The sequence below is a fragment of the Ciceribacter lividus genome (assembly GCF_003337715.1).
GTDB classification, from domain to species: Bacteria; Pseudomonadota; Alphaproteobacteria; order Rhizobiales; family Rhizobiaceae; genus Allorhizobium; species Allorhizobium lividum.
The window spans coordinates 285,444-340,441 of sequence record NZ_QPIX01000004.1 but is presented as its reverse complement, the minus strand read 5'-3'; the positions used below and the strand labels follow the sequence as shown (position 1 = coordinate 340,441).

Annotated in this window: 61 protein-coding genes and 1 tRNA gene (2 of these 62 cut by a window edge); 29 read left to right on the top strand and 33 right to left on the bottom strand. The window is 62.0% G+C overall.

Annotated features, from left to right (window positions below; all coding sequences use genetic code 11):
- From prmC to DFR48_RS09915, 5 genes are all read right to left on the bottom strand, one after another.
- On the bottom strand, positions 1–392 hold the 5' portion of the coding sequence (gene prmC / locus DFR48_RS09940) for a peptide chain release factor N(5)-glutamine methyltransferase (protein WP_114362985.1). 493 nt of this gene lie to the left of the window's left edge; only the first 392 of its 885 coding nucleotides appear in the window; it begins with the start codon at positions 390–392; its stop codon lies beyond the left edge, outside the window.
- Positions 389–1,468 carry a peptide chain release factor 1 gene (gene prfA, locus DFR48_RS09935; RefSeq protein ID WP_114362984.1) on the bottom strand — a complete coding sequence of 360 codons (1,080 nt, stop codon included), beginning with the start codon at positions 1,466–1,468 and terminating at the stop codon, positions 389–391. Before prfA ends, prmC begins: the two co-directional genes overlap by 4 nt.
- A 21-nt stretch (positions 1,469–1,489) precedes the next feature.
- Entirely contained in the window at positions 1,490–3,757 is a 2,268-nt protein-coding gene (gene ptsP / locus DFR48_RS09930; protein WP_114362983.1) for a phosphoenolpyruvate--protein phosphotransferase, read from the bottom strand.
- A gap of 87 nt (positions 3,758–3,844) precedes the next feature.
- A complete protein-coding gene (locus tag DFR48_RS09925) occupies positions 3,845–5,119 on the bottom strand; it encodes an aspartate kinase (RefSeq protein WP_114362982.1) in 1,275 nt (424 codons plus the stop codon).
- A 394-nt stretch (positions 5,120–5,513) separates the two neighbouring features.
- Entirely contained in the window at positions 5,514–6,224 is a 711-nt protein-coding gene (locus DFR48_RS09915) for an SH3 domain-containing protein (RefSeq protein WP_114362980.1), read from the bottom strand.
- Positions 6,225–6,417: 193 nt separating this feature from the next.
- On the opposite strand from DFR48_RS09915, the gene ubiG reads away from it, so the two are divergent.
- Positions 6,418–7,173 (top strand): bifunctional 2-polyprenyl-6-hydroxyphenol methylase/3-demethylubiquinol 3-O-methyltransferase UbiG, encoded by a 756-nt coding sequence (gene ubiG, locus DFR48_RS09910; protein WP_114362979.1) that lies wholly within the window; start codon positions 6,418–6,420, stop codon positions 7,171–7,173.
- Positions 7,170–7,721, top strand: a complete 552-nt coding sequence (locus DFR48_RS09905; protein WP_114362978.1) for a DUF924 family protein — start codon at positions 7,170–7,172, stop codon at positions 7,719–7,721. The genes ubiG and DFR48_RS09905 overlap by 4 nt, the downstream gene beginning before the upstream one ends.
- Before the next feature lie 8 nt (positions 7,722–7,729).
- Here DFR48_RS09905 and DFR48_RS09900 read toward each other — a convergent pair whose 3' ends face one another.
- The 5 genes from DFR48_RS09900 to DFR48_RS09880 are packed head-to-tail and all read right to left on the bottom strand — an operon-like array spanning position 7,730 to position 10,687.
- The gene (locus DFR48_RS09900) at positions 7,730–8,314 is read right to left on the bottom strand and encodes a DUF3291 domain-containing protein (protein ID WP_114362977.1); all 585 of its coding nucleotides are present in this window, start codon (positions 8,312–8,314) and stop codon (positions 7,730–7,732) included.
- The gene (locus DFR48_RS09895) at positions 8,311–8,739 is read right to left on the bottom strand and encodes a DUF1178 family protein (protein WP_114362976.1); all 429 of its coding nucleotides are present in this window, start codon (positions 8,737–8,739) and stop codon (positions 8,311–8,313) included. The genes DFR48_RS09900 and DFR48_RS09895 overlap by 4 nt, the downstream gene beginning before the upstream one ends.
- Positions 8,736–9,593: a carbon-nitrogen hydrolase family protein gene (locus DFR48_RS09890; RefSeq protein WP_114362975.1), complete on the bottom strand. Its 858-nt coding sequence runs from the start codon at positions 9,591–9,593 to the stop codon at positions 8,736–8,738. The genes DFR48_RS09895 and DFR48_RS09890 overlap by 4 nt, the downstream gene beginning before the upstream one ends.
- A 12-nt stretch (positions 9,594–9,605) precedes the next feature.
- Positions 9,606–9,863 (bottom strand): glutaredoxin 3, encoded by a 258-nt coding sequence (grxC, locus tag DFR48_RS09885; protein WP_114362974.1) that lies wholly within the window; start codon positions 9,861–9,863, stop codon positions 9,606–9,608.
- A gap of 47 nt (positions 9,864–9,910) precedes the next feature.
- The gene (locus DFR48_RS09880; protein ID WP_114362973.1) at positions 9,911–10,687 is read right to left on the bottom strand and encodes a ComF family protein; all 777 of its coding nucleotides are present in this window, start codon (positions 10,685–10,687) and stop codon (positions 9,911–9,913) included.
- Between the two features lie 62 nt (positions 10,688–10,749).
- Here DFR48_RS09880 and DFR48_RS09875 point away from each other — a divergent pair, with 62 nt between their 5' ends.
- Positions 10,750–11,625, top strand: a complete 876-nt coding sequence (locus DFR48_RS09875; protein ID WP_114362972.1) for a methyltransferase domain-containing protein — start codon at positions 10,750–10,752, stop codon at positions 11,623–11,625.
- 6 nt (positions 11,626–11,631) lie between these two features.
- Here the strand turns inward: DFR48_RS09875 and DFR48_RS09870 are convergent, their stop codons facing one another.
- The 6 genes from DFR48_RS09870 to DFR48_RS09845 all read right to left on the bottom strand — a co-directional run bounded on the left by DFR48_RS09870 (position 11,632) and on the right by DFR48_RS09845 (position 15,625).
- Positions 11,632–11,805, bottom strand: a complete 174-nt coding sequence (locus tag DFR48_RS09870; protein ID WP_114362971.1) for a Flp family type IVb pilin — start codon at positions 11,803–11,805, stop codon at positions 11,632–11,634.
- Between the two features lie 40 nt (positions 11,806–11,845).
- Positions 11,846–12,166 (bottom strand): hypothetical protein, encoded by a 321-nt coding sequence (locus DFR48_RS09865; RefSeq protein ID WP_114362970.1) that lies wholly within the window; start codon positions 12,164–12,166, stop codon positions 11,846–11,848.
- Between the two features lie 96 nt (positions 12,167–12,262).
- Complete coding sequence (gene mutT / locus DFR48_RS09860; RefSeq protein ID WP_112686665.1) at positions 12,263–12,676, bottom strand: 8-oxo-dGTP diphosphatase MutT; 414 nt, start codon at positions 12,674–12,676, stop codon at positions 12,263–12,265.
- Positions 12,673–13,452: a GNAT family N-acetyltransferase gene (locus DFR48_RS09855; protein ID WP_114363016.1), complete on the bottom strand. Its 780-nt coding sequence runs from the start codon at positions 13,450–13,452 to the stop codon at positions 12,673–12,675. The genes mutT and DFR48_RS09855 overlap by 4 nt, the downstream gene beginning before the upstream one ends.
- A gap of 8 nt (positions 13,453–13,460) precedes the next feature.
- A complete protein-coding gene (gene argJ, locus DFR48_RS09850) occupies positions 13,461–14,702 on the bottom strand; it encodes a bifunctional glutamate N-acetyltransferase/amino-acid acetyltransferase ArgJ (protein ID WP_114362969.1) in 1,242 nt (413 codons plus the stop codon).
- A gap of 77 nt (positions 14,703–14,779) precedes the next feature.
- Positions 14,780–15,625 (bottom strand): peptidylprolyl isomerase, encoded by an 846-nt coding sequence (locus DFR48_RS09845; protein WP_114362968.1) that lies wholly within the window; start codon positions 15,623–15,625, stop codon positions 14,780–14,782.
- A gap of 243 nt (positions 15,626–15,868) precedes the next feature.
- Between DFR48_RS09845 and secA the strand changes: the two genes are divergently transcribed.
- The 3 genes from secA (at position 15,869) to DFR48_RS09830 (ending at position 21,437) form a co-directional block, all read left to right on the top strand.
- Positions 15,869–18,595: a preprotein translocase subunit SecA gene (secA, locus tag DFR48_RS09840; RefSeq protein WP_114363015.1), complete on the top strand. Its 2,727-nt coding sequence runs from the start codon at positions 15,869–15,871 to the stop codon at positions 18,593–18,595.
- A 146-nt stretch (positions 18,596–18,741) separates the two neighbouring features.
- Complete coding sequence (locus DFR48_RS09835; protein ID WP_114362967.1) at positions 18,742–20,160, top strand: lipopolysaccharide biosynthesis protein; 1,419 nt, start codon at positions 18,742–18,744, stop codon at positions 20,158–20,160.
- Positions 20,157–21,437: a GNAT family N-acetyltransferase gene (locus DFR48_RS09830; RefSeq protein WP_114362966.1), complete on the top strand. Its 1,281-nt coding sequence runs from the start codon at positions 20,157–20,159 to the stop codon at positions 21,435–21,437. The genes DFR48_RS09835 and DFR48_RS09830 overlap by 4 nt, the downstream gene beginning before the upstream one ends.
- A 5-nt stretch (positions 21,438–21,442) precedes the next feature.
- Here DFR48_RS09830 and DFR48_RS09825 read toward each other — a convergent pair whose 3' ends face one another.
- Positions 21,443–23,083, bottom strand: coding sequence for an AMP-binding protein (locus DFR48_RS09825; protein ID WP_114362965.1), 1,641 nt, complete (start codon positions 23,081–23,083; stop codon positions 21,443–21,445).
- Between the two features lie 184 nt (positions 23,084–23,267).
- A tRNA-Leu gene (locus DFR48_RS09820) sits at positions 23,268–23,352 on the bottom strand.
- Positions 23,353–23,529: 177 nt separating this feature from the next.
- Between DFR48_RS09820 and DFR48_RS22190 the strand changes: the two genes are divergently transcribed.
- Together DFR48_RS22190 and DFR48_RS22185 are read left to right on the top strand one after the other, a co-directional pair.
- Positions 23,530–24,120 carry a YqaA family protein gene (locus DFR48_RS22190; RefSeq protein ID WP_245415569.1) on the top strand — a complete coding sequence of 197 codons (591 nt, stop codon included), beginning with the start codon at positions 23,530–23,532 and terminating at the stop codon, positions 24,118–24,120.
- A gap of 14 nt (positions 24,121–24,134) precedes the next feature.
- Complete coding sequence (locus tag DFR48_RS22185; protein WP_245415568.1) at positions 24,135–24,653, top strand: disulfide bond formation protein B; 519 nt, start codon at positions 24,135–24,137, stop codon at positions 24,651–24,653.
- 4 nt (positions 24,654–24,657) lie between these two features.
- On the opposite strand, the gene DFR48_RS09810 is transcribed toward DFR48_RS22185, so the two are convergent.
- Both DFR48_RS09810 and DFR48_RS09805 read right to left on the bottom strand, forming a co-directional pair.
- Positions 24,658–25,215 carry an HNH endonuclease gene (locus DFR48_RS09810; RefSeq protein WP_114362964.1) on the bottom strand — a complete coding sequence of 186 codons (558 nt, stop codon included), beginning with the start codon at positions 25,213–25,215 and terminating at the stop codon, positions 24,658–24,660.
- A 139-nt stretch (positions 25,216–25,354) separates the two neighbouring features.
- The gene (locus DFR48_RS09805; RefSeq protein WP_114362963.1) at positions 25,355–26,005 is read right to left on the bottom strand and encodes a DNA-3-methyladenine glycosylase family protein; all 651 of its coding nucleotides are present in this window, start codon (positions 26,003–26,005) and stop codon (positions 25,355–25,357) included.
- A 53-nt stretch (positions 26,006–26,058) separates the two neighbouring features.
- On the opposite strand from DFR48_RS09805, the gene gluQRS reads away from it, so the two are divergent.
- Complete coding sequence (gene gluQRS, locus DFR48_RS09800) at positions 26,059–26,943, top strand: tRNA glutamyl-Q(34) synthetase GluQRS (protein WP_114362962.1); 885 nt, start codon at positions 26,059–26,061, stop codon at positions 26,941–26,943.
- Here gluQRS and DFR48_RS09795 read toward each other — a convergent pair.
- Complete coding sequence (locus DFR48_RS09795; RefSeq protein WP_114362961.1) at positions 26,908–27,807, bottom strand: YihY/virulence factor BrkB family protein; 900 nt, start codon at positions 27,805–27,807, stop codon at positions 26,908–26,910. The genes gluQRS and DFR48_RS09795 overlap by 36 nt on opposite strands.
- 81 nt (positions 27,808–27,888) lie before the next feature.
- On the opposite strand from DFR48_RS09795, the gene DFR48_RS09790 reads away from it, so the two are divergent.
- The 7 genes from DFR48_RS09790 to DFR48_RS09760 all read left to right on the top strand — a co-directional run bounded on the left by DFR48_RS09790 (position 27,889) and on the right by DFR48_RS09760 (position 33,230).
- Positions 27,889–28,722, top strand: coding sequence for an SDR family oxidoreductase (locus DFR48_RS09790; protein WP_114362960.1), 834 nt, complete (start codon positions 27,889–27,891; stop codon positions 28,720–28,722).
- 28 nt (positions 28,723–28,750) lie between these two features.
- Positions 28,751–28,948, top strand: a complete 198-nt coding sequence (locus DFR48_RS09785) for a twin transmembrane helix small protein (RefSeq protein WP_114362959.1) — start codon at positions 28,751–28,753, stop codon at positions 28,946–28,948.
- 14 nt (positions 28,949–28,962) lie between these two features.
- Positions 28,963–29,541, top strand: coding sequence for a cob(I)yrinic acid a,c-diamide adenosyltransferase (locus tag DFR48_RS09780; protein WP_114362958.1), 579 nt, complete (start codon positions 28,963–28,965; stop codon positions 29,539–29,541).
- A 17-nt stretch (positions 29,542–29,558) separates the two neighbouring features.
- Positions 29,559–30,332 carry a rhomboid family intramembrane serine protease gene (locus DFR48_RS09775; protein WP_114362957.1) on the top strand — a complete coding sequence of 258 codons (774 nt, stop codon included), beginning with the start codon at positions 29,559–29,561 and terminating at the stop codon, positions 30,330–30,332.
- 182 nt (positions 30,333–30,514) lie between these two features.
- Positions 30,515–31,264: an electron transfer flavoprotein subunit beta/FixA family protein gene (locus DFR48_RS09770; RefSeq protein WP_114362956.1), complete on the top strand. Its 750-nt coding sequence runs from the start codon at positions 30,515–30,517 to the stop codon at positions 31,262–31,264.
- 25 nt (positions 31,265–31,289) lie between these two features.
- Positions 31,290–32,219 carry an electron transfer flavoprotein subunit alpha/FixB family protein gene (locus tag DFR48_RS09765; protein ID WP_114362955.1) on the top strand — a complete coding sequence of 310 codons (930 nt, stop codon included), beginning with the start codon at positions 31,290–31,292 and terminating at the stop codon, positions 32,217–32,219.
- 129 nt (positions 32,220–32,348) lie between these two features.
- The gene (locus DFR48_RS09760) at positions 32,349–33,230 is read left to right on the top strand and encodes a 3-hydroxybutyryl-CoA dehydrogenase (protein ID WP_114362954.1); all 882 of its coding nucleotides are present in this window, start codon (positions 32,349–32,351) and stop codon (positions 33,228–33,230) included.
- 54 nt (positions 33,231–33,284) lie between these two features.
- Here DFR48_RS09760 and tlpA read toward each other — a convergent pair whose 3' ends face one another.
- Positions 33,285–33,947: a thiol:disulfide interchange protein TlpA gene (gene tlpA, locus DFR48_RS09755; protein WP_114362953.1), complete on the bottom strand. Its 663-nt coding sequence runs from the start codon at positions 33,945–33,947 to the stop codon at positions 33,285–33,287.
- A 24-nt stretch (positions 33,948–33,971) separates the two neighbouring features.
- Here tlpA and argH point away from each other — a divergent pair, with 24 nt between their 5' ends.
- The 4 genes from argH to DFR48_RS09735 all read left to right on the top strand — a co-directional run bounded on the left by argH (position 33,972) and on the right by DFR48_RS09735 (position 39,690).
- Entirely contained in the window at positions 33,972–35,375 is a 1,404-nt protein-coding gene (gene argH, locus DFR48_RS09750; protein WP_114362952.1) for an argininosuccinate lyase, read from the top strand.
- 124 nt (positions 35,376–35,499) lie between these two features.
- Complete coding sequence (lptM, locus tag DFR48_RS09745) at positions 35,500–35,664, top strand: LPS translocon maturation chaperone LptM (protein WP_425359245.1); 165 nt, start codon at positions 35,500–35,502, stop codon at positions 35,662–35,664.
- A gap of 11 nt (positions 35,665–35,675) precedes the next feature.
- Positions 35,676–36,944, top strand: a complete 1,269-nt coding sequence (gene lysA, locus DFR48_RS09740; RefSeq protein WP_114362950.1) for a diaminopimelate decarboxylase — start codon at positions 35,676–35,678, stop codon at positions 36,942–36,944.
- A gap of 148 nt (positions 36,945–37,092) precedes the next feature.
- Positions 37,093–39,690: a TIGR02302 family protein gene (locus tag DFR48_RS09735; RefSeq protein ID WP_114362949.1), complete on the top strand. Its 2,598-nt coding sequence runs from the start codon at positions 37,093–37,095 to the stop codon at positions 39,688–39,690.
- A gap of 21 nt (positions 39,691–39,711) precedes the next feature.
- Here the strand turns inward: DFR48_RS09735 and DFR48_RS09730 are convergent, their stop codons facing one another.
- The 3 genes from DFR48_RS09730 to DFR48_RS09720 all read right to left on the bottom strand — a co-directional run bounded on the left by DFR48_RS09730 (position 39,712) and on the right by DFR48_RS09720 (position 41,504).
- Positions 39,712–40,071 carry a response regulator gene (locus DFR48_RS09730; protein ID WP_114362948.1) on the bottom strand — a complete coding sequence of 120 codons (360 nt, stop codon included), beginning with the start codon at positions 40,069–40,071 and terminating at the stop codon, positions 39,712–39,714.
- Between the two features lie 117 nt (positions 40,072–40,188).
- Positions 40,189–40,743, bottom strand: coding sequence for a hypoxanthine phosphoribosyltransferase (gene hpt / locus DFR48_RS09725; RefSeq protein WP_114362947.1), 555 nt, complete (start codon positions 40,741–40,743; stop codon positions 40,189–40,191).
- A gap of 74 nt (positions 40,744–40,817) precedes the next feature.
- Positions 40,818–41,504: a hypothetical protein gene (locus DFR48_RS09720; RefSeq protein ID WP_147273520.1), complete on the bottom strand. Its 687-nt coding sequence runs from the start codon at positions 41,502–41,504 to the stop codon at positions 40,818–40,820.
- Between the two features lie 198 nt (positions 41,505–41,702).
- Here DFR48_RS09720 and ftsE point away from each other — a divergent pair, with 198 nt between their 5' ends.
- The 4 genes from ftsE (at position 41,703) to DFR48_RS09700 (ending at position 45,032) form a co-directional block, all read left to right on the top strand.
- A complete protein-coding gene (gene ftsE, locus DFR48_RS09715; protein WP_170141840.1) occupies positions 41,703–42,362 on the top strand; it encodes a cell division ATP-binding protein FtsE in 660 nt (219 codons plus the stop codon).
- Entirely contained in the window at positions 42,355–43,362 is a 1,008-nt protein-coding gene (locus DFR48_RS09710) for a cell division protein FtsX (RefSeq protein ID WP_114362944.1), read from the top strand. The genes ftsE and DFR48_RS09710 overlap by 8 nt, the downstream gene beginning before the upstream one ends.
- Before the next feature lie 66 nt (positions 43,363–43,428).
- Entirely contained in the window at positions 43,429–44,154 is a 726-nt protein-coding gene (locus DFR48_RS09705; RefSeq protein WP_114362943.1) for a YdcF family protein, read from the top strand.
- Between the two features lie 71 nt (positions 44,155–44,225).
- Positions 44,226–45,032 carry a lysophospholipid acyltransferase family protein gene (locus DFR48_RS09700; RefSeq protein ID WP_114362942.1) on the top strand — a complete coding sequence of 269 codons (807 nt, stop codon included), beginning with the start codon at positions 44,226–44,228 and terminating at the stop codon, positions 45,030–45,032.
- A gap of 19 nt (positions 45,033–45,051) precedes the next feature.
- Here the strand turns inward: DFR48_RS09700 and DFR48_RS09695 are convergent, their stop codons facing one another.
- Positions 45,052–45,579, bottom strand: a complete 528-nt coding sequence (locus tag DFR48_RS09695; protein WP_425359244.1) for a gamma-glutamylcyclotransferase — start codon at positions 45,577–45,579, stop codon at positions 45,052–45,054.
- A 50-nt stretch (positions 45,580–45,629) separates the two neighbouring features.
- Between DFR48_RS09695 and DFR48_RS09690 the strand changes: the two genes are divergently transcribed.
- Positions 45,630–46,649: a DUF2125 domain-containing protein gene (locus DFR48_RS09690; protein ID WP_170141839.1), complete on the top strand. Its 1,020-nt coding sequence runs from the start codon at positions 45,630–45,632 to the stop codon at positions 46,647–46,649.
- A gap of 3 nt (positions 46,650–46,652) precedes the next feature.
- Here DFR48_RS09690 and DFR48_RS09685 read toward each other — a convergent pair whose 3' ends face one another.
- The 3 genes from DFR48_RS09685 to DFR48_RS09675 form a co-directional block, all read right to left on the bottom strand.
- A complete protein-coding gene (locus tag DFR48_RS09685) occupies positions 46,653–47,585 on the bottom strand; it encodes a prephenate/arogenate dehydrogenase family protein (RefSeq protein WP_114362939.1) in 933 nt (310 codons plus the stop codon).
- Entirely contained in the window at positions 47,585–48,679 is a 1,095-nt protein-coding gene (gene hisC / locus DFR48_RS09680) for a histidinol-phosphate transaminase (RefSeq protein WP_245415566.1), read from the bottom strand. The genes DFR48_RS09685 and hisC overlap by 1 nt, the downstream gene beginning before the upstream one ends.
- A gap of 122 nt (positions 48,680–48,801) precedes the next feature.
- Positions 48,802–49,551: a class I SAM-dependent methyltransferase gene (locus tag DFR48_RS09675; RefSeq protein ID WP_114362937.1), complete on the bottom strand. Its 750-nt coding sequence runs from the start codon at positions 49,549–49,551 to the stop codon at positions 48,802–48,804.
- An 83-nt stretch (positions 49,552–49,634) separates the two neighbouring features.
- On the opposite strand from DFR48_RS09675, the gene gloB reads away from it, so the two are divergent.
- Positions 49,635–50,405 carry a hydroxyacylglutathione hydrolase gene (gloB, locus tag DFR48_RS09670; protein WP_114363013.1) on the top strand — a complete coding sequence of 257 codons (771 nt, stop codon included), beginning with the start codon at positions 49,635–49,637 and terminating at the stop codon, positions 50,403–50,405.
- Positions 50,405–50,830, top strand: coding sequence for a cupin domain-containing protein (locus DFR48_RS09665; protein WP_114362936.1), 426 nt, complete (start codon positions 50,405–50,407; stop codon positions 50,828–50,830). The genes gloB and DFR48_RS09665 overlap by 1 nt, the downstream gene beginning before the upstream one ends.
- Here DFR48_RS09665 and DFR48_RS09660 read toward each other — a convergent pair.
- From DFR48_RS09660 to DFR48_RS09650, 3 genes are read right to left on the bottom strand one after another with little or no spacing between them, the layout of a single operon-like run.
- Positions 50,827–51,483 carry a lysoplasmalogenase family protein gene (locus tag DFR48_RS09660; RefSeq protein ID WP_170141838.1) on the bottom strand — a complete coding sequence of 219 codons (657 nt, stop codon included), beginning with the start codon at positions 51,481–51,483 and terminating at the stop codon, positions 50,827–50,829. The genes DFR48_RS09665 and DFR48_RS09660 overlap by 4 nt on opposite strands.
- Positions 51,484–51,499: 16 nt before the next feature.
- Positions 51,500–52,381 carry an aromatic amino acid exporter YddG gene (yddG, locus tag DFR48_RS09655; RefSeq protein WP_114362934.1) on the bottom strand — a complete coding sequence of 294 codons (882 nt, stop codon included), beginning with the start codon at positions 52,379–52,381 and terminating at the stop codon, positions 51,500–51,502.
- 40 nt (positions 52,382–52,421) lie between these two features.
- Positions 52,422–53,198, bottom strand: coding sequence for a DUF3108 domain-containing protein (locus tag DFR48_RS09650; RefSeq protein WP_114362933.1), 777 nt, complete (start codon positions 53,196–53,198; stop codon positions 52,422–52,424).
- Between the two features lie 242 nt (positions 53,199–53,440).
- Between DFR48_RS09650 and rpmB the strand changes: the two genes are divergently transcribed.
- Entirely contained in the window at positions 53,441–53,731 is a 291-nt protein-coding gene (gene rpmB / locus DFR48_RS09645; RefSeq protein WP_112686577.1) for a 50S ribosomal protein L28, read from the top strand.
- Between the two features lie 110 nt (positions 53,732–53,841).
- A complete protein-coding gene (locus tag DFR48_RS09640; RefSeq protein ID WP_114362932.1) occupies positions 53,842–54,477 on the top strand; it encodes a queuosine precursor transporter in 636 nt (211 codons plus the stop codon).
- Between the two features lie 52 nt (positions 54,478–54,529).
- Here the strand turns inward: DFR48_RS09640 and DFR48_RS09635 are convergent, their stop codons facing one another.
- Positions 54,530–54,998 carry the end of an esterase-like activity of phytase family protein gene (locus DFR48_RS09635; RefSeq protein ID WP_114363012.1) on the bottom strand. 485 nt of this gene lie beyond the right edge of the window, so only the last 469 of its 954 coding nucleotides appear in the window; its start codon lies beyond the right edge, outside the window — the gene reads right to left on this strand; the stop codon is at positions 54,530–54,532.

Here is a 54,998-nt window from a genome sequence, read left to right as displayed (position 1 = left end):
CCGACACCGAGATCGAGCAGCCGCGCACTGCCCTTTTCAGCAATCATCCGCTTCAAATGCGGCAACACGCAATCGACCAGAATTTCGGTATCCGGCCGTGGCTCGAGAGTCTCCGGAGAAAGCCGAAGGTCCAGCCCGTAGAAGGCCCGATGCCCCAGAATCCGGTGAACGGGCTCGTGCTTGCAGCGGCGCGTGATGGCCACCCGCACCTGCTCGGCCTCTTCATGGGAAACGGCGGCGTCCCCTCGCATCACGACGTCGGAGAGCGACAGGCCAAGAACGCCGGCGACGAGAACACGCGCATCAGTCGATGGATCGGCCAGCTCAGCCTCGGCAAAACGCCGCCTCGCTTCGGCAATCAACAGGCAGACTGTATCGGGTTGCCCGCTCACGACTGCTCGCCGAGCTGGGCAAGCTGACCGGCCTGGTAGTCGGAGATCAGGGCATCCACGAGTTCGTCGATATCGCCCTCCATCATACGGTCCAACTTGTAGAGGGTAAGATTGATGCGGTGATCGGTGACCCGGCCCTGTGGAAAATTGTAGGTGCGAATACGCTCGGATCGGTCTCCGGACCCTACCTGGCTCCGGCGATCCGCCGAGCGCTCGCTTTCGGTCCGTTGACGCTCCATGTCGTAGAGCCTGGAACGCAGGACCTGCATCGCCTTGGCCCGGTTCTGATGCTGCGACTTCTCCGAACTCGTAACCACGAGCCCCGTCGGCAGGTGCGTGATACGTACCGCCGAGTCAGTGGTGTTGACGTGCTGCCCGCCGGCGCCGGACGAGCGCATCGTGTCGATCCGGATGTCCTCCGGGCGGATCTCGACATCGATCTCCTCGGCCTCCGGCAGCACCGCCACGGTTGCCGCCGATGTATGAATGCGACCGCTCGCCTCCGTTTCCGGGACGCGCTGCACGCGGTGCACGCCGGACTCGAATTTCAGTTTCGAGAACGCGCCGCGGCCGGTAATGGACGCGATGATTTCCTTGTAGCCGCCCGCCTCGCCTTCGCTGGCCGACAGGACCTCGACCTTCCACCCCTTGGAACTGGCGAAGCGCTCGTACATCCGGAAGAGGTCACCGGCAAACAGCGCCGCTTCCGAACCGCCGGTGCCGGCGCGAATTTCGAGAATGGCGCTCTTTTCGTCCGCTGCGTCCTTCGGCAGAAGGAGGATCTGGATATCTGTCTCGAGCGCCGCAATGCGCTCCTCAACCTCGGGAATCTCGGTCTCGGCAAGAGCGCGCATCTCACGATCGGTCGATTTGTCGGCCAGCATCGATCGCAGGCCTGCAAACTCGGTGATCGCCGCCTCGTATTCGCGAACCTTGCCGACGACCGGCTGCAACTCGGCATATTCCGACGCGAGCTTGACGTAGACGTCCGCGGCCGGCCCGGCCGACATGCGAGCCTCGATCTCACCGAATCGGCGTTCGAGCTCACGCATCTTATCGACAGGTAGCTTTGCCACTCTCTACTCCAGGCAGATCATTCAAAGGGGAATGTTGTTGTCTTCCGCGAATCCGGTGAGGATGTCGCGTACAGGCAGATGCGTGCGGTGATCGTCCAGCGCGCCGTCCAGCAGCTTGCTCAGGCGGTCGACATCCAGCGCAAGAAGCATCGCCTTGATCGGGCCGATCGACGTCGCCGACATCGAGATCGACCGGAAGCCGAGCCCGAGCAGGGCCATCGCGCTCAGAGGCTTGCCCGCCATCTCGCCGCACAGCGTCAACGGCGTCCCGGCCTTGTCGGCGGCGCGGACGATGTCGCGAAGAATGCGCAGGAACGATCGGCCGAGCACGTCGAAGCGGTCCGCCACCCGGGCGTTGCCGCGGTCGACAGCCATCGAAAACTGGAAGAGGTCGTTGGAGCCGACAGACACGAAGTCCACCTCCTCCATCAGTTCCTCCAGTTGCCACAGCAGGGCAGGAACCTCGAGCATCACGCCGAACTGCAGGCGCTTCGGCAGCTGGTGTCCGAACTTGGAGAGGTGCTGGACCTCCTTCTGCATCAGTTCACGCACTGCGCGAATTTCGGAGACCTCGGTCACCATCGGCAGCATCATCTTGAGCTCGGCGCCGGCCGACGCTTTCAGGAGCGCCCTGAGCTGAGTGCGCAACAGTCCGGGCCGGTCGAGCGACAGGCGTATCGCGCGCCAGCCCAGCGCCGGGTTTTCCTCTTCCTGCGACCGAAAATAGGAAACGACCTTGTCGCCGCCGATATCCAGCGTGCGAAACGTCACCGGTCGACCGTCGGCCTGGCGCAGGACGCTGCGGTAGAAATTCTCCTGTTCTTCCGCTTTCGGCATCGTGGAGGAAATCATGAACTGCAGTTCGGTACGGAACAATCCGATGCCTTCTGCACCCGAAGCGGCCAGTTGCGGCAGATCGACGAGCAGGCCGGCATTCATCTGGAGGAGGATACGCTTGCCGTCCTTCGTCAGCGGCTCCACGTCGCGAAGCGCCCGGAACTGCTCCTGCCGACGCGCGCGCAACTTCACTTTCTCTTCGTACGCCTTCTGAAGGTCCGCCATCGGCCGGACGTGGACCTTTCCGTCGTCACCGTCGATGATGACAGGATCGCCATTCTCGGCAAGTGCTACCGCGCCCGCCGCCTGGCCGACAACCGGGATACCCATCGCGCGGGCGACGATCACGACGTGACTCGTCACCGCCCCCTCCTCCAGCACCAGCCCGCGAATATGGCTGCGCGGATAGTCGAGCAGTTCCGCGGCACCCATGGCGCGTGCGAGAATGATGGCATCGGACGGAAAGCCTTCCGATGCACTCCGCGACGAAAAGCCGGTCAGCTGTCTGAGCAGGCGGTTGGCGAGGTCGTCGAAGTCGTGCATCCGCTCCCGAAGATAAGGATCCGTCAGACGGATCATGCGGGCCTTGGTGTCGCTCTGCACCTTCTCGACCGCCGCCTCCGCGGTCAGTCCATTATGGATCGCCTCTTCCATGCGGCGGACCCAGCCCTGATCGTGGGCGAACATACGGTAGGTCTCAAGCACTTCGCGGTGCTCGCCTTCCATTGCGACTTCACGCCGTGACAACATGTCATCGATAGAGATGCGCAACGAACCGAGCGCATCGGCGAGCCGGCGGATTTCCTTCTCGCTGTCTTCGTTGAGAAGATTGGTCACCACGATGCGCGGTTCGTGCAGCACGACATAGCCAAGTCCGATCCCCTCGCCATAGCTGTCGCCTTCGATGGTGACTGCCCGCGTAAGGTCGAGTTCGAGACCCGGCCTGGTGATCTTCTTCAGTTCGCCCGTCGCGATCATCTCGGCCAGCACCATGGCTGTCGTCTCGAGCGCTTCAAGTTCATCCTCCCGGTAATTCCGCTGTGCCTTATTCTGGACCACGAGAACGCCAAGACTGCGGCCGGCTCTCAGAATCGGCACACCGAGGAAGGAATGATAGATTTCTTCCCCAGTCTCAGGGAGATAGCGGAACGCCGGATGGGCTTGAGCATCCGAGAGATTGAGCGATTGCGCGCTTGCCGCGATCGTACCGACAAGTCCCTGCCCCATTTTCAGCTGGGCAAGGTGCACCGCGTCCTTGTTGAGACCTTCGGTCGCGTAGAGTTCGAGGACGCCGTCGGAGCGCAGCACGTAGACGGAGCACACTTCCGCGACCATGTTGCTCGCGATCTGACGAACAATCCGGTCAAGGCGCTCCTGTGGCTCAAGCGGCTCCGCCATCAGTTCGCGGAGCCGTTTGAGGAGGACGCGTGGACCGGCAGACAGGTCTCTCATCGCGCGCATGCTCCCGAAAACGGTCTATGGACGGGGCGGACCGCCACCCGCATCAATCGTCGAGAGTGGCAGACCGCCTCAGCGGAATCAATTCTTATCGAGGCCGTAGCAGGAATGCAAAGTCCGGACCGCGAGTTCGGCATAGGGGCCGTCGATCAGGATAGAGATCTTGATCTCCGACGTGGTGATCGCCTTGATGTTGATACCCTTTTCAGCGAGCGCCTGGAAGGCGGTGGCCGCCACGCCGGCATGGCTGCGCATGCCAATACCGATGACCGAAACCTTGACCAGCCCCGATTCGCTCTGGAGGACGTCGTAGCCGATCTTCTCCTTGTTGTCGCCGAGAACGGCGAGCGCCTTTTCGACGTCGCCCGAGGGCACCGTAAAGGTCATGTCCGTCCGGGTGCCATCCTCCGAGATGTTCTGAACGATCATGTCGACATTGATATGCGCCTCGGCGAGCGGACCGAAGATCGCGGCGGAAACGCCCGGACGGTCTGCGACGCGGCGCAGCGAGATTTGCGCTTCATCCTTGGCATACGCAATGCCGGTGACAACTTCCTGTTCCACGATCTCTTCCTCATCGCAAATCAACGTACCGGGCGGATTGAGAAGGTCGCCCATCCCCGGAGCATCCGGGTCCTCGAAACTCGAGCGCACGAAGGTCCGCACTTTGTGCACCATGGCCAGTTCGACCGAGCGTACCTGAAGCACCTTCGCGCCCAACGACGCCATTTCCAGCATTTCCTCGAAGGCGATCTTCTTCAGTCTTCGCGCCTTCGGTTCGACACGAGGGTCCGTCGTATAGACTCCGTCGACGTCCGTGTAGATATCACAACGATCGGCCTTGACCGCGGCGGCGATCGCCACCGCAGACGTGTCCGAACCGCCACGACCAAGCGTCGAGATGCGATTATCGGGGCCGATACCCTGGAAGCCGGCGACAACCGCCACCTGCCCCTCACCCATCCGCCGGATGATGTCCGAACCATCGATCTCCTGAATGCGGGCGGCTCCGTGGGCATTGTCCGTCTTGATCGGAATCTGCCAGCCCTGCCAGGAGCGCGCGTTGATACCCATAGACTGCAGGGCGATCGCCAGCAGGCCGGAGGTTACCTGCTCCCCCGAGGCGACGACCGCGTCGTATTCGCGTGCGTCATAGAAAGGCGAGTCGGCGCCGGCGACCTTCGGTATGTTGCGCACCCAGTCGACCAGTTCGTTCGTCTTGCCCGACATGGCCGAAACGACAACCGCCACTTCGTGACCGGCATCGACCTCACGTTTCACATGCCGTGCGACATTGTGAATACGTTCGAGATTGGCGACGGAGGTTCCGCCGAATTTCATCACGATGCGAGCCATTGCCTTAACTACCGTCACGAATGTTGGGTACCGACCGGCACCGCTGAAGAAACCACCTGAGCCGCGAGGCGCAGACAAGTTGCGGTCTCATAGCCAAATCCCCCGGGAAGTTCAATGGCCCCGGGCCTGAAACGCCTTCAGCTCAGGGCTTCGGCGGCGAACGATGTGACCAGACGACGGAGCGCCGTGTCTTCGCGGTGGGAGGATACGGAAATGCCCGACGTCGCAACAGCGCGGGCGGCTCAAGGATCGTCTCGGATCTTCTCGTCCCCCGGAGCGGCTGGAACGATGGCGGCACTCATGCCGATGAGGAGGCAGGACACACGGTTCTGATATCTGCACGAGATTGATCTGCGCGACCGCCACGGCGATCGCGCAGATTCGTCCGGGCTCGTCAATCGTGCGACTGACAGGCAATCATTCCTTGGTTGCAACGCTTGATCAGACGCTTGCCCTCTGCCTGCTTGTTCTTCTCGCGGATCAACTCGCCACGATCCCGCGGCGGAAGGCGGCGCCCGCTTCGTTCATAGACGGGCTGCGCGTCGTCGTCCCACATTACTGGTGGTGGCGGTGGCGGCGGAGGGTCTCGCCGCGGCTCGCGAACGCGCCGGGACGGCTCGCGCCAGCCGTATTCCTCGTCGTCGTCCCACCGCGGCGGCGGCGGAGGACGGCGATAAACGTCGCGGCGAACCGCCGGACGATAGTACCCGTCTCGCCACTCGTCGCGATCCCGATAGAAGTCACGGTCGCGATAGTAGCGGTCCCAGTAGGTGTCGATGCTGAACACCACGGTCGGAATACCGAGCGGTTCGTAGTAACTCGGGCCGACATAGACGTGGCGCTGCTCGTAACTCGCCTGCAGATAGCTGCCTGATACCCAGCCACGGATGCCGCGGTAGTCGACGTCGCACCAGGCCTGGGAACTCAGACACCCGCGGATGTCCACACGGCTGCCGTAAGGGATCACCAAGACGGGGGGATACTGCGTGCTCGGGCCCGAACGCATGTTGACGTCCGCCGTCGAATAAGCAGGTGCAGCGTCCGCAAGCGCCGGGATGCCGAGCATTCCCACGGCGGCCATCGCAAGTAGCGATAATCTCTTCATGATCGTCTCCTGAACCCCGGAACGGGGCCTATGCACATCAAAACGGTAACGTTTCGGCAATGTGGATGGTCCCTCTTTCAGGCTGTATTGAGGCAGGCTCACAGTTGCGGTGCGACCGCCGGAGATCCGTGGACTTGACATCCTCAGTCGATCGTCCGACTTGATTTCTTCGGGAATTCATGGAGATCGGCAAATGACCGAACAGGCGCGCACCACCATTGACCAGGTCGAGGTCGACCGTTTTTCGGCGATGGCCGCGGAATGGTGGGATCCCACGGGCAAGTTCAAACCACTGCACAAAATCAACCCGGTCCGGCTGACCTATATTCGAGACAAGGTGGCGGAGCATTTCGGACGCGATCCGAAAAGCCACCATCCGCTACAGGGACTGAGAATTCTCGACATCGGTTGCGGCGGCGGCCTGCTCTCCGAACCGGTCGCACGGATGGGCGCAACGGTGCTGGGCGCGGACGCCTCGGAAAGAAATATCGGCATCGCCCGCACTCATGCCGAGCAGATGGGAACCATCGTCGACTACCGTGCCGTGACGGCGGAAGCGCTGGCGGCGGCCGGCGAGCGCTTCGACGTGGTGCTGAACATGGAAGTCGTCGAACACGTTGCCGACGTGGATTTCTTCATCAGCACATGTGCTTCGATGGTGAAGCCCGGCGGACTCATGCTGATCTCGACGATCAACCGTACATTGAAGGCCGCAGCGCTTGCCATCGTCGGCGCGGAATACGTTCTGGGCTGGCTGCCGCGCGGGACGCATCAGTACGAGAAGCTGGTGCGGCCGGAGGAAATCGAGCGGCCTCTGTCGGCAAGCGGCATGCAGATTCTCGAGACCAAGGGCGTCTTCTTCAATCCGCTGCAGAACCAGTGGAACCTGTCGGCCGACATCGACGTGAATTACATGGTGCTCGCCAGCCGTCCAAGGCCGGCGACATGAGTTCGCCGCAAGCCGTCATCGACTGCTGGCTCCGCCACGGCCCCGAAGCCTGGTTTTCAAGCAACGCGGCGCTCGATGCCGAGATCGCGGCCGATTATGCCGACTTGCATTTCCAGGCTTCCTACCGTGCGCTCTCCAATTGGCAGGAGACGCCGGAAGGGACGCTGGCACTGCTTCTTCTCCTCGACCAATTCCCGCGCAATCTCTTCCGCGGCAGCGGCCACTCCTATGCGACGGATCCGCTCGCCCGCGCCACGGCCCGTCGCGCGCTCGCCAAGGGCTTCGACATGGAGGTGGAGCCGATCCTGCGTCCGTTCTTCTACCTGCCCTTCGAGCATTCGGAGGACCTGAAGGAACAGCAGTTCGGCATCTCCCTGTTCGAGAAGCACCGTGACGAAACGGGCGACGCCGAGCCGTTGAAATGGGCTGTCCTGCATCTGGAACTGATCGAACGCTTCGGCCGCTTCCCCCACCGCAATGCCGCCCTCGGCCGCGAAACGACACCCGAAGAGCAGGCCTACCTCGACGCCGACGGTTTCAAGGGCTGAAGCCGCGATCAGACGGGTAAGGTCGTGATCAGCGACAGCAGGTCGGCTTGCCTCTTTGAATTCTGGATGGAGAGCACCTTCACCCGTTCTCGGTCGACCGCGTAAGGGACACCCTCTGAGGTGAAGGCGGACTTAAAGCTGAAAGCCTGCGGTGTCGGCCCGCGATCGGTGAGCAACTCGAATCGCTCCACAGCCTCCGTCCAAGTCGGAAGCTGCCCAGCGTTCATCCAGAACAAGACCAGTGGCGGCCAAGCATGTCGCTCGTTCCAGTGACGAGCATGCTTTAGCGCGTCGGCATGAACACCCGAATAGGTGAAGGCCATCAGGCTTTCGATGTCTTGCCAGAGAGAGAGTGACGAAACCCCACTGGTCCGGCCGGCCTCTTCCAGAAAGCGCGGGAAGACCCGCTCGCCCCAGCTTTCCGGTCCCGGCTCGGCTGCATAACCGGACCTTCCAACGAAACCGACAGCGCGCGTCGCTGCTTCGAAATTCAGCGGCTCACGCAACGCAAAACCTTGGACGGATGCGGCCAGGTATGAGGCGGTATGGACGCCGAAATTATAGACGGCCAGATGATGGGAACCGGCCTTCAATTCACGTCGTCCGGCAGCACCGGCAGCGGAGCGATCTCGATGCCCTCTTCGAGCAGCGACTGAACCTCGACCGGCGAGGCCTGGCCGATGATGCCGCGGGCCTCCGCCTCGCCGTAATGGATCTTGCGCGCCTCTTCCGGAAACTTCTCGCCCACGTCGTCGCTGCTCGCACGGATCTCGCGGATTGCTTCCTTGAGCTTGACGAAGGCCTGCTTCTGCACCTCGGAGACCGCGAGTGCCTGGGTTTCTTCCTTCTGTCGCGCAGTGGAAACGGCCGGCGCCATCAGCACCTTGGACACCTCCGCGGAGCCGCAGGCCGGACAGGTCAGATAGCCCGACGCCTTCTGCCGGTCGAAATCGGCGCTCTCCGAGAACCAGCCCTCGAACTGGTGCGCCTTGTCGCAGCACAGGGAATAGCGGATCAAACCGTGACGCCTCCCTTGGCGAGCACGGGGGCAATGTCGAGCGAAAAGTCGCGGCCGTTCCTGAGGTTGGGAATCTTGGCCCGGCAGGCCTTGACCGCCTCGAGGTCGATCTCGGCCACCACCACGTCCTCGCCGGTTCCGCCCGCTGACGCGAGCACCTTACCCCAGGGGCCAACGATCATCGAGTGCCCGAAGGTCTCGCGCCCGTCCTCGTGGAGTCCCGCTTGCGCGGCCGAGATGACATAGGCGCCGTTCTCGATGGCGCGCGCGCGAAGCAGGATCTCCCAATGCGCCTCGCCCGTTTGCTTGGTGAAGGCCGCCGGCGTCGTCAGGATCTCCGCGCCCGCCATGGCCTCCGCCCGGAAGAGATGCGGGAAGCGCACGTCGTAGCAGATGCCGAAGCCGAGCTTGCCGAAGGGCAGATCCGCGACGACCGCCCGCTCGCCGGGACGGTAGACGGCGCTTTCGCGCCAGCTCTCGCCATTGTCGAGATCGACGTCGAACATGTGGATCTTGTCGTAGGAACAGATCTTGCGACCGTCTGGCCCGAACAGGAAGGCGCGGTTGGCGATCTTGCCGTCGGCGAGCTTGATGGCTGTCGACCCAACATGCAGGTGGATGCCGAGCTCCTTGGCGAGTTCCGATGCCTTCTTTACGATGAGATCGGTCTCTTCGTCGCGTAGCACCGCCATCAGTCCCGGACGGTCCTTCTGAACGGCACCGGTCATTTCGGGCGTCTGCACGTAAGCGGCACCGCGACCGGCAGCTTCGCGCACGAGACGGGCCATGGCATCGGCATTCTTGTCCGGATTCACTCCGGAGCACATCTGGACTGCAGCAGCCTTGAATGTCATCGCGTCACGCCTCTAGCTTGCCAGCATCTCGTCGAGCTTGCCTGCCCGATCAAGCGCATGAAGATCATCGCAGCCGCCCACATGCTTGTCGCCGATGAATATCTGCGGGAAGGTCATGCCGCCATTCGACCGCGCGATCATCTCCTCCCGCACCTCGGGTCTCCCGGTCGCATCATGTTCGACATAGGCGACGCCTTTTGCCTCCAGCAGCGCCTTGGCGCGTGCGCAATAGCCGCAGAATTGGCGCGTGTAGATCGTCACCGATGCCATGTATTTCTCCGATGCCCGCCGGGGCTGAAGTGGATATCGTGGTAGGCTCATATAGGATCGGACAATGCCCTTGCAAAGGTTAAAACAGTGACATCGGCGGCTCCGGCGCGTTTCAGAACTCTGGCAACGGCTGACACTGTTGCTCCGGTCGTGAAGACATCGTCTACTAACACCAGCCGGCGCCCGAAAACCTCTGTCTCGCAGCCGGGCGCGACAGCAAAAGCACCGCGCACGTTGTCGGCGCGCGCATTCGCACTGAGCCCGACCTGTCGGGCGGTACGCTTCACGCGCAGAACCGCCGATGCGAGAAACGGTTTGCCGGCCGACCTCGCTATGTGCCGGGCCAGTTCCGCGGACTGGTTGAACTTTCGTGCGAAGAGCCGCGTGCGATGCAACGGGACCGCGAGAACGGCATCGGAGGTGGCAAGCTCCTCAGCGCCGGCACGCACCATCCACCGCGCGATGATCGGGGCAAGGTCCGTGCGGTCGCGATATTTGAGACCGTGTACGAGATCTCGGACGGGCCCGTCATGACTGGCAACGGACCGCAGCCGGTCGAAGACCGGCGGGTCGGCGATGGCCTCCGGCGACAGGGTCCCGGCCCCATGATCGAAGGGAAACGGCGTCCCCAGGACTTCGCAGAATGGCCGCTCGATGAACCGTATGGACGTCCAGCATTGCGGGCAGAGCGCGCCGTGCTCCGCCACGCGAATACCACAATGAACACAGGACGGCGGATAGACGAGGTCACGAACCAATATTCCCAGCGTCGTCAGCGGCGAGGCTCTTAACCGTTCCGTGGCTTGCGCTATATGACCGTCCATGAGTTGACTTTAGGCTCTTGCGAGCGCCTTTACCACACGCATAGTTTCAGCCGGACAGTGCCATGGACAAACTCTTCGATCTCGACCTGGTGACGGAAAACCGCCGCCGCGCCCATTTGCGGCGTACGGACGGGGCGGATTTCCTGCTGCAGATCGCAGCGCACGAACTCGCCGAAAGACTTTCCTTGGTCGAACGACATTTCGATCAGGCCGTCGAACTGCATGGCGCAAGCGGCGTGACCGCGCGGGAGTGCATGGAAACGGGCAAGATCGGCGAACTCGTGCGCGTCGAAACCCACGCGACCTTCGCCACAGGGGACGAGACAATGACCGAGGCGCCGTTGGAGCAACTGCCTCTCGATGAACAGTCCGTCAATCTCGTCCTGTCGCCGCTTGCGCTCCATGTCACCAATGACACGCCAGGTGTCCTCATTCAGATTCGCAAGGCCTTGAAGCCCGACGGGCTGTTACTCGCGGCCATCCCGGGCGCCGGTACGCTGGCAGAACTTCGCGACGTCCTCCTGTCGACGGAGATCGAGCTTTCGGGCGGCGCCAGTCCGCGAGTGATTCCCTTTGCCGACATACGCGACATCGGCGCACTGATGCAGCGGGCGGGCTTCGCTCTTCCGGTCATCGATACCCAGACCTATACCGTTCGGTACGATTCGATTTTCGGGCTGATGCGTGATCTCAAGGCAATGGGTATGGGAAATCCGCTCATCGACCGGAGCCGTAGACCGCTTGGCCGGCGGTTTTTCCTCCGCGCCGCTGAGAAATACGCGGAACGCTACGCGGATCCCGATGGGCGCATCCGCGCGACCTTCGTCTTCATCTATGTCTCGGGTTGGGCTCCGCACGAAAGCCAGCAGAAGCCGCTGAAGCCCGGCTCGGCCAAGATGAGGCTTGCCGACGCGCTCGCCGTTTCCAAACGGGATTGACCGTCGTCAGGCGCCCGCCGTGTTGATGGTCGTGGTGATCGTGTCGAAAACGTTCATCAGTGCGCCGGTGAAGGCGCCATAGCCTACAAGCAAGGCCACGGAAATTATCGCCGCGATCAGTCCGTATTCGATGGCCGTCGCGCCGGCCTCGTCGGCGACCAGGTATTCCAGCAGGCGCATGCGTCCCCCTCAAGTCGACCGGCTTCGGATCGGTTCCCGGTCAACAGCCTTCCCCGGCACCGTAGCGATCGATGATGCAAACGGAACCAGGCGTTTCCTGCAGGATGCTCCTGCGTATCGTATATCGCCGACCCGGCTCTGTCTTGCCGATCGAGCCCGTCGTTATGTTGTCGTAGTCATCCGGCGTGAACGCCAGACTCCTTCTTTCCGAGTTCCCCGCAAGCATAGGTGTGAGGATGAGCGAAAGCGCAATCGCCGCCGTTCCGAACAACAGGGCGATGTTCAACACGCCCGTCTTCCTGGCTTTTTTCGAAGACCGTTCTCCAGACCCGACGGTCTTCCAGAAATCCTCGTCTGCCATGATATGCCCCACGCACACTTTACCGCATGAACAGCTCTATCCATGCCTGACGGTTATAAACTTTTCGTTAAGAACAACTGCAAGAACTTCGAAGGGCTACAGCAGGTCCTGCAAAAAGGGGATGAGCGGCTCGTCAGCCGGAGGCATCGGGTAGTCACGCAAAGCCTGCGGGCGGACCCATTTGACCGCCTGCCCTTCCCTGCCGTGGGCAATGCCCTCGTAGCGGCGACAGATGAAGAGCGGCATCAGCAGGTGAAAACTGTCGTAGCTGTGGCTCGCGAACGTGAGCGGTGCCAGGCATGGGATGCGCGTGGTGACCCCGAGCTCTTCCTCGAGTTCGCGGACGAGTGTTTCTTCGGGCGTCTCCCCCGCTTCGACCTTGCCACCGGGAAACTCCCAGAGACCCGCGAGCGATTTTCCTTCGGGCCGCTGGGCCAGCAGGATTCGCCCGTCCGTATCCACGAGCGCACAGGCGGCGACCAGAAGGATCGGCTTGGGCCCGCCATTCATTGCGAACCATCCTTGGACCAGTAGTAGTAGCGGTAAGCCTCGACGAAACTGAGCTTGGCATAGAGCGACAAGGCCGCTTCGTTGTCCGCAGACACCTGGAGCCAAGCGGTACGCGCACCGCGCATTCGCGCCCAGCGCAGTGCGGACGAAAGGACTTCCATGCCGACGCCGCGCCGGCGATGCTTGTCCGACACGGCAAAGAGCAGGATGCCGGCAAGATCGTTGTCCTGCACGCATAGGAGTGATGCGACCGGACCGGCATTCGGGTCTTCCATCAGGAACATGCCGACGGCCGGCTTGATGGAATTGATGATCTCGGCCAGCACCGGCTTCAGGGCCGCGTCCTGCCCCTGAAGGGCAAGACTCGCATCCACGAAGCGTCCGACGTCCTGGGTCGGCAGGTGATCGAGCGTATCGGGGATTTCCAAGGCGGTGAGATCGGCCGTCTGCGTGATGACCTCTTCGAAACAGGTCCAGCCCTCGGCAATCAGGTGGTCGACGAGAGGCTTCGGTGTGAGTGGCGTTTCTCGCACCACGAGCGGACGGCCATAAGCGTCGAACTTTCGGGCGGCCTTCTCCAGCCGGACTGCAATATCGCGACTGTCGGACGGATCGAGCGCCACGACGCAGTTCAGCCGCTTCGACGGATGTCCGCCGGTCAACCGGACCTGCCAGCTGCCGTCATACTGTACGGAAGCGGCCGGCCAGGCACGGAAGCTGACTGCTTCGAGCCGCCGAACGAGCGGAAGATTCGCCTGCTGTCGCTCCACCCGCATCCGCGCCATCAGCTCCGGTAATCGCCGTTGATCGCGACGTATTCCTTGGTGAGATCGCAGGTCCAGACGGTCGCCTCGCCGTTGCCGAGCCCGATATCGACCCGGATTGCAACGTCGTCTTCCTTCATCACTGCACTGGCCGCGGCTTCGGAGTAATCGGGATCTCGTTCGCCGTTGACCGCCACGCGAACATCGCCAAACCAGATGGCGAGCCGATCACGGTCGGCCATCTCACCCGACTTGCCGACAGCCATGACCACACGGCCCCAGTTCGCATCCTCGCCGGCAACCGCCGTCTTGACGAGCGGAGAGTTGGCGACCGACAGGCCGATACGCTTTGCAGCCCCGTCATTCTCGGCTCCGGTGACGGTAATCGCGATCATCTTGCGCGCGCCTTCGCCGTCACGGACCACCTGCAATGCCAGGTCCTTGAGAAGGTCATCGAGAGCAGCCCTGAAGCCATCGAGGCGGACATCGTCTGCAGATTCGACACGCACCTGACCGTCCGCGGCGGCAGCGCCGGTCGCAAACAGCATCAGCGTGTCGGAGGTGGAGGTGTCACTGTCGACCGTTACGGAATTGAAGGTCGGTCCGACGCCGGCGGAAAGCAGGGCCTGCAGCGCAGGCGCCGCAATGTCCGCGTCGGTCACCACGAAAGACAGCATCGTCGCCATGTCCGGCGCGATCATGCCGGCGCCCTTGGCGATGCCGTTGATCGTCACGTCGATGCCGTCGATTTTCGCCGTCCGGGTCGCCACCTTCGGATAGGTGTCGGTCGTCATGATTGCCTTGGCGGCTTCCAGCCAGAAATCGCCGGTAGCGCTCTTGGCCATCTCGCCGAGGACGCCCGAAAACTTGGTCGCATCGAGCGGTTCGCCAATGACGCCGGTGGAGGCGAGATAGATCTCGTTCTCCGCGCAGCCAAGTGCCGCGGCCGCCGATTTCGCCGTCAGTGCGGTCGCCGCCCTGCCCTTGATGCCGGTGAAGGCATTGGCGTTGCCCGAATTGACGACCACACCGCGCGCAATGCCGTGGGCAAGATTTTCCCGACAGAAATCAACCGGCGCCGACGGACATTTGGAACGGGTGAACACGCCGGCAACAGCGGCAGGCTCATCGAAGGCCATCAGCAGGACATCGGTGCGGTTCTTGTACTTGATGCCGGCTGCTGCGGTCGCCATGCGCACGCCGCGGATGGGCGGCATGGCGGGATAGGACTTGGGAGCAAGCGGGGAAACAGTGGCAGACATTTCTTTGCGGCCTGAAATGATGCGAAGCACGAAAGGGAAGGCCCGCGCAGGCAGCGCGGGCCGAAAGGCTGCCGCCTTTATTGCGGCTGCTTGTTCACGTCTTCATAGCCCTTGCGCAGGGCCTCATCGACGATCTCTACCTTCTGCTCGGCCTTCGCCTTAGCGATCAGTTCGAGATACTTGTCGCGCATGACGAGCTGGCGCACCTGCTGCGAAACGTCTTCGTAGGCCGGCGGCGGCGCGTCGCGCTTGTCCTCGACCTTGATGACGTGGAAGCCGAACTGGGTCTTGACCGGGGTCTTGGAGTAAGTGCCCTTCTCCATGGCGAAAGCGGCCTGCTCGAATTCGGGAACCATACGCCCCTTGGTGAAGTAACCGAGATCGCCGCCTTCCGACTTGTTCGGGTCGGTGGACTTCTCTTTCGCAAGTTCGACGAAATCCTTGCCCTTGTCGAGTTCGGCGATGATCGCCTTGGCTTCGTCTTCGGTCTTCACGAGGATGTGCCGCGCACGAACCTCCTCCTGCTTCGGCAGCGCTGCGATTTCCTTCTCATAGCGTGCCTTGACCTCGTCGTCCGTCACGGCGTCGACAACGTGCTTCTTGAAGTACAGGTTGTGAAGCTCGCGCTCGGCGATGAACTGCATGCGCTGCTGGTAGGCCGGGTCGTCCTTCAGGCCCTCGGACGTAGCGTTGCCGGCGAGGAGCTTGACGTCTATGGCGCTCGAGAGAGCGGCAATCTTCTTCTGCTCGTCCGGCAGCTGCGAGAGCTGCGGATCGAGATTTGCCAGCGCGATATCGAGCTCAGACTGACGGATCTCGAGGTTCCCGACCTTCGCCACCAGTGCGTCTTCGGCGAAAGCAGGTGCCTGGAGACCCACGAACGCCACGCATGCAGCAAGGGCAAGTTTATGATAGCGAGACATGAGAGACCTTTCGGATAGGATACCGCTTCAAACCGTTTGAATCGGGCGAAAAGTTGTCAGATAGGCCGGAAACCGGCGCCTCCGCATCAACCTGTCCCGTTGACATCATTCGACCCCCCTCTTATCTGTCACGCAACCTCGCGTCCAGTGATGTTTCCGGTAGCGGCACCCCATTTCGTCCGTGGCCGGATGCCGGCGAGTGCGCGCGCAATATGTGACGAAGTGTCAGAAAGGACCATGCTGATGGTCAGTCTTGGTGGGCTCGCCCGCAAACTGTTCGGCTCGGCAAACGATCGCCGTATCCGCTCCTACCAGCCGAAGGTCGCGGCGATCAACGCTCTCGAAGACAGCATGAAGGCTCTGGACGACGAAGCGCTTGCCGCCAAGACGGCAGAATTCCGGGAACAGCTTGCCGCCGGCAAAACCCTCGACGACCTTCTCGTTCCGGCCTTTGCGGTCGCCCGCGAAGCCGCACGCCGGACGCTCGGACTGCGCCCCTTCGACGTTCAGCTCATCGGCGCGATGATCCTGAATGATAATTCGATCGCCGAAATGAAGACGGGCGAAGGCAAGACCCTCGTCGCGACGCTTGCCGTGTATCTGAACGCGCTCGCCGGCAAGGGCGTCCACGTCGTGACCGTCAACGATTACCTCGCCAAGCGCGACTCGACGACAATGGGCAAGCTCTACGGCTTCCTCGGCATGACCACGGGCGTGATTGTTCACGGCTTGTCGGACGAAGAGCGTCGGGCCGCCTATGCCTGTGATATCACCTACGCGACGAATAACGAACTCGGCTTCGATTATCTCCGTGACAACATGAAATACGAGCGCTCGCAGATGGTGCAGCGCGGGCATAACTACGCGATCGTCGACGAAGTGGACTCGATTCTGGTCGATGAAGCGCGCACGCCGCTCATCATCTCCGGCCCGCTCGACGATCGCTCCGATCTCTACACGACCATCGACGCCTTCATCCCGCTTCTGTCGGAAGAAGACTACGAAATCGACGAAAAGCAGCGTTCGGCAAACTTCTCGGAGGTCGGCACCGAAAAGCTGGAGAACCTGCTCCGGGAAGCCAACCTTTTGAAGGGCGCCTCGCTCTACGACGTCGAAAACGTCGCGATCGTCCATCATATCAACAACGCGCTGAAGGCGCACAAGCTCTTCACACGCGACAAGGACTACATCGTCCGCAATGACGAGGTCGTCATCATCGACGAGTTCACTGGTCGCATGATGCCCGGCCGACGCTATTCGGAGGGACAGCACCAGGCGCTCGAAGCCAAGGAAAAGGTGCAGATCCAGCCGGAAAACCAGACGCTGGCCTCGATCACCTTCCAGAACTATTTCCGCATGTACGACAAGCTTGCGGGCATGACCGGTACGGCGGCGACCGAGGCGGAAGAATTCGCCAATATCTACGGTCTCGACGTCGTCGAAGTTCCGACGAACCTGCCGATCCAGCGCATTGACGAAGACGACGAGGTTTACCGGACTTCCGAGGAGAAGTTCAAGGCGATCATCGAAGAGATCAAGGCGGCCAACGGACGCAGTCAGCCGGTGCTCGTCGGCACGACCTCGATCGAGAAATCAGAACTGCTTGCAGCCCTGCTCAAGCAGTCCGGTTTCCAGAACTTCTCCGTGCTCAACGCGCGTTATCACGAGCAGGAGGCCTACATCGTAGGGCAGGCGGGCGTGCCGGGTTCAGTGACCATCGCCACCAACATGGCCGGTCGTGGTACCGACATTCAGCTCGGCGGCAACCTCGAGATGCGGATCGAGCGGGAAACGGCCGATCTGGAGCCGGGACCGGAGCGCGATGCCAGGATCGCGGCGATCAAGGAAGAGATCGCACAGCTGAAGCAGAAGGCGCTCGAAGCGGGCGGCCTCTATGTCATCGCCAGCGAGCGGCACGAAAGCCGCCGTATCGACAATCAGTTGCGCGGTCGTTCCGGCCGTCAGGGCGACCCCGGCCGTTCCAAGTTCTACCTGTCCCTCCAGGACGACCTGATGCGCATCTTTGGTTCCGACCGGATGGACGGGATGCTGCAGAAGCTGGGCCTGAAGGAAGGCGAGGCGATCGTCCATCCCTGGATCAACAAGGCGCTCGAGCGCGCGCAGAAGAAGGTCGAGGCGCGGAACTTCGATATCCGCAAGAACCTCCTGAAATACGACGACGTGCTCAACGACCAGCGCAAGGTCATCTTCGAGCAGCGTATTGAGCTCATGGATTCTCCGGACGTCTCGGCCACAATCGCCGACATGCGCAACGACGTCATCGAATCCTTGGTAAGCCTGCACATTCCTGAACGGGCCTATGCCGAGCAGTGGGACACCGCCGGCCTCAAGGACGCCGTCGCGCGCCTCCTCAATCTCGACCTTCCGATCGAGGAATGGGGCAAGGAGGAAGGCATCGCCGACGATGACATTCTCGCGCGTATCACGGAAGCCGCGGATAAGGCTGTTGCCGACAAGGCCGAACGCTTCGGTCCGGAAATCATGCACTATGTCGAACGTTCCGTGGTGCTGCAGACGATCGATCAACTCTGGCGCGAGCATATCGTCAACCTCGACCACCTGCGTTCTGTTGTCGGTTTCCGCGGCTACGCCCAGCGTGATCCGCTGCAGGAATACAAGGCGGAAGCCTTCGAACTCTTCCAGGCGCTGCTTGCAAATCTCCGCGAAGCCGTGACCACGCAGATGATGCGGGTCGAACTGGTGCGTGAAGCACCGCCGCCGTCAGTCCCCGAAATGGAAGGCCATCATATCGATGCGACGACCGGCGAGGACGACTTCGACGAGAGTGCAACAGCAGGCGCCCTGCTGGCCCTGCCCGACTACGTGGCTCCTGAAAACCGGGATCCCGAGGCCCCGTCCACCTGGGGTAAGGTCGGCCGCAACGAGGCCTGCCCCTGCGGCTCGGGCAAGAAATACAAGCATTGCCACGGCGCCTTCGAACAGGCGTAAGAGGCAAGGATAGAAACCTGGAAAGGCGGCTCTCGGGCCGCCTTTCTGAATTGTGATGATACACCGCCCGCGCGGCGGAGGAACTGTTTCTTAACGCTGAATGGGCACAGTACGCCGGTCTGTATTGCGTCATCGGTGAGTATAGCGTGTCGATCCCGGCAGTGATCCAGTTTGCGGAAAAAATACTGCCGAGCAGCCTGCATCCGGCTTTCAGGCGGTTGGAGAGCGTGCTGCTGAGCGACGACGCCAACGCTCAATCCCGGCGCAAGGCGCTCGCCGCCTTTGCGATCCGTGTCGTCAGCGCCGCCATCGCCCTTGTTTCGCAGATCATACAGGCCCGGATCATGGGCGAGTTCGAATACGGAATATTCGTTTTCGTCTGGGTCCTGGTCGTGCTCGCCGGCAATCTCTCCTGCCTCGGCTTCCACGCGACGATCATCCGTTTCCTACCACAGTACCAAGCACTGGGAGAGCATGACAGCATCCGAGGTCTGACTCACACCGCGCGGCGCTTCTCGATGTTCGTGGCAAGCCTGCTCGCCATCGCGGGCATCCTGCTCCTGCAGTTCGCCGGCGGCCGGATCGAAGCCTACTACGTCATGCCGCTGGTCTTCGGCCTTGCCACCCTGCCGATGATCGCGTTGGGCGATGTCCTCGAAGGTACCGCCCGCGCCAACCACTGGACCATCGGGGCTCTCAGCCCGACCTATCTCATCCGTCCGACGCTGATCCTGCTCTTCATGGTGATCGCCGTTCTCCTCGGCGCGCCGCATACGGCGACAACAGCCATGCAGGCGGCGCTGCTTGCCACCTATGTCACGTCCCTCAGTCAATTCGCGGTCATCGAGTGGAGATTGAGGAAACGCTTCTCATTCAACAGGGGAAAGATCGACTTCCTCGTTTGGTTCAAGGTTGCGATCCCGATCTTCCTGATCGAGGGCTTTTCCTTTCTTCTCACCAACTCGGATGTGGTCATCGTCGGTTTCTATCTCAATCCGGAAGAGGTCGCGGTCTATTTCGCGGCATCCAAAACCATGGCGCTCGTGCAGTTCGTCTATTTCGCCGTGAAGACGGTCGTGGCGCCACGATTCTCGGCCATGATGGCGCAGTCGGACGCGCGGCAACTCGCGATCTTCGCCGGGAATACCGTCCGGTGGAGTTTCTGGCCTTCGCTCTTGATGGGTCTTGTCGTACTACTTTTCGGAAGATTTCTTCTGTTACTGTTCGGTGAGGCCTTCACCTCGGGCTACATCCTGATGGCGATCCTTTTGGCCGGCATCCTATCGAAAGCCCTGGTCGGACCCGGCGAAGTCTTGCTGACCATGGCCGGAAAGCAGGGGCTTTGCGTGTGGCTTTACGTCGTCGCACTCGCGACAAACATCACTTTGAATGTTATGTTGATACCGCTCTTCGGCCTAGCAGGCGCCGCGTCGGCCACCGCCGCAGCCATGATGGTCGAAGCGCTTCTCCTCCACGTCGCCGTGCGTTCTTCGCTTGGCATCGTGCTCTTTGCATTTGCCAATCCGCTGGCAATCCTGGACAGAACAAGGCCATCCAGATCATGATGCAGCCGCCGATCTTCAACGAGAGCAAGAATGGTTCCGACAGCCGCCAGAACGGTACACTGTCTGCCGACGGTCACCCCGGCGCGGTTCCGGACGTACGCGTCGCCGTCGGCCGTCCCGGCCGCCACCTCGCACTCTATCCGGGCCGCATGGGGTACGATCTGCAGGAAGAACTGGACTTCCTCACATATCGGGCGATGGAGCCAAATGTCTTCTTCGCCGCCCGCTTCCTCGCACCGGCCATCCCCCGGCTCGAGGAGAGGCAGATCCGCATCGCCATCATCCGCGACGAGGTCGGCGCGCGTAGCCGCATGCGCCTGTTGATGCCTTTCTCAACGGAGAAGCCGGGCTTCTCCGTCGGTCCTTCGATCATCCGGGCCTGGGCCAACCACTTCGGCCCGCTCGGGACACCGCTCGTCGATGCGGAGGACGCGGCGGAGACGATCGACAATCTTTTCGATGGCCTCGCCTCACCGGAAGCAAAGCTCCCCGGGATTCTCGTATTGCCAAACCTGCGCGTGAACGGTCCCTTTGCCAAGCTCGCCAGAGCTCTTGCGCTGAGCCGCGATCTGCCGGTGACGATCACCAATCCAACCGAGCGCCCGATGCTGCAAAGCGACGAAGATGGCAACACCTATCTCAGGAACTCGATCTCCAGGGGCCATCTGAAGGATATCCGGCGGCAACACCGGCTGCTCGCCCAGAAGGGCGAACTTGCCTACAATGTCGCCCGCCAGCCCGAAGAAGTTCGACTGCGCATGGAGGAATTTCTATCGATCGAGGCGAAGGGCTGGAAAGGGAAGAAACGGACCGCCCTCCTCAACGACCGCTATCGTGCTGCGTTCGCCCGCGAAGCAGTCAGCAACCTTGCAGAGGTCGACGCGGTGCGCATTCACACGCTCGACCTCGACGGCAAGGCGATCGCTTCGATAATCGTCTTCATCATGGCTGGCGAAGCCTATACGTGGAAAACAACTTTCGACGAGGACTATGCCCGCTTCTCCCCCGGCAAGCTGCTCGCCGCAGACCTGACCGACTGGCACCTCGACGACGCCAACATCGTGCGCACGGATTCCTCGACGGATGCCGAGAACACGGTCCTGCATCGCATGTGGCGGGAACGCGAGGAGATGGCGACTGTGGTGATCGGCCTCAACCGCAATTCCGACCGTGATGTCCGGCAGGTGGCGACGCAGCTCCACCTCTACCGGAATACGCGTAATCTCGCGCGAATGCTGCGCGACAAGATACTGTCTCGCCGGTTCGGAGACCGCTGAAGGCGCTATTCCGCAGCGAAGCCGGCGGTGTCCTGCTCACGCAAGATCCGGCGTATCACCTTGCCGGATGTCGTCAGTGGCAATTCCTCCACGAAGGCCACCTCCCGGGGATATTCGTGCATGGACAACCGCAGCTTGATCCACGAACGGAGTTCTTCGGCCAGTTCGGGGCTGGCGACATGGCCAGACCGGAGGACAACGAAGGCCTTGACGATCTCCGTTCGCACCGGATCCGGCTTGCCGATCACGGCCGCGAGCTGCACGGCAGGATGCCCGAGCAGGCAATCCTCGATCTCCGCAGGCCCGATGCGGTAACCGGAGGAGGTGATGACGTCGTCATCGCGACCGAGAAAGACGAAATAGCCGTCCTCGTCCTGCCGGCCCATGTCGCCCGTCGTCATCCACTCGCTGACGAACTTGGCCGCGGTCGCTTGCGGATTCTGCCAGTATTCGAGGAACATCACGGGATCCGGACGACGGACGGCGATCTGCCCGACGGCACCTGCGGGAAGGACGGTTCCATCCGGGCCGACGATTGCGACCTCGTGGCCGGGCACCGGACGTCCGATCGCGCCGGCTTTGCTGACGCCGATATGGCCTGCCGACGAAAGAACGAAATTGCATTCGGTCTGTCCGTAGAACTCGTTCGGCACGATCCCCAGAGTGGATTTCACCCATTCGTAGGTTTCGCGCCCCAACGCTTCGCCGGCGCTCCCGATGCTGCGCAAAACGAGGTCATACCGGGCTCGAGGGTCTTCCACGACCTTCATCAGCCTCAGGGCGGTCGGTGGGATGAAGGCATTGCGCACCTTCATCTCGGCCATGATACGGAAGGCCATGTGCGGATCGAACTTTTGGGCGGGCGACGAGACGACAGGAATTCCGAGCAGCAGCGCCGGAAGGAGCGCGTTGAGCAGCCCGCCGGCCCAGGCCCAGTCCGCCGGCGTCCACATCTTGTCTCCCGGTTGCGGCGGAAACGCGTGTGCCATCTGGAAACCCGGCATGTGCCCGGGAAGAACGCGGTGCCCGTGCAGGGCACCCTTCGGCGGTCCCGTCGTACCGGAGGTGAAGATCATCATCGCAGGCTTGTCGGGACCACCCTCCGCCACGTCGAACACGGACGGGTGGGTATCGATCAATCGAGCAAAGGAAAGAGCCGGGGCATCGACGTCGTCGATCGAGATCACATGCTTGAGTTCAGGCAGTCGCCCGCGGATCGGTGCGAGGCGCGACAGCCCAAAGTCGTTGGTGACCACCACCTTGGCGCCGGACGCCCGCAGACGAAATTCGAGAGCTTCCTCTCCGAAGAGAAGCGCCAGCGGTAGCGCAATTCCGCCGAGCTTGTAGATCGAGACATGTGCGACAACCGTCTCGAAGGATTGCGGCAGAAGCAGTGCCACACGGTCGCCGACGGCGACGCCGAGCGAATGCAGCGCGTGCGCAAACGCCGACGAGCGCTCGGAAAGCCCTCGATAGGTCATCGACCGATGAATGCCGTCGGGGCTGAAATGCTCCAGGCAGACCCGTTCAGGGTCCCGGACCGCCCAGTCATCGCTGACGGCGCGCCCGATGTTGAAATCCTCGGGTATCTCCCACGAAAAGTCGCGGACGATGTTTTCGTAAGAGCTACTTCTTGACAGAAACATGCCGGTATCCCGTCTCACATCGGGAACTGCTAGCACTCGTTTCGCACATGCACAATGAGAAAGGCGGACCGTCGCACCGGACCGCCTATACCGCAGCAACCGGGGTGACGGAAATGTTGCCGAATCCCGCGTGATCGACACGAACACGCCGAAATTCAGTGATCAATGCGATCTGAGAGATGAATGGTGCCCCATGCCGGAATCGAACCAGCACTCCTTTCGGAACTCGATTTTGAGTCGAGCGCGTCTACCAGTTCCGCCAATGGGGCCCGAAACGTAGAACTCGGCCGGACTATACGAACCGCGGCCATCCGGTCAACCTGCTTTTTGCAGTTTCACCCGCTCACGAGAAGTTTTGCCGTGCGCGGCAAGCGCCGGCGATGCAGGCATTTACACGAAGGTCGGGCTTGCTTAAAACCGGCCCGCAAACGGTCAGGAATGAAAGCATGCTGCGCCGCCTCTATTATTGGACAATGTCTCTCGCGGCCCGCAAGTCAGCAGAAGCCTGGCTCGCCGTGATCGCCTTTATCGAGAGCTCGATCTTTCTAGTCCCGGCGGATGTTCTCTATCTCCCCATGACGCTGGCACGACCGGAAAGAGCATGGCGGTACGCGATTATCGCAACGATCGCTTCCGTGCTGGGCGGGATAGCCGGATGGTTCCTCGGCTATTACGCCTTCGAGGCAGTCGCCAGACCGATCCTGGAATTCTACGGCAAACTCGACGCCTTCGAGCGGCTGCGGACAGGTGTCGACTACCAGACCGTACTGCTGCTGCTGGTCACCTCGGGTCTTGCCCACCTGCCGCCGATCAAGGTCGTCACCATCCTTTCCGGCGTCGCCCACATCAATCTGGGGCTGTTCATCGTCTCGGCCATTGCCGCGCGCGGCGGACGCTTCCTTCTGCTCGCCTGGTTGCTGCGGCGCTATGGCGAACCGATCCGCGACTTCATCGAGAAGCGGCTCGGCCATATAGCCGCCGCCGGCGCGGCAGTATTGATCGCGCTCTACGTGGGCTATCGCTACGTCGCGCACTGAAACGGGAACGGGCCATGAGTCTTTCTACACCACTCGTCAAGAACAAGACGGCCGTCGCGGCGGTTCTGACCACGCTCGGCATGGCTTTCGTCGTCGGCTCCGCGCTCGCCTTCGAGCATATCGGCGGCTACATCCCCTGCGCGCTCTGCCTTCTTCAGCGGAATCCCTATTACCTCGGCATCCCCGTCGGGATTCTGGCGATACTGGCGGCCGTCCTGAACCTGCCGTCCTGGATCACGCGAGGCCTGCTTGCGGTCGTCATGATCCTGATGATCGTCGGCGGGGGCCTCGGCGTCTATCATTCCGGCGTCGAGTGGGGCTTCTGGGAAGGACCGGCAAGCTGTTCTGTCGGCGGGGCAGCTCCCGCCGCCGGGTCCGGCGACATCCTCAACCAGCTCAACAGCGTAAAGGGTCCGTCCTGCACCGAGGCGACGCTGCGCGTGCTCGGACTTTCCTTTGCAGGGTGGAACGTGATCGGAAGCGTGATACTCGCGGCGATCGCCGCCTGGGGTGTCTTCGGCAAGCGGCACTGACGGTTCAGGGCTGCAACTCGGAGTCCCAGTAGAGGTAGTCGACCCAGCTCTCATGCAGGTAGTTCGGCGGAAAGAGCCGGCCGTTGTTGTGCAGGTCTTGCACCGACGGGCGGTAAGGCTTCTGCGCCGGGAACATCTGCGCCTGTTTCGGCAGCTTGCTGCCCTTCCGGAGGTTGCAGGGCGAGCAGGCCGCCACGACGTTCTCCCAGGTCGTCTCGCCGCCATGGGCGCGCGGGATGACATGGTCGAAGGTCAGGTCGTCGGTCGAGCCGCAATACTGACACTCGAAACGATCCCGCAGGAAGACGTTGAAGCGGGTAAATGCCGGGTTGCGGGATGGCTGGACATAGGTCTTGAGGCTGACGACGCTCGGTAGTCGCATCGAAAAGCTGGGCGAAGATACCGAGTGCTCGTACTCTGCTATGATATTGACGCGGTCAAGAAAGACGGCCTTGATCGCGTCCTGCCAGGACCACAGCGACAAGGGGTAGTAACTCAGCGGCCTATAGTCGGCATTCAGCACGAGCGCCGGCAAGGACTGGGGCGAGACTGCAATCGTCAAGGGCGTCTCCTGAGCGATTCGGCATCCACCTTTGTATATTAGGTCCGTTGTTACAGGATTGTGAAGCGGAATAACGCACCCGCTAGGGAATGCGGCGTTTCGCGCGCACGAGAAGCGAAACGTGGAACCGCGATCGGCGTCAGGCCGGGGGCCTGAGTCCGGGAAGAGGGGCAGAGTCTCCCGCGTAATATGCCCAGAAGAGCCGGGCGGCGATAGAGCGCCACGGCCGCCACGCTTCTGCGATCAGGGTCACTGCGGATCTGGATAAGCGTTCGCCGTGTCCGAAGGCCTTGCCGACCGCGATTCTCAGCGCGACATCGCCCGCTGGAAAGACATCTGGATGTCCGGCGCAGAACATGAGGTAGACTTCCGCCGTCCAAGGGCCGATGCCTCGGTACGAGGTAAGGACACCGACGACCTCCTCCGCATCGCGGCCTCCGAAGGAGCCGAGGTCGAGTTCACCGGCAACAACCGCCTCCGCGATCCCGCGCAGTGTCGCTGCCTTTGCCCGGGAGAGCCCGAGGCGGCCGACCGCGGCCTGGTCGAGCGAAAGATAATTCGGAGCCGTCGGCTCGCCGGTCGCCCCGACAAGTCGCCCCCATATCGCATCGGCACTTGCCCTCGACACCATCTGCGAAACGACGATCTGCGCGAGGGCCGCGAACCCCGGCTCCATGAGACGAAGCGGCAGGCGATCGACGGTAGCATGAATCGCACGCAGGCGGGGATCGATGCGGCACAGTTCTGCAAGTCCGTATTCGACGTCCTCCGCGGTCCGGATGATCCTCATGCGATTCCCTCGTTCCTCTTGGCTGCAGTGTACCGTTCATGTCAGAAGAGAGCATGACCGCCTTCGACAATCAAAGGTCCGTTTTCCGCTTTGCGCCGAGCCCGAACGGGCGCCTTCATCTCGGCCATGCGCTCTCGGCCTTGCTCAATCAGGATATGGCAAATGCTTCCGGGGGGCGGCTCCTGCTGAGGATCGAGGACATCGATCTCTCCCGTTGCACCCCGGAATTCGAGGCTGCAATCTTCGAAGATCTGGACTGGCTCGGAGTCTCGTGGGAAAAACCGGCGCGCCGCCAGTCCGAGCATCTCGACGAGTATCGGCAGGCGCTGCAGAGACTGATCGATCTCGGATTGGCCTACCCGGCCTTCATGTCGCGCGGCGAGGTGAAGGCGTTTGTCTCGAAGGCCGAGCAACAAGGTCGACCCTGGCCATGCGATCCCGACGGCGCTCCGATTTACCCGCCGCTCGACCGGCTTCGATCCGCGGCCGAAAGAGAACGACTTCTCTCCGATCACCATCGACATGCCTGGCGTCTCGACATCGGAAAGGCAACGGCGGAACTCGGCAGAAGGCTGACCTGGGCGGAAACGGGCGATGGACCGAAAGGCAGTATCGCCGCGCGGCCGGAGGACTGGGGCGACATCGTGTTGTGGCGCTCGGATGCGCCGTCGAGCTATCACCTGTCGGTCACGCTCGACGATGCGCTCCAGGGCGTCACCCATGTGGTCCGCGGACTTGATCTCTTCCATGCAACTGCCGTGCACAGGCTTCTGCAGGAACTGCTGGGACTGCCCGCCCCCGCCTACCATCACCACCGGCTGATCCTCGGCACCGACGGCCGCAAGCTCTCCAAGAGCGCCGGCGACACCGCTCTCGCGGCACTGAGGGCGCAGGGGCTTACGTCAGCCGACGTCCGACGGCTGGTCGGTCTTGCGTGAGCGCCTTCGGGCATTGGCCATGCGTCGGCCGGAGAGGATGTCATATTTCAAGAGCGCGGCGTTGAATTCTGCACCGATGATGAAAATCGCGCCGACCATATAGAGGAAGACCAGCACCACCATGACCGACGCCAGGCCAGCATAGGTGGCGGCGTAGTTGGCGAAGGTGGCGAGATAGGACGCGAAGGCCAGGGCGCCGACGAGCCAGAGCACCAGAGTCAGAAGGACGCCAGGGATGACGTCCCGCAATCGCCGGTGCCCGGCCGGCAGACCGAGATGAAAGATGATCAGGCCGGCGGCCAAAAGGAGCAACGTTCCGTAGACCCTCCAGTTGGAGACGACCGCGAGAAATTCCTCCAGCAACGGAAACCACCTGCTGGCAAAGGCAAGCGCAATCGGAACCGCGACGAGAAGCGCACTCACGATCGCCAGCACCACGACCCCTCCGATCACATAGGCGAAACTGACGAGGCGCGCGAGATACCACGGACGGTCCTCGGTCACGCGGTAGGCGCGGTTGAGCGACACCCTCAAGGCCTCGACCCCGTTTGACGCAAAATACGCCGCCGCCAGCACTGAAACCGTCAGAAGCCCGCGCGGCACGGTGAGGACTTGCAGGACCTGCTCGGCAAGCGGTCTGGCAATCGCCTCCGGCCAGGTATCGAAAATGAGGTGGATCGCAGTGTCGGCGAACGTATCCGCACCGAAGAAGCCGGCAACCGCGGTCCCGAAGATCAGGAACGGAAAGACTGCCAGCAGCGCCGAGAGCGCCACGTGACTTGCCATCGCCCAGCCGTCATCCTCGGAAAAATGCTTCAGCGCATCAAAGCCCACCTTGTAGAGCATGCGCAGGAATGCTGGCATCTCGTCTCCCGATCGTCAGTGCCGGTTGTCACCCGGAAGCGAATATGGGAAACCTCCGCGGCATTGTACAGGAAACATTCCATGGCGGACCGCCCCTGCATCATCGTTACCGGCTGTTCTTCAGGTATCGGCGCCTACTGCGCCGGAGCGCTGCGCAACGACGGATGGCGGGTTTTTGCGACCGTCCGCAAGCCGGCGGATCTGGTTCCCCTCGAAAAGGCGGGGATCGAGGCCCTGTTGATGGACTATACCGACGGCCCGAGCATCACGGCACTGGTGCAAGAGGTTGAAAGAAGGACCGGCGGACGTATAGACGCCCTCTTCAACAATGGAGCCTACGGCCAGCCGGGTGCCGTAGAGGACTTGCCGACCGAAGCGCTCCGGCGGCAGTTCGAGACGAACGTCTTCGGCTGGCATGAGCTCACGCGACAGATCGTTCCGCTCATGCGCCGGCAAGGTCATGGCCGGATCGTGCAGTGCTCGTCCATCCTCGGGATTTTGCCCTATCGTTTCCGTGGCGCCTATACCGCCTCGAAATACGCCATCGAGGGGCTCAGCCTCACGCTACGAATGGAACTCGAAGGAAGCGGCATTCATGTGAGCCTGATCGAGCCTGGTCCGATCGAGTCGCGGTTCACCGCCAACGCGCTGACCCATATTCGCAAGAACATCGATCTCGAAGGATCCGTGCATGCAGAAGAGTACAAGCGGCAGCTTGCGCGCCTCGACGGCACCGGGCCGGTCAACCGTCACAAGCTTGGACCGGAGGCTGTCTATGTCGCCCTGAAGCATGCCTTGACCGCAGGGCGACCCCGTCCCCATTATCTCGTGACGACACCCGCCCGGCAGGGCGCTCTACTCAAGCGACTCCTGCCCGCCGATCTTTTCTACAAGCTGATGCGATCGCTCAGCTGAAATCAGCAATAAAGGCCAAGGAAGCAAAATGTCCGCCTTCACAACAACGCTCACGTTGATCGTCATGGGTCTCGTCGTCCTCGTACTCGTCCGAGGCCTGATGAACATGATGAAGGGTGGAAGCGGCAGCCGCTCGAACCAACTGATGCGCATGCGAATCCTGTTGCAGGCGGTGGCGATCATACTCATCATGGTCACCCTCTGGCTGACGGGCGGCGGACGCTGACGGGAGCGTAAGACATGGTCAGGTTGAACAAGATCTATACCCGCACCGGCGACGACGGCACCACCGCTCTGGTCAGCGGACCGCGCCGTCAAAAGCACGATCTGCGGGTGGAGGCCTATGGCACCGTCGACGAAACGAATTCCGCGATCGGCGTCGCACGGCTTCATACGGCGGCAACACCCGACCTCGATGCCATGCTCCTGCGCGTCCAGAACGACCTCTTCGATCTCGGGGCGGATCTTGCGGCACCGGAAACCGGCGAAGCACTGTCTTACGAGCCCCTGCGGGTGATCGACGAACAGGTTGCCCGTCTCGAGCGCGAGATCGATCAGCTGAATGTCGGTCTCGACCCGCTGAAGTCCTTCATCCTGCCGGGCGGAACGCCCGCAGCCGCCCATCTCCATCTCGCGCGCACGGTGGCGCGCCGCGCCGAGCGGATCATGGTTGAGCTCTCACGATGCGAGGGGGAAACGGTTGGTGCTGCGGCGCTCAAATACATAAACCGCCTTTCGGATTTTCTCTTCGTCGCCGCCCGGCTCGCCAATGCAGACGGCAGGAACGACATTCTCTGGGTGCCGGGAAAGCACCGCTGACGGGATGAAGGCCGCCAATGTTCATCCCGCTCCATGATCGCAACGGCCTCAAGCATATCAGGCGGCAATACGTCACCCACAGCCTGATCGCCCTCAACGTCGTGATTTGGCTCCTGACAGGTCCTTTTGCCGCTCAGGAAATCGTTCAGGCAAGCCTTCTCGGCCTCGGTTTCATCCCAGCAGTGGTCTTTGGCAACGCCGTGCTCGAGCCGTCCCTCGTACTTGTCCCAAGCCCGCTTACCTCGATCACCTACGCCTTCCTGCATGGCAACGTCGTGCATCTTGCCAGCAACATGCTATTTCTCTGGGTGTTCGGCGACAATGTCGAGGACGCCCTCGGACATGTCCGCTTCCTGCTCTTCTACCTTCTCTGCGCGGTCGCCGGCGCTTTCGCCCACGGCGCTCTCGTACCGACCTCGCAAAGCCCGCTGATCGGCGCCTCAGGCGCTATCGCGGGTGTGGTTTCCGCCTACGTTGTGCTGCATCCGCGGGTCCGGATCTGGGTCCTGGTCCTCTTCCGTTTTCCCCTTCCGCTTCCGGCCTTCATACCGCTCCTCTTCTGGATCGGACAGCAGTTCTGGATGCTGCGCTTCAGCCAGGGGGACAACGTGTCGTGGGGCGCACATGTCGGAGGTATCGCCGCCGGAGCATTGCTCGTGATCTTGATGCGTCGCCCAGGTGTGCCCCTGTTCGATCGCGCGATCGTCACTCCGAGGGCAGTGGAGCAGCGTTCCATCGCCTCGGCGCCGACAGACGGAGAAACGCGCGACTCCGTCGGCTGGAAGCCGTAGCCGAGTTGACGTCATCAACATTGACGTAGACGTAAACGTAACTTATTCATGCCGACAGATGCGACGAACCGGGCGCGGGACGTTGTGTTTGGATAAAAAATGCGTATCGATGTCGCCAACCGACAATCGGAGGACCGCTTTCAGGCGCATTTTTCGGCGGAAAGCAGCGAAGGAAGGAACCCATGAAGATACTCGTGACCGTCAAGCGGGTCGTCGACTACAACGTCAAGATCCGTGTGAAGCCCGATGGATCGGGCGTCGAGCTTGCCAACGTGAAAATGTCGATGAACCCGTTCGACGAGATCGCGGTGGAAGAAGCCCTGCGCCTGAAGGAAGCCGGCAAGGCTTCGGAGATCGTCGTCGTCTCCATCGGTCCGTCCAAGGCCGAAGAAACGCTCCGCACCGGGCTTGCCATGGGTGCCGATCGTGCCGTGCTGGTTGAGACCGAAGACGCAGTCGAGCCGCTCGCCGTCGCGAAGATCCTGAAGGGCGTGATCGAAGCAGAACAGCCCGGCCTCGTCATCACCGGCAAGCAGGCGATCGACGATGATTCCAATCAGACCGGCCAGATGCTCTCGGCCCTCCTCGGCTGGGCCCAGGCAACCTTCGCCTCCAAGGTCGAGATCGGCGACGGCTCCGCCAAGGTGACCCGCGAGGTCGACGGCGGCCTTCAGACGATCGAGGTCAAGCTGCCGGCTGTCGTCACGACGGACCTGCGTCTCAACGAGCCGCGCTATGCCTCGCTGCCGAACATCATGAAGGCGAAGAAGAAGCCGCTCGACAAGAAGACCCCCGCCGATTTCGGCGTCGACACCACGCCGCGCCTCAAGGTGCGGAAGACCGAGGAACCCGGCGGACGCAAGGCCGGTGTCAAGGTCAAGACGGTCGCCGAGCTTGTCGACAAGCTCAAGAACGAAGCCGGCGTGCTCTAACGGATCCGGAGAGGAGATTTACAACATGGCCATTCTTCTTCTGGCAGAACACGACAACGCAACCCTGTCCGACCAGACCGCGAAGGCTCTGACCGCCGCAGCCAAGATCGGCGGCGACGTCCACGTGCTCGTCGCCGGCTCCGGCGCGAAGGCTGCGGCCGATGCCGCCGCAAAGCTCTCTGGCGTCTCCAAGGTCCTGCTCGCCGACGATGCTTCGCTTGCCAACAATCTGGCGGAACCGCTCGCGGCCCTCATCGTTTCCCTGGCCGGCGGCTATGATGCCATCGTTGCGCCCGCAACGTCGATCGGCAAGAACGTCATGCCGCGCGTCGCCGCCCTGCTCGACGTGATGCAGGTCTCGGAAATCATCGAAGTCGTGTCGCCCGACACCTTCAAGCGTCCAATCTATGCCGGCAACGCCATCCAGACGGTCCAGTCTTCCGACGCCAAGAAGGTCATTACCGTGCGCACGGCCTCCTTCACGGCCACCGGAGAGGGTGGTTCCGCTCCGGTGGAAACCGTCGCCGCAGCCGCGAACCCCGGTGTCTCGACTTTCGTCGGCGACGCACTGTCTTCCTCTGACCGTCCCGAACTCACCTCCGCCAAGATCATCATCTCCGGTGGCCGTGCACTCGGCTCTTCGGAGAAGTTCAAGGAGGTGATCCTTCCGGTGGCCGACAAGCTCGGTGCAGCCGTCGGCGCCTCGCGTGCGGCCGTCGATGCCGGCTACGCGCCGAACGACTGGCAGGTCGGCCAGACCGGCAAGGTCGTCGCTCCGGAACTCTATATCGCCTGCGGCATCTCCGGCGCCATCCAGCATCTCGCCGGCATGAAGGACTCGAAGGTCATCGTCGCCATCAACAAGGACGAGGAAGCACCGATCTTCCAGGTCGCCGATTACGGCCTCGTCGGTGACCTCTTCGAAATTCTTCCCGAACTCGAAAAGGCGCTTTGACAGAAACCAGTTCCTTCGCAGTTGCGAAAGGGCTGGAAAAATCAAGCGAGCAAGTCTATCAATTTTTGCCGGGCCGATACTGTCGGCCCGGCAGATTTTTGTGGGACAGAGTGCGGCGAGGAGAGCGCGATGGGAACGGCAATCAAGAGCTTGGGCGTTGTAGGTGCAGGCCAGATGGGTTGCGGGATCGTTCAGGTCAGTGCGCTCGCCGGCTACAAGGTGACCGTCTACGACCTTTCCCGGGAGAGGATCGAAGCAGGTCTGGCGACCGTCAACGGCAACCTTGCCCGTCAGGTGAACAGCGGCAAGCTTTCCGACGACGATCGCAAGGCTGCCATGGCGCGCATCGCCGGCACCACCGACATCAACGACATGGCGCCGATGGACATGGTCATCGAGGCTGCAACCGAGGACGAGACGGTCAAGCGCAAGATCTTCGCCCAGATCTGCCCTGTTCTCAAACCCGAAGCCCTGCTCGCCACCAACACCTCGTCTCTCTCCATCACGAGGCTCGCGGCCGCTACGGATCGCCCCGAACGTTTCATGGGCATCCATTTCATGAATCCGGTTCCGGTGATGAAGCTGGTGGAACTCGTGCGCGGCATCGCCACCGATGAAACCACCTTCGCAACGGCAAGGGCCTTCGCCCAGTCGCTCGACAAGACGATCACGGTCGCGGAAGACTTCCCGGCCTTCATCGTCAACCGCATCCTGCTGCCGATGATCAACGAGGCGATCTACACGCTCTATGAAGGTGTCGGCACGGTGGAAGCCATCGACACCGCTATGCGGCTCGGCGCCAATCACCCGATGGGCCCGCTGCAGCTGGCCGACTTCATCGGCCTCGACACCTGTCTTTCAATCATGCAGGTGCTGCACGACGGATTGGCCGACAGCAAGTATCGCCCTTGTCCGCTGCTGGTGAAATATGTCGAGGCCGGGTGGCTCGGCCGCAAGTCCGGCCGCGGCTTCTACGACTATCGCGGCGAGACGCCGGTCCCGACGCGTTGAGGTCAAGCAGGACGACAAGGCCGCGCGGGCAAATGTCCGCCGGCTGCAGGCGGCTCAGAGCTTGACGGCGGCCGCGATCAGCGCCTGCGCGTCGCCGCTATCCCACGCGGCGGGACCATTCATCGAGCCGAGCAGACATCCCTTTTCGTCGACAAGCAGGGTCACCGGGAGGCCGAAGGCCAGTCCCTGCTTTTTCAGAGCATTGAAGACGCCCATCGTGTTGTCGCGATAGAGCCCGAGTTTGTCGACGCCGGTCTCGGCGAGGAAGGCCTTCGGCTTTTCGGCGTCGCCCGTATCGATGTTGACGGCGACGACCTCGAAATCCTTGCCGCCCATCTTCTCCTGAAGTCCGTTGAGCGCCGGCATCTCTTCGCGGCATGGCACGCACCAGGTGGCCCACACATTGAGGAGAACCGTCTTGCCGGCGAAATTCTCGACCGATACGTCCTTTTGCGCGGCATCCTTGAATGCCAGGCCGGCAATCGAACGCGGCTCCGTGGCGGCGACCATGGCAGCCACTTCACCAGTCGTGACGGCCCCCAGGCTCGCCGCCTTGACGACTGTCCCCGCGCATTGACCGACTTCCGCGGCAAGCTCGCCATTGCCAGACATGGTCTGCTTCACGTATACCGCTGCCGCGCCGGCCAAAATCCCGGCGACTGCCGCAATCGCAACCAGCTTGGCGGAAGGAAGTCCGAGGGGTCTTTTTTCTGTCATCAACATCTCCGGGATGGGCATCAAATGGCCGAGGACACCAAGGACGAGCTGACCTCCAACCAGATGTGGGGCGGACGTTTCGCCTCTGGCCCCGCAGCCATCATGGAGGAGATAAATGCCTCCATCGACTTCGACAAGAAGCTTTATGCCCAAGACATCCGCGGCTCAATAGCGCACGCGACCATGCTTGCCCATCAGGGCATCATCACGGCAGAAGACAAAGACAAGATCGTTCACGGACTGAACACGATCCTGTCAGAGATCGAAAGCGGCCGTTTCGAATTCTCCCGTCGCCTCGAAGACATCCACATGAACGTCGAGGCCCGGCTTGCCGACCTGATCGGTCCGGCAGCAGGACGCCTTCATACCGCGCGTTCCCGCAACGACCAGGTGGCGCTCGATTTCCGCCTCTGGGTAAAGGAAGAACTGCAGAGGACCGAGATTGCGTTGACCTCGCTGATCAACGCCTTCCTCGACCGGGCGGAAGAGCACGCCGAAACAGTGATGCCGGGCTTCACCCATCTGCAGACGGCCCAGCCGGTCACCTTCGGCCACCACTGCATGGCCTATGTCGAAATGTTCGGCCGTGACCGGCAGCGTGTGCGCCACGCGATCGAGCACCTCGACGAAAGCCCGATCGGCGCGGCGGCGCTCGCCGGCACCGGCTATAACATCGACCGCCACATGACCGCCAAAGCTCTGGGCTTCCGCGAGCCGACCCGCAACTCGATCGACACTGTGTCGGACCGCGACTTTGCGCTTGAGTTCCTTGCTATGGCCTCGATTACGGCCACCCATCTCTCGCGCCTGGCCGAGGAGATCGTGATCTGGTCCACGCCGCAATTCGGCTTCGTCCGGCTTTCGGATGCTTTCTCGACCGGCTCGTCGATCATGCCGCAGAAGAAGAATCCGGACGCGGCCGAACTCGTGCGCGCCAAGACGGGGCGGATCAACGGGTCGCTCGTCGCGCTTCTCACCGTCATGAAAGGCTTGCCGCTCGCCTATTCGAAGGACATGCAGGAAGACAAGGAGCAGGTATTCGATGCGGCCGAAAGCCTGGAGCTCGCCCTCGCGGCGATGACCGGCATGGTCCGCGACATGACCATTCGGGCAGACCGGATGAAGGCGGCGGCCGGTGCCGGCTACTCGACAGCGACGGATCTTGCCGACTGGCTGGTCCGCGAAGCCGGGCTGCCGTTCCGCGAGGCCCATCATGTGACCGGCCGCGCTGTGGCTCTCGCCGAAGGCAAGGGCTGCGATCTCGCCGAGCTATCACTTGCGGAACTGCAGGCGATCAACCCCGCGATCACCGCGGGCGTCTTCGACGTGCTGACGGTTGAAGCATCTGTCGCCAGCCGCAAGAGCTACGGCGGCACGGCCCCGAGCGAGGTTCGCAAGCAGATAGCCTGGTGGCGCCAGCGCAACTGATCACCTTCCTTTGCGTTCGCATCACGAGATTGAGGGTGCACAAGGCCCCGCTTTTTCGATAGAGGCTAGATATTGGTTCTTCCGGTTGGGCAAAGTGATGGCTAGGGCGCTTCGAAGCTTGTTCGTGACGATGGGTATGATGGCTGCGGCGTCTGTGGCGCTTTCCGGCTGCGGGCGCAAGGCTGACCTCGATCCGCCGAACATGCCGGCTGCCGAACAGAACAAGCAGTCGACCAAACAGGACGCCACTGTGCCGGACGATCCCTTCGTTCTCGATCCTCTTCTCTGACAGGTCCCCGCGTGAATCACTTCGAATATCGTGATGGCGTGCTACACGCCGAGAACGTGCCCGTTCCGGCGATTGCCGCAGCAGTCGGCACGCCCTTCTACTGCTACTCGACGGCGACGCTGGAGCGCCACTACCGCGTCTTCTCCAAGGCGTTCGAAGGTACGGACGCAATGGTTTGCTACGCCATGAAGGCGAATTCCAACCAGGCCGTGCTCAAGACGCTGGGGCGTCTCGGCGCCGGTGTGGACGTGGTCTCGGAAGGCGAACTGCGGCGTGCGCTGGCCGCCGGCATCCCGGGCGAACGCATCATGTTTTCCGGCGTCGGCAAGACCGTGCACGAGATGGATCTCGCGCTGGAAGCCGGAATTTACTGCTTCAACGTCGAATCCGAACCCGAACTCGAAGTGCTGAACCAGCGGGCACAGAAGGCCGGCAAGGTGGCCCACGTCTCGTTTCGGATCAATCCGGACGTCGACGCGCGCACGCATGCCAAGATTTCGACCGGCAAGAAGGAAAACAAGTTCGGCATCTCCTACGATCGCGCGCAGGCGGTCTACGCCCATGCCGCCACGTTGCCCGGCATCAAGGTGACGGGCATCGACATGCATATCGGCAGCCAGATCACCGAGCTGCAGCCGTTCCAGGATGCCTTCCGCCTGCTGAAGGAGCTGGTGGCAACGCTTCGTGCCGACGGGCACGCGATCGACCACGTGGACATCGGCGGCGGCCTCGGCATCCCTTATCACGACGACAACAATCCGCCGCCGGAGCCGGACGCTTACGCGAGGATCGTCAAGGAGCAACTGAGCGGCCTCGGCTGCCGCATCGTCACCGAGCCGGGACGACTGATCGTCGGTAATGCGGGCATCCTCGTGACCGAGGTGGTCTACGTGAAGGACGGTGGCGACAAGACGTTTGTGATCGTCGACGCTGCGATGAACGATCTCATCCGCCCGACGCTCTATGACGCGCACCACGAGATACGTCCCGTCGTGCTCTCCGCAGCCAATGCACCGAGGATTCGTGCCGACGTGGTGGGCCCGGTCTGCGAGACGGGTGACTATCTTGCGCTCGACCGCGAAATGGCGATGCCGCGCGCCGGGGACCTGTTCGCGGTCGGCTCGGCCGGTGCCTATGGCGCCGTCCAGGCCAGCACCTACAACAGCCGGCGCCTCATCCCGGAGGTGCTTGTCAGGGGCGGTGAATTCCACGTCATCCGTCCGCGCCCCAGTTTCGAGGACTTGATCGAACTCGATTCGCTGCCTGCCTGGCTCGTCTGACCTGACCAAACGCGGTCTGCGGCGAAAATGGCGACTGGCGGGGCTTTGCCCTCGTCTTCGCCACAAAGAATGCTATCCTTGAGTTTCGCCAAGTCCGTCGCTGCCGAAGCGACGGCCGGACGTTCGATGCCAAGTGAGAACCGCACAGATGAACGCTCCTCTGCCTGAACGAGAGAGCACGACACCTCTGGGAACCGATCTCAGGCTTGCGCGCCGCGTGCGTGCAAAGCGTGCGGTCGCGCGCCTTGTCCTCTTCATCGAGCGCCTCGTACCTCTTTTCCTTCCGGTACTCGGCTTCGCGGCGCTGTTCGTCTCTTTTGGCTGGCTCGGCCTCTACCGCATCTTTCCCGACTGGCTGCGTCTCGCGACGGTCTTCATTCTCATATTCGGCTTTCTGGCATCCTTGTTGCCCTTTGCGGAACTGCGTTGGCCACGGGCCGATGAGGCTGACCGACTGCTCGAGGAGCGAAATCATCTCCCGCACCAGCCGGTTGCCGCGCAGGATGATATCCCGGCCTTCGAAACGCCATTTGCCCGCGCGCTCTGGAGCGAACACCAAAGACGCATGGCCGAGACGATTGCGTCTCTCGACGCCGGCACTCCACGCCCCGACATCGCGCGTCACGACAAGTTTGCGCTGCGGACTATCCCTGCTTTGCTCCTGGTGACGGCTTTCGCCTACTCCGGTTCCAACGGAGCCGGCACGATGGCCGATGCTTTCCGCTGGTCGGCATCCGGCGCTGCGACGCCAGACATGCGCGTCGACGCCTGGATCACACCGCCGGCTTATACCGGCAGGGCACCGGTGTTCCTGACGCGCCGGGATTCTGGCGAAGACAGCGGGGCACCTTCTGCGGCCACCGTCCCTCAGCACTCCAAAGTGACGATCCGCGTGAGCGGAGGCAGTGGCGAGGAACAGATCCTGTTTCAGTCGGCGACGGCGGCGGAAGCCTTACCGCTCGAAGCTGCCAAGGCAGATAACCCCGCTGCCGGTCCGGCCTCTCAAGCTGTCCAGGCCACCGGACAGACCTACGAGGCGGAACTCACCGAGAGCGGCGTGCTGGCCGTCGGTCCGAACCGCTGGACCATCGACGTGACGCCTGACCAGCCACCGCAGATCGCGTTCGACGGAACGCCACGACGCAGCGTCAACGGTGCTCTCGAGATCGCCTTCAAGGGCCACGATGACTACGGCCTCGTCGAGGCACACGCCGAAATCGAGCCGACCGCCGCCGAACCGAACGCGACCCCGCTCTATCCGGCGCCCGAATACAAACTCGATCTGCCGCGCCGAAACCCGCGTGACCCGAAGGGGACATCGAGCAGAAACCTGACCGAGCATCCCCTGGCCGGACGGAAGGTAAAGATCACGCTGGTTGCGCGAGACGGCGCCGGCCAGACGGGACGTAGCGCTCCTTTCGAGATGACATTGCCTTCGCGAGACTTCGCCAAGCCGCTTGCTGCGGCCGTTGCCGAGGAACGGCAGGTCTTCGCACTGGATACCCGCGATCTTCCGAAGGCGATCGCGCTCAACGAAGCCTTGTCTGTCAGGGCGGACGAGACAATCCCGAGCCTCACGCATTTCCTGCTGATCCAGTCGGCTCAGGCGCGGATGAAGCTCGCACGCACATCGGAGGATATGAAGGGTACCGCCGACTATATCTGGGAGATCGCTCTCGGAATTGACGACGGCGATCTCTCGCTGGCCGAACGGAAGCTGCGGGAGGCGCAGCAAGCACTGCAGGACGCGCTCGAGCGCAACGCTCCGGACGAAGAGATCAAGAAACTCATGGACGAGCTTCGCGCCGCCATGCAGGACTTCATGAAGGCGATGGCCGAGCGTCAGCCCAATGCCGGTTCGGAAGACCGTCAGCAATCGGCGCAGAACGTCCTGCGCCAGCGCGACCTGGAGAACATGCTGAACCAGATCGAGAATCTTGCCCGCTCCGGGAACCGTGACGCCGCACGAGACATGTTGTCTCAATTGCAGCGGATGATGAACAATCTCCAGACCGCGCGACCACAGCAGCGCAACCAGCAACAGAACAGTCAGGTGCAGCAGCAGATTGACAAGCTCGGCGAGTTGATGCAGGAGCAGCAGAAGCTCATGGAGGAGACCTTCAAGCTCGATCAGGCGCTGAAGGATCGCATGCAGCGCGGCGACCCCGGTGACGGCGAAGACGGTGAATTGACGGAAGAGCCGCGGCAACAGCCGGGCGGGCAGCCGTCGCCCACTGACAACATGACCGCAGAGCAACTACGTGAGGCCCTGAAAAACCTGCGGGCGCAGCAGGATGCACTCGGCCGAAAGCTCGGGGACCTGCAAAAGGGCCTGCGCGACCTGGGCGTGAAACCGGGTGAAGGCTTTGCACAAGCGGAACGCGAAATGCGCGGCGCCGGCGAGGCCCTGGGCCAAGGCCAGGGAGAACGTGCCGTGCAAGGACAAGGCAAAGCGCTGGAAGCGCTGCGTCAGGGTGCGCGCGACATGATGGGAGAGATGATGCAGGCGATGCGCAGCCAGGGTCAGGGCCAGGGGACGCAGCAGGGTGATCAGACCGGTCGCGATCCGCTCGGGCGTCCCCGTCCGACCGACGGGCCGGAATTCGGCGACGACGTGAAGGTCCCGGACGAGATCGACGTCCAGAGAGCCCGGGAGATCCTCGAGGCGATCCGCGAGAAACTCGGCGACAATCTCAGTCCCGAACTGGAACGGCGCTATCTGGAACGGTTGCTGGACATCCAGTAGGCGGCGGACGTCGTCCTTGCCTCAGATCGCGAGTGCCTGGGCCACGGCCTTGCGGATATCGAGAAGCGAGAACGGCTTGTCGACCACGTCGACTACCTTCGTCATCAGGTCGTCTGCGCGCTCCCGCTGTTCGGCATAGCCAGTCATCAGCAGAATCTTCAGGTTTGGAAACGCGGACGAGGCACGGTGCGCGAGTTCGATGCCGTCCATCACCGGCATACGGATATCGGATAGCAAAAGGTCGAAAGCGCCGTCACCGAGTCTTTCCAGTCCTTCGGCTCCGTCCGCAGCCTCTGCGGTGTCGTGCCCGTCGAGTCTCAATGCACGGGCGACGAACGAGCGCAGTGAGTCCTCGTCTTCCGTTATCAGAATCCTTGCCATGGGCATGCTCCCGTCATCCGTTCATCTCGCTGCAAGTCACCAGAGTTTCCTTTTCGATCGGTAAACGGAAACGGCCGGTGACAGCGAGATGGTTAACAGGAGCTTTGCAGAAGCGGACTAGGCTGCGCCTTCCGCCTCGCCGGTCACGACGCCGACGAAGGGTAGCTCGCGGAACGCGTAGGCCACGTCCATACCGTAGCCGACGACGAAGTAGTCCGGGCACTCGAATCCGACATAATCGGCCTCGAACACCTCCTTGCGCTTCACCTTTTTGTCCAGGAGAACCGCGATCGATACATTGCGTGCGCCACGCTCGTACATCAACGTCCTCGCAAACAGCAGCGTTCGCCCCGACTCCAGGATGTCGTCAATCAGCAGGACGTTGCGACCGTGCACATCGCTGTCGATGTCCTTGATGATCCGCACCCCCTGGGAAACGGTGCCTGTGCCATAACTGGATAACGTGATGAACTCGACCTCCGGCGCAAGTCCGGCATGATGCAGAGCCCGAATGAGATCAGCCGCGAAGATGAAGGAGCCCTTGAGAACCGAGATGACCAGGAGATCCTCGCAGGGGCCGCTGGCGATCTCCGCGGCGAGTTGGCGATTGCGCTCGGCAATCTGCTCGGCGGTATAGAGGGGCTCGATGTTCTTTCCGCGGACGATCGGCATACTTCACTCCATGGGACGAAAGACCGTCGACGACATGTGGTTGCCGACATGCTTGCCGCCCGGCGATAGCACAATCAGATGCTATGAGCATCCGCTTCCGCGAAAGAAAGCCGCAATTCCGGTAATTTTCCACCGGGATGCCGAAGACGCGCGGCAAGGCCGCGGCTTTCGCCGGCGTCGATCGATCCGGCAGGGCCGTCGATGAAGGTGCTGGCCACGACCTGCCCGCCGGAAATGAGGTCCGCCCGAACCCGCGGTATTCGCTTCTGCTCCGGGCCGTGATTTTCGATGATCGCGTTCACCAGCAGCACCCGCATTCCGTTTGCGTCTTGCGGCGTGAGCGTAACATGCGTGATGTCGAGCGCGGCGACGCGCACAGGCAGGGCTTGCTCCGGCGTGGCAAGCAGACCCGCGACGGCGAAGACACAGCCGAAGACAGCAGCCACAAGAACCGCGAAGTTTCTGTCAGACAGACGTCCAAGGGCTCCCTCGATGCCCGTGACCAGCCTGCCGACCAGAGCGGAAAAGAGGGACTCGCGACGACGGATCGGCCTTGCCTGTCGAGCATCGTGATTGTCGTTGCACCAGCGCCGCACAACTGTCGCACGGTCGATCTTCGCGATGGTGATGAACTGCGCATCGAGGACATCGGCGACGGATGCACGGTGCGTGGAAGGGCGCGCTCCCCGGGCAGGACGCTCCGGCGGCAGCAGGTCGATGGTCGCCTCAGCCGTCCGTCTGTGATTGCGGAATGCGCTCATCTTGCCCTCGCTGCGCGGCCCATCAAGGCGCCGCAAAACAGGCCATTGAAACGAATCCTCTCCAGTCGTAAATTTGAATGGTTAATGCTTCGCAAAGATCTGCCTGGAAGGCCGTCTTTCGACGCCAGTTTACCGTCTGTTAACCGAGTGCGTTAACAAGTCGCCAGAACTCGAGCACTGTCAGACCGGACCTGTCCGTTGATTCATTTCGAAAACGTCGGCCTGCGCTATGGAATGGGACCGGAGATCCTGAGAGATCTCACCTTCGACATCCCGAAGCGCTCCTTCCAGTTCCTGACCGGTCCCTCGGGAGCCGGCAAAACGACACTGTTGCGTCTGCTCTTCATGTCGCTGCAACCGACCCGCGGGCTCATCCGCAGCTTCGGTCGCGACGTGACGCAGATTCCGCGCAGCGAGCTGCCGATGTTGCGGCGGCGTGTCGGCATCGTTTTCCAGGACTTCCAGCTTCTCGATCACCTCACGACCTACGAGAACGTCGCACTACCCCTGAGGGTTCGCGGCAAGGAGGAGGCCGCATATCGAAACGATGTCATCGAGCTCCTGAAATGGGTCGGCCTCGGCGAGCGCATCAATGTGCTGCCCCCGGTCCTCTCCGGCGGCGAAAAGCAGCGCGTGGCGATCGCCCGGGCACTGATCGACCGCCCGGAAATCCTGCTCGCGGACGAGCCGACGGGCAATGTCGATCCACCGATGGCACGACGTCTGCTGAGCCTCTTTCTGGAGCTCAATCGTCTTGGCACCGCGGTCGTCATCGCGACGCATGATTTCTCGCTAATGGACCAGGTCGACGCGCGCCGCATGATCCTCACCGACGGACGGTTGGAAATCTATGACTGACCTGCAACGCGCACTTCCCCGCAGCAAGCAACCGCAGCGTCGGACGGAAATGCATGTCCGCCCCACGGCCCCGATCCTGCCTGCCTCCAACATTCAGGGAAATGCGTTGATGGTGGTGATCGCCATCATGGCGTTTCTCGCCTGCCTGACGCTCGGAGCCGTCAGCATGGTGCGGGCGACCGCCGCGGGCTGGCAGAGCCAGATCTCGCGTGAGATCACCATACAGATCAAGCCCGAGGATGGTCTCGACATGAACAAGGCACTGGTGCGCGCCCGCGACCTTGCCTTGACTTTCGTCGGCACCAAGGACGGCACGATCATGGACGACGATGCGACCGCTCGCCTCCTTGAGCCCTGGCTGGGCAGCGGGCTCGACATCAACGACCTTCCCGTACCGCGCCTCATCATCATCACAATCGACGAGACGCATCCGCCGGACTTCGCCGCGATGCGCGCGCTCCTGAAAGAGGAGGTGCCGCAGGCCTTCCTCGATGATCACCGTACCTGGGTGGACCGTCTCGTTTCGATGGCGCGAACCACGGTCTTCGTCGGCTCGGGCATTCTGCTGCTGGTCTTCGTCGCCATGGTGCTGACCGTTGTCTTCGCGACCCGCGGTGCGCTCTCCGGCAACCGCCATATCATCGAGGTCCTGCACTTCGTGGGTGCCGAGGGCTCGTTTGTGGCGCAAGAGTTCCAGAAGCACTTCCTGAAGATCAGTCTCAAGGGAGCGACGGCAGGAGGCCTCGCCGCTGCCTCGCTCTTCGCGCTGGCAGGCTACTGGCAGAGCCGATCGCTCGCCACGCCCGAGAGCGACCAGACGGCGGCGCTCTTCGGCACCTTCAGCATCGGCTTCATGGGGTACTTGGGCATTTTCGCCACGATGATCGTCATTGCGTTACTGACGACCCTGACCGCTCGCTTCACCGTTATCAGGACCATTTATGAAATCGATCTGATCCGCTCGGATCCGGCGCGCACGGACGGACTGATCAGCGACTGAGGAAAGCCTGTTGACTTGCCACAAAGCCGCCTGTTCGCCATGGCAAAAGGGCGGTATGCACAACACATGACGATGGGTCGGATGTCACGGATCACAGCAAGTCCGAAGATGCCGCGGCAACGTCCCGCGCACGGCCTCTTCGCGCGGCGTGGGCCGTTGCGTCGCGTTCTGCATTATGGCGGCATCATCGGCATATTCGCCTGCGCCGTGGTCGTTGCCGGCTTCCTGCGCTTTGCCGACCATGTGACGACACTGAAACCGCCCGCGGATCCCCGAGCCGATGCGATCGTCGTTCTGACCGGCGGATATCAGCGAATCGACCAGGCAGTCGATCTCCTCCGCCGTGGTTCGGGAAAACGCTTGCTCATCTCCGGTGTCCACCCCGCGACGACGCCATCCCAGATCCGACGGATGACACAAAGCTCCAACGATCTCTTCGATTGCTGCGTCGACATCGGCTACCAGGCGCTCGACACCATCGGCAATGCGAACGAGATATCCCACTGGATCCACGACCGTGGATATGCCCGGGTTCTGGTCGTGACCAACAACTATCATATGCCGCGAAGTCTCATGGAACTTCGGCGCATCGACCGCGCGACGGAATTCATCGCGTACCCGGTCGTGAACTCCGATCTCAAGACCACGAACTGGTTCGCGAACCCCAGCGTTCTACGAACATTGCTTGCGGAGTACGGAAAAACCCTGGTCGCCTTCGCGCGCGGCATCGTGGGCTGGAGCATGGGAGACGGTTTGCGCTCGAGCGCGACGCTCGCCAAATCAGACCAATGATAACGCGGAGCGCTTTCTCTCCGCCCTGATTTCGTATAGGCACGTCGCAACCACGCCGCGGGAAGCCTTTCATGATCGCCTTGCGTTCCATTCTCTTCAACACAGCCTTCTATCTGAATCTCATCCTGCGAATGATCGTGCTTTCGCCGATCTACTTCGTGCTGCCGCGCAAGAAGGCATTTTCGATTCCGAAGAACTGGGCGCTGTCCTGCCACTGGCTGATGAAAACGATCGTCGGCACGACATTCACGATCGAAGGGCTCGAGAACATCCCCAAGGGTGGATACATTCTGGCGCCGAAACATCAGTCGTTCTGGGACACCTTCGCCTTGCTGCCCTGGCTCGACGACCCGGTCTACATCCTGAAGCGCGAACTGCTCTGGATCCCCCTCTTCGGCTGGTATGCGAAGAAGCAGCGGATGATTCCGGTGAACCGCGGGGCACGCGGCAAGGTCATGGCGGCGGTGATGGCCCGAACGTCCGACGAGATGCGCAACGGGCGGCAGCTCATTATCTACCCGGAGGGAACACGCCGCCCCCCCGGCGCGCACCCGGTATACAAATACGGTATCGCCCGGCTCTATCGCGATCTTCAGGTGCCGGTCGTACCGGTGGCAATGCATCCCGGCCTCTTCTGGCCGCGCCGCAAATTCCTTCGTTTCCCCGGACACTTCAAGGTCCGGATTCTGCCTCCGATCGAGCCTGGCCTCGATCCGGATGCTTTCTTCGAAAAACTTATGCAGGTGCTCGAAGCGGCAAGCGACGAATTGCTGGTCGAGACGGCAAGGGATAACCCGCATGTTCCGCTTCCACCGACGGCGAAGCGACGGCTCAATGAACTCGCGAAGGGAGCGACAAAGTCGGGCGAGCACCACTGAGCCCCGACGGCAGTGCCGGTCAGGCGACCGGCTGCCCGATCGTCTCGACCACCTGCTCCAGCCAATGATCCCGTATGCCCATCTCCTGCAGATGCGCGACGGTATTGGCGACATAAGCCTGATTGGGACCGGATTGCCCGACGGCATGGCGTACGATGCCCGCGGCCTCGGCAACGGTCATTGCGCCGGCATACTGCCGATGACTGCGATCCACCACGTAAGTGACCGCGGAGACGGTGCGACCGTCGTCAAGCGCTATCGGCATCGAGCGCTCCCGGTAGACATGGGTGACGAGTTCGCGCTCGCGGAGATAGTCGAGCGTCGCGTCCCGCTCCGACGCAGCGACACGGAAGGCGACGCCGCGGCACGAGCCACCGCGATCGAGCCCCAGCACCAAACCCGGTCTCTCTTCGGTTCCCCGATGCACCCAGGAATGGACACAAAGCGAGCGCCGGTAGCCGAAAGCCCGTCCGTGAACCTTCTCCACGAAAGGGAAACCCGGGTTCCACATCAGCGATCCGTAGCCAAAGACCCAAAATTCGTCCATATCCGACATCATCTCAGTGGTTTGAAATCGTTCCCATCATGGAGTGCCCGATGACCTCGTCAACCCGATCCGGTCAGACAACGGTGACGCGGAAAGTCGTCCTGCTCGGCATACTCGTCGTAGTCGCGGCAGCCGTCTATAGCGGAGGCTGGATGCTTGCTGCAACCATGATGCAGAAGCGCGTTGCAGAACTCCTCAGCGGCGGAAATGCCGCGGGAGCGGAGGTTCGTTGCAAGGACATGGATATCCGCGGCTATCCCTTCCGGATCGGCCTCTTCTGTTCGGCAATCACTGTGGATGATCGTTTCAACGGCATTTCTGCATCCCTCGGCGCGTTCCGTTCCGCCGCACAGGTTTACGCGCCAAGCCATTTCGTATGGGAGATGGATAGTCCGGCGGAATTGCGATCGGCCCTCGGCTTCTCCTTCTCGCTACAATGGGACAACCTGCGCTCCAGCGTCAGCGCCTGGTTCGACGGCCTGTCTCGCTCTTCACTTGTCGCCGAAGGGTTGAAGGTCGACACCACGGCGGTGGCTGACGGCAGAACCGTTTCCGTGCAAAGCGAGCACGGCGAGTTCCATGTCCGCCGCAACGGAGAGGACCTCGACGCCGCCGCCCTGGTGAAAAACGCGGTCGTAGCGCTCCCGAGCGCTACGCAGCTCACCCTCCCCCCCATCTCCGCGAGCGTCGACGTGACGATGCTTGGCAAGGCTACCCTTCTCGATCCGGTCCGTAACGCGGCCGCGACGGAGCTTTACGGCAGCAGGGGCGAAATCCGCCGGCTTGTGATCGACCTCGGAGAGGGGCGCGTTCTGACGGTCAGCGGTCCGTTGTCTGTCGGCGATGATGGCAATCTCTCCGGCAAGCTCCACCTGGAGCTCGAGAAGGTCGATGGCTGGAAAGACGCGCTGACTACCGCCCTCCCGGATTCGTCCGAGAATTTCGTGAATGCGGCAAAGGTGCTCACTGCGCTTTTCGGTGGCAGGGACTCCGGCTCGGCCGAACTCAGCCTGCACGAGGGCGTCGTCTCCGTCGGCATAATCCCGATCGGCGTCCTTCCGCCGCTCTGATGATCAGCTCTTCTTCTCGTCCAGGGCGTGACGGCCGAAGTCGGGCGCATCAACGTCCTGGCCCGCTTCGACGATCGAGCGGCGGATCGCCCGTGTGCGAGTGAATAGCTCGAACAGCTTGTCACCCTCCCCCCAACGGATGGCGCGCTGCAGGTAGGCGAGGTCTTCCGAGAAGCGCGCCAGCATTTCCAGGATGGCGTCGCGGTTATGCAGGCAAACGTCGCGCCACATGGTAGGATCGGAGGCGGCAAGACGCGTGAAGTCTCGGAAGCCGGATGCGGAATACTTGATAACTTCCGATTCCGTGACAGTCTCGAGATCGTCTGCTGTACCAACGATGTTGTAGGCGATAATGTGCGGCAGGTGGGAAACGATCGCGAGCACCTTGTCGTGGTGCTTCGGGTCCATCTCGTCGACCCTGGAGCCCAGAGCTTCCCAGAATGCCCTGAGACGTGCGAGCACGTCGGCATCAGTCCCCGGCAGCGGCGTCAGGATGCACCAGCGCCCCTTGAAGAGGCCGCAGAAGCCCGCATCCGGTCCGGATTTCTCGGTGCCGGCGATCGGATGCCCGGGTATGAAGTGGACGCCCGGCGGCACGTGCGGAGCCATCTGTGCGATAACCGACGCCTTTGTCGATCCCACATCGGTGACGATCGCGCCGGGCTTCAGGTGCCGCGCGATCTGCTTGGCGACGCTTTCGGACGCGCCGACCGGAACGGAGACGATGACGAGGTCGGCGCCCTCGACGGCCTCGGCAGCGGAGAGCGTGTAACTGTTGCCGAGTTCCAATTCCTCCGCTCGTCTGAGCGTATCCGCCGAACGCGTCGAGATCACGATCTCGCCGGCCAGCCCCTGGTCCTTCACGTCGCGTGCAATGGAGGAACCGATGAGACCGATGCCGATAAGCGCGATCTTGTCGAAATGGACCTCTGTCATCAGTTGCGTCCCATGAACTCACGGAGTGCGTCGATCACGCCGAGATTGGCTTCTTCACCGCCGATCGTCATCCGCAGTGCATTGGCAAACCCGTAGCCACGGACGGCACGAAGGATATAGCCGCGGCTGGTGAGGAAGGCATCCGCGTCCGGGGCACGTTTGCCCTCGGCATCCGGGAAATGAATGAGCACGAAATTCGTGACCGAAGGCGTCACTTCGAGACCCATCTCCTTGAGTGCCTCCGTCACCCTATCCAGCCAGAGCCGGTTGTGAGCCACTGCCGTTTCGACGAACGCCTGATCCCGTATCGCCGCAGCACCCGCGGCAATCGCCGGCGCATTGAGATTGAAGGGGCCGCGCACGCGGTTCATGGCGTCCACGATCTCCGCAGGGGCAAAAATCCAGCCGATACGCAGCGTGGCAAGGCCGTAGGCCTTCGAGAAGGTGCGGGTCATGACGACGTTCCGATTGCCCGAAACAAGCTCTATGCCGGCCTCGTAATCGTTGCGGCGAACATATTCCGCGTAGGCGGCGTCGAGGACGAGGACGACGTGAGCCGGCAGGCCGGCCTGAAGGCGGCGGATTTCGCTGACCGGAACGTAGGTCCCCGTCGGATTGCCGGGATTGGCGATGAAGACGATCTTCGTCTTTTCCGTGACGGCAGAGAGAATGGCGTCGACGTCGACGGTGCAGTTCCTTTCCTTCACCACCACGGGCGTCGCCCCGGCACCCATGATCTGGATCTTGTAGACGAGGAAACCGTGCTCGGTGATGATGCCCTCGTCGCCCGGTCCGAGATAGACATGGCAGAGAAGGCCGAGCAACTCGTCCGAACCGTTGCCACAGAGAATGTTGGCCATGTTCAAGCCATGGACCTCGGCGATCGCCTCGCGCAGGGCTGTTGCCTGCCCGTCCGGGTAAAGCTCAAGATGGTCGGCGCTCTGCTTGAAGGCCTCTATGGCTTTCGGACTGGGTCCGAGCGGCGTCTCGTTGGACGAGAGCTTGAACACACGCTCGACGCCCGGAGCATGCTCCTTGCCCGGCACATAGGCGGCGATGTCGAGAATTCCGGGACGCGGCGTAGGCTTGGTCATGTCGCTGCTCGTCGAACTGCTGATAACGTGAGAAAAACCGGGCGGACGCACGGTCTTCGGGTTCAGAGCCATTAGAACGGAAACCGCCATTTGTCGAGGGTTCGACGCCTGCCGGAAAGGGCTCACACGTCGGCCGGCAGCCGCGTGGTCGGCACGCCACGCGGAGCCAGGGCGGGAGCGAATACGCGACGGGAAGCGCGCGCCTTCACCGGAAGGCCCTGGTAGAGCCTCTTCTGTGCCTCGACGATGATGACCCCGGAAAAGGCTGGCCAGATGAAGCGGCCCACCCGCTCGAAACTTCGCCGCAGCCGCAGGACGGCCCGTATCTTCGACGGCGGAAAAAACAGTGCCTCGGCGCTTGCCCCGGGGGTGAAATTTGTCTCCCGCAACAAGGTGGTGAGCTGGCCACGAGAATAGGGGCGGCCCGAGCCGAAAGGCGTGTGTTCCATCCGCGCCCATACCCCGCGCCGGTTCGGTACCACGATCACCAGCCGTCCGCCCGGCGCCAGCACGCGCCAGATTTCCTTGAGGGTCTCGCGCGGGTCTTCAACGAACTCGAGCGAGTGAACCATCAACACACGATCGATTGATGAGTCCGGAAGAGGCAACTCCTCCTCAAAGACCAGGGCCGTGGCCGAGGGCTCCCCGACGGGCCAGTTCACCGCGCCTTGTCCGGCCGGCATGAAGGCGAAGGTTCTCTCGGTATCGGTCCGGAAGCGATCCAGGAACGGAACGCAATAGCCGAGCCCCACGAGCCGCTCCTGCGGCAGCCGACTCCAAAGCGACGCGAGCGCCATCGCGATCGAGTGCTCGGCCATCCGCCCGAGCCGCGAATGGTAGAACTGGCGGAGATCGACGATATCGACGTGCATGAGTAATTGATATCAGGCGCGGATTGGACTTCAAGGCCAAAGACGTTACATTCCGCGCGACGAAGCAGAGACGGACCGACCTCATGAAAGCTCTGGAACTCGAAATCTTCCTGTGCCGCAGCGACAATTTCGGAGTCCTTCTCCACTGCCACGAGAGCAATCTCACGGCCTCGATCGACGCGCCGGAATACGCTCCGATCGTCGCCATGGCGGAGCGACGGGGGTGGAATATCACCCACATCCTGACGACGCATCACCACGGCGATCACGTCGAGGCCAATCTTGCCCTCAAGGATCGCTATGGCTGCGAGATCATCGGGCCTCGCAACGAGGCCGTTGCGATTCCCGGGATCGACCGGGCGGTGGGTGACGGAGATACCTTCGATTTCGGAGGCCATGTCGTTCAGGTAATCGAGACCCCCGGTCACACCGCCGGGCACGTCTGCTATCATTTCCCGGACAGCAAGTTGCTGTTCGCCGCAGACACGCTCTTCGCCCTCGGCTGTGGCCGGCTGTTCGAACGCCCGGCGACCGACATGTGGCACTCGCTGCAGAAGCTTGCGTCCCTGCCGGACGAGACAGCAGTCTATTTCGGCCACGAATACACGCTGGCGAATGCGCGCTTCGCCCTGACCATCGACCCGGACAACGAGCGCCTGAAAGCGCGCGCCGGCGAGATCGAGAGGCTGCGGGCGGAAGGTAAGTTCACGATCCCGACCACGATCGGGCTCGAGAAGGAAACCAATCCTTTCCTCCGCGCGGCCGACCCGGAAATCCGCCGGAATCTCTTGATGGAAGGCCGGACGAACGAGGAGGTCTTTGCGGAGATCCGCCGGCGCAAGGATCACTTCTGATGCGCGCCGAGGACATCGTCGCAGCCCTTGGAATGCAGCCGCATCCCGAAGGCGGTTGGTATGCGGAAACCTTTCGCGATGCGGCTGACGTAGGCCGGGGCAATTCCACCGCGATCTATTATCTGCTGACGGCCGGCCAGCGGTCGCACTGGCATCGCGTCAGGGATGCGGCGGAGGTCTGGCACTACTATGCCGGAGCGCCGCTCGCGCTCCGCCACGCCCCCGACGGAATGACCGTGGAGACGATCCGCCTCGGCCCTGCCGTGTTGACCGGAGAACGCCCTCAGGCAGTGATCCCGGCCAACTGCTGGCAAGCCGCCGAAAGTCTCGGCACCTATACGCTTGTCGGCTGCACCGTTGCACCGGGCTTTCAGTTCTCCGCCTTCGAGATGGCGCCGCCCGGATGGTCGCCGGGGCAGGGCTAAAGGCCCGCGGCGACACCTGCAAGCGCCCAGGTCAGAATACACTGGGCTGCGAAATAGCTGATCCAGACATAGTAGGAGGCTGCCCGGCGCAAGGCGTCGTCTGACTTCAGCACGAACCTGCGCCAGGCGAGCACGGCATCCGAGCTCATGAAGACGGCAGCCCCGACAAAGACGGTCGGCACCGGAACGAGCAAGGCGAGCAGCGCCATCCCGAGGATAATGATGCCGTAGACGGATACGGCCATGCGATGCGGACCCGCGTACCTCCTGACCAAGGGAAGAACGATGGCAATCGCCACCACCGACACGGCGCCGGCGGGAATTCGCCAGGCTTCACTCAACACGATGGACGGAGCCGCCACGGAAACGAAGAGTGCACCATACATCAGGTGGGCGAGCAGGAAGGCGGCGAGTCCGCCGACGAAAGCCCTCTCCCCGTCGTGCGCGAGAAAGGCATCGCCTGCCGCGCTGAGCAACAGTGCGGCGAGAAGAAGCTTCGGCGCTTCGGCCGACCAGGCAAAACCTGCGAGCAACAGCACCGGCAAGGTCTTCACAACCGTTCGAAGGGTACTTGTCGGATCGTTGAGAAGGCGGAGATAGGACAGTCCGAAGACTACCGATAACAACAGCCAGGCACCAGTCGCGATATCCACACGCCCGCCCCGTCGATCAGCCGGCGACCGGAGCCGGTCGACGCCGGAACATTTCGCGCGCGGCAAGAACAGCGCCGCCGGTAATCAGGAGGCAGGCAAGCGCAATGCGCAGGTTCGGCTCTGCGAACCCGAAAAGAGCGAGGATCAGTGTCGAGAGCAGCGGTGCCGCGTAGCTCGATGCACCGAGAATCTGGATGTCGCCATTCTTGACGCCGTAGTCCCACGCATAGAAGGCTGCTCCGACAGGGAAGAGCCCCAGCCCGGCCACCGCCAACCATTCCCAGGCGTCGGTTGGCCATGCAGTGGTCTCCAGCAGCAGATGACAGACGAGGGAAAGAACCGACGTCGCGAGGCAGAACCCCGTGACCACGTCCGTCGAGACGGCATCGAAACGACGAGTCAGCAGCGAATATCCCGACCAGGTGAAGGCGCAGAGGAAGGCCGCCGAGTAGCCGAGAAGATAGGCGGGATCGAAGTCGACGCCATCCTTGCCGACGATCAGGACGGTGCCCGAAAGACCGGCAAGAGCACCGACCACATGGTACCAGCGCAACCGTTCTCCCGGCAGCAGCGCCGATCCCACGACGATCAGCAACGGCCAGAGATAGGCGATAAGTCCGGCTTCGACGACCGGCGCGTTCCGCAACGCCGTGAAGTAGAGGAAGTGATAGCCGAAGAGACCGGCGACGCCGGTCACCCAAACCTTCAGAGGCTGCCTCAGCGACCTCAGACGTTCCGGCCTGACGGCGAAGGCCACGATGCTCGGCAGGCTGCCGATGGCGAAAGCGATTGCCGACAACTGAAATGGCGGCATCTTGCCCGATGCAGCAGTAAAGAAGGCCAGGAACGACCACATGAGAATGGCCGTAAACCCGATCAGCGTTGCCCTCGTTCTCACATTTCCCCCTTTGCGGGGCATTGGCGATCCCGCGGTGACGTCAACCGTCGAACTTTACGGCCCTGATGTAGAGCGGCCCCATACGCGTCGGCACACGGGCGTAGACCGGAGCATATACCTTGAGTAGTGCCGTTTTGGCAAACCAGATTTCCATGTCGGTCGCCTGACGCAGATACTCGATGTCCTTGCGCCCCTTACGGAAACCGGATTTCGGAACGTAGCGAATGGCGCAGACGATCGCCTCCCCCTCGACGTCACCGACCGAAAAGCGCGAGCTCCCTTTTGGTGAAAGGACGAGATCCATCCGGCTCTCGCCGTCGAAAATCGGCAGCGTCCTGCGACAAACGTCCTGACCATCCGGCACGATCATACCGCTGATTGGATCCAGCACCGACTTGAGGTCGCGGTCGGTGACCTCGATCCAGTTGCGCGGCTTTCTCTTCGGTGTCGGGGTGATCTCAGCCTTGACGACGTCTCCGTTCCGGTAACGCACATCGTAGGTCTGAACCTTGTTGTTGGATTTGTAGACGAGCGAGTAGCGCGATGCCTGCATCCTGTCCTTCATCAGCACGCCGGAGACGCTGGTCTGAGCCGAGATTTTCGCGATGACGTCGACGATTCCAGCCGACCTCACATCGCCGGAAATGGTGTAACCGCTGCTGAGGACCTTTGTAACGAACGAGGCATGGGCGATCGGCAGGATGCCGAGCGATACGTTGTATTCGGTCTCGTATCGAATGTCGCTGTCAGCCGCGGCAGGCGCAGCAAAGGTCATCGCTGCGAGTGCGACCGTCAAAACGTCGAGATAACGCTTCATGCAGTTTGGTCCGGCCCCTAGACTGAGCTTTGAGGGTTGAATTCCCTTCCGTGCACGCTACCTTTGAACCAGAACATGGCAAGAAAATAGCGTGTCGGCTACGCAATTGCGGGAATCTCCGCTGTCAGGCTTGACGTGCGCAGCCAGTCTGACTATAGAACCGCAACTTTCCAATCATGCCTAGTTGGATTGCGCACCGGTTTTCCGGCACCGATCCGATGGCCAAGAAGAATAGGTGTATCATGTCCCGCAGTTGCGAATTGACCGGCAAGGGCGTCCAGTCGGGCCACAATGTGAGCCACGCAAACAACAAGACCAAGCGCAGGTTCCTGCCGAACCTGTGCGACGTCACCCTGATCTCCGACGCTCTCGGCCAGCGTTTCCGGCTGCGCGTTTCGGCGGCTGCCCTGCGCTCGGTCGAGCATCGCGGGGGTCTCGACGCCTTCCTGCTGAAGGCCGACGAGAAGGAACTGAGCATGCGCGCCCGCCTGCTGCGCCGCCAGATCGTCAAGAAGACCGCCGAAGCCGCGTAAGCGTCTTCGAGTCCAAAGGAATGTGAGGCTTGTGCGGCTTGCGCCGCCCAGGCCTTTTCCTTTTTCAAGAAAACAGTCCTCCAACTGGTGGCATCACCCAGGATAAAAAAATGCAGATGACGCGCTATATTCTCGTCTACAGCCTGTTGATGACGGCCGTCGTGGTCGCATCGAACATCCTCGTCCAGTATCCCCTCTCCGGCGAGCTTGCCGGCATCAAGCTCGGGGATATTCTCACCTACGGCGCATTCACCTATCCAGTGGCGTTCCTGGTCACCGACCTGACGAACCGCCAGTTCGGCCCTTCGATCGCCCGCAAGGTCGTCTTCGTCGGCTTCCTGATCGGCGTGGGGCTCTCCTTTGCCACGTCGCAGCCTCGTATCGCGATTGCTTCCGGGTCGGCCTATCTCGTCGGCCAGTTACTCGATATTTCCGTGTTCAACAGACTGCGCCGGATGACCTGGTGGAAGGCACCACTGTTCGGATCGATCTTCGGCTCTGTGATGGATACGGTGATTTTCTTCTCGCTGTCCTTCGCCGTGGTCTTCAGCATCATCGGCCCGAACGACGATTTCGCGATCGACTGGGCTCCGATCTTAGGCATCTTCGCCATGGAAGCCCCGCGCTGGGTTTCCTGGGCCATCGGCGATTTCGCCGTCAAGATGCTTGTGGGGCTCGTCATGTTGCTGCCCTATGGGGCGCTGATGAATACCGTCCGCCCGACGACGCCGCTGAAAAGCATCTGATCGGGATCCTCGATCAGGATATGGCCGCCGGCGCGAACCGTGCGGCCATTTTTCATTCGGGAAGGCGGAATTCCAGAAGCAACGTCCGCTGCAGGATCGAATGGTTATCGTCCGACACCACGAAGAGATGCACGGAGCCATCTTCCGCGCGAACCGCGTCCAGCCCTTCCATATTGTCGATCTGATAGCCGAGATCAGCTTCGAGGATCGTCCGTCCCTCGACGACGGCTCCCGGCCTTAGCGTGTCGCCAGGGATCCTGACGATGCGCATCCCGACCCCGTCGGCAAGGTTGAAGCGACGTTGAAGCAAAAGCAGGTCGCCGCCGGGCAGGAAGGCCCCGTCGGTAATATCGAAGTCGTCACTCGTTCTTACGCGGAAGGCGCCACGCAACGGCCCGTCGAGAATGCCGGCGATGCGATACTCATCGCGGTTGCGGCTCTTCTCGGCAACAGCGACCAGTGCGCCTCCGAGAGGGCTCGCTGCGGGCGACAGTGCAAGCGTCTCCAATCCACCATTGTTG

Bases quoted from the DNA above. Each gene is read 5' to 3' on its own strand.
- ptsP (WP_114362983.1), bottom strand. From the start codon at position 3,757: ATGAGAGACCTGTCTGCCGGTCCACGCGTCCTCCTCAAACGGCTCCGC.
- DFR48_RS09925 (WP_114362982.1), bottom strand. From the start codon at position 5,119: ATGGCTCGCATCGTGATGAAATTCGGCGGAACCTCCGTCGCCAATCTC.
- DFR48_RS09915 (WP_114362980.1), bottom strand. From the start codon at position 6,224: ATGAAGAGATTATCGCTACTTGCGATGGCCGCCGTGGGAATGCTCGGC.
- ubiG (WP_114362979.1), top strand. From the start codon at position 6,418: ATGACCGAACAGGCGCGCACCACCATTGACCAGGTCGAGGTCGACCGT.
- DFR48_RS09905 (WP_114362978.1), top strand. From the start codon at position 7,170: ATGAGTTCGCCGCAAGCCGTCATCGACTGCTGGCTCCGCCACGGCCCC.
- DFR48_RS09890 (WP_114362975.1), bottom strand. From the start codon at position 9,593: ATGACATTCAAGGCTGCTGCAGTCCAGATGTGCTCCGGAGTGAATCCG.
- grxC (WP_114362974.1), bottom strand. From the start codon at position 9,863: ATGGCATCGGTGACGATCTACACGCGCCAATTCTGCGGCTATTGCGCA.
- DFR48_RS09880 (WP_114362973.1), bottom strand. From the start codon at position 10,687: ATGGACGGTCATATAGCGCAAGCCACGGAACGGTTAAGAGCCTCGCCG.
- DFR48_RS09875 (WP_114362972.1), top strand. From the start codon at position 10,750: ATGGACAAACTCTTCGATCTCGACCTGGTGACGGAAAACCGCCGCCGC.
- DFR48_RS09870 (WP_114362971.1), bottom strand. From the start codon at position 11,805: ATGCGCCTGCTGGAATACCTGGTCGCCGACGAGGCCGGCGCGACGGCC.
- DFR48_RS09865 (WP_114362970.1), bottom strand. From the start codon at position 12,166: ATGGCAGACGAGGATTTCTGGAAGACCGTCGGGTCTGGAGAACGGTCT.
- mutT (WP_112686665.1), bottom strand. From the start codon at position 12,676: ATGAATGGCGGGCCCAAGCCGATCCTTCTGGTCGCCGCCTGTGCGCTC.
- DFR48_RS09855 (WP_114363016.1), bottom strand. From the start codon at position 13,452: ATGCGGGTGGAGCGACAGCAGGCGAATCTTCCGCTCGTTCGGCGGCTC.
- argJ (WP_114362969.1), bottom strand. From the start codon at position 14,702: ATGTCTGCCACTGTTTCCCCGCTTGCTCCCAAGTCCTATCCCGCCATG.
- DFR48_RS09845 (WP_114362968.1), bottom strand. From the start codon at position 15,625: ATGTCTCGCTATCATAAACTTGCCCTTGCTGCATGCGTGGCGTTCGTG.
- secA (WP_114363015.1), top strand. From the start codon at position 15,869: ATGGTCAGTCTTGGTGGGCTCGCCCGCAAACTGTTCGGCTCGGCAAAC.
- DFR48_RS09830 (WP_114362966.1), top strand. From the start codon at position 20,157: ATGATGCAGCCGCCGATCTTCAACGAGAGCAAGAATGGTTCCGACAGC.
- DFR48_RS09825 (WP_114362965.1), bottom strand. From the start codon at position 23,083: ATGTTTCTGTCAAGAAGTAGCTCTTACGAAAACATCGTCCGCGACTTT.
- DFR48_RS22190 (WP_245415569.1), top strand. From the start codon at position 23,530: ATGCTGCGCCGCCTCTATTATTGGACAATGTCTCTCGCGGCCCGCAAG.
- DFR48_RS22185 (WP_245415568.1), top strand. From the start codon at position 24,135: ATGAGTCTTTCTACACCACTCGTCAAGAACAAGACGGCCGTCGCGGCG.
- DFR48_RS09805 (WP_114362963.1), bottom strand. From the start codon at position 26,005: ATGAGGATCATCCGGACCGCGGAGGACGTCGAATACGGACTTGCAGAA.
- gluQRS (WP_114362962.1), top strand. From the start codon at position 26,059: ATGACCGCCTTCGACAATCAAAGGTCCGTTTTCCGCTTTGCGCCGAGC.
- DFR48_RS09795 (WP_114362961.1), bottom strand. From the start codon at position 27,807: ATGCCAGCATTCCTGCGCATGCTCTACAAGGTGGGCTTTGATGCGCTG.
- DFR48_RS09790 (WP_114362960.1), top strand. From the start codon at position 27,889: ATGGCGGACCGCCCCTGCATCATCGTTACCGGCTGTTCTTCAGGTATC.
- DFR48_RS09785 (WP_114362959.1), top strand. From the start codon at position 28,751: ATGTCCGCCTTCACAACAACGCTCACGTTGATCGTCATGGGTCTCGTC.
- DFR48_RS09780 (WP_114362958.1), top strand. From the start codon at position 28,963: ATGGTCAGGTTGAACAAGATCTATACCCGCACCGGCGACGACGGCACC.
- DFR48_RS09775 (WP_114362957.1), top strand. From the start codon at position 29,559: ATGTTCATCCCGCTCCATGATCGCAACGGCCTCAAGCATATCAGGCGG.
- DFR48_RS09770 (WP_114362956.1), top strand. From the start codon at position 30,515: ATGAAGATACTCGTGACCGTCAAGCGGGTCGTCGACTACAACGTCAAG.
- DFR48_RS09765 (WP_114362955.1), top strand. From the start codon at position 31,290: ATGGCCATTCTTCTTCTGGCAGAACACGACAACGCAACCCTGTCCGAC.
- DFR48_RS09760 (WP_114362954.1), top strand. From the start codon at position 32,349: ATGGGAACGGCAATCAAGAGCTTGGGCGTTGTAGGTGCAGGCCAGATG.
- tlpA (WP_114362953.1), bottom strand. From the start codon at position 33,947: ATGACAGAAAAAAGACCCCTCGGACTTCCTTCCGCCAAGCTGGTTGCG.
- argH (WP_114362952.1), top strand. From the start codon at position 33,972: ATGGCCGAGGACACCAAGGACGAGCTGACCTCCAACCAGATGTGGGGC.
- DFR48_RS09735 (WP_114362949.1), top strand. From the start codon at position 37,093: ATGAACGCTCCTCTGCCTGAACGAGAGAGCACGACACCTCTGGGAACC.
- DFR48_RS09730 (WP_114362948.1), bottom strand. From the start codon at position 40,071: ATGGCAAGGATTCTGATAACGGAAGACGAGGACTCACTGCGCTCGTTC.
- hpt (WP_114362947.1), bottom strand. From the start codon at position 40,743: ATGCCGATCGTCCGCGGAAAGAACATCGAGCCCCTCTATACCGCCGAG.
- DFR48_RS09720 (WP_147273520.1), bottom strand. From the start codon at position 41,504: ATGAGCGCATTCCGCAATCACAGACGGACGGCTGAGGCGACCATCGAC.
- DFR48_RS09710 (WP_114362944.1), top strand. From the start codon at position 42,355: ATGACTGACCTGCAACGCGCACTTCCCCGCAGCAAGCAACCGCAGCGT.
- DFR48_RS09705 (WP_114362943.1), top strand. From the start codon at position 43,429: ATGACGATGGGTCGGATGTCACGGATCACAGCAAGTCCGAAGATGCCG.
- DFR48_RS09700 (WP_114362942.1), top strand. From the start codon at position 44,226: ATGATCGCCTTGCGTTCCATTCTCTTCAACACAGCCTTCTATCTGAAT.
- DFR48_RS09695 (WP_425359244.1), bottom strand. From the start codon at position 45,579: ATGGACGAATTTTGGGTCTTTGGCTACGGATCGCTGATGTGGAACCCG.
- DFR48_RS09690 (WP_170141839.1), top strand. From the start codon at position 45,630: ATGACCTCGTCAACCCGATCCGGTCAGACAACGGTGACGCGGAAAGTC.
- DFR48_RS09685 (WP_114362939.1), bottom strand. From the start codon at position 47,585: ATGACAGAGGTCCATTTCGACAAGATCGCGCTTATCGGCATCGGTCTC.
- hisC (WP_245415566.1), bottom strand. From the start codon at position 48,679: ATGACCAAGCCTACGCCGCGTCCCGGAATTCTCGACATCGCCGCCTAT.
- DFR48_RS09675 (WP_114362937.1), bottom strand. From the start codon at position 49,551: ATGCACGTCGATATCGTCGATCTCCGCCAGTTCTACCATTCGCGGCTC.
- gloB (WP_114363013.1), top strand. From the start codon at position 49,635: ATGAAAGCTCTGGAACTCGAAATCTTCCTGTGCCGCAGCGACAATTTC.
- DFR48_RS09665 (WP_114362936.1), top strand. From the start codon at position 50,405: ATGCGCGCCGAGGACATCGTCGCAGCCCTTGGAATGCAGCCGCATCCC.
- DFR48_RS09650 (WP_114362933.1), bottom strand. From the start codon at position 53,198: ATGAAGCGTTATCTCGACGTTTTGACGGTCGCACTCGCAGCGATGACC.
- rpmB (WP_112686577.1), top strand. From the start codon at position 53,441: ATGTCCCGCAGTTGCGAATTGACCGGCAAGGGCGTCCAGTCGGGCCAC.
- DFR48_RS09640 (WP_114362932.1), top strand. From the start codon at position 53,842: ATGCAGATGACGCGCTATATTCTCGTCTACAGCCTGTTGATGACGGCC.